Origin of the sequence: Anabaena sp. AL93 (genome assembly GCF_001672085.1) — a bacterium.
In the GTDB taxonomy this organism is placed as follows: Bacteria; Cyanobacteriota; Cyanobacteriia; order Cyanobacteriales; family Nostocaceae; genus Dolichospermum; species Dolichospermum heterosporum.
The window spans coordinates 1-52715 of the sequence record NZ_LJOU01000030.1 but is presented as its reverse complement, the minus strand read 5'-3'; the positions used below and the strand labels follow the sequence as shown (position 1 = coordinate 52715).

The window sequence follows — 52715 nt, the reverse complement described above, 5'->3', positions numbered from 1 at the left end:
GTCAATCTGCAAAACGTGGGTTAAATCGCTCCATTTCTGATGCCAGTTGGGGCGAATTATTTTCTAAGATTGCTTGGCTGGCATTGAAGTCTGGTAAGCCAGTATTATCCGTTAATCCTAAATTTACTTCTCAAGAATGTTCGGCTTGTCATCATATTAGTAAAGCTAACAGAGATGGCGAAAAGTTCATTTGTGAAAACTGCGGTCATATTGACCATGCTGATACTCAAGCCTCCCGGACAATTTTACGAAGAGCTAATTTAAAATTTGTCAGCAAAGACATTAAAAACCTACCTGCGAACTGCGGGAAAGTTACGCTTGTCAGAGATGATTCTGCCAGTAATGGCAAACAGGATCAGGGCAAGAACCGTACATCTAAGGTAATACCTGAAAAGCGGATATTATTCGAGCAGTTGTCTTGACAATTATTCGATTAAGAATCCCCGCGTCTTTAGACCGGGGAGTGTCAAACTCATCGTTGTTGTGATAGTTTCTTTCTTTAAATATTATCCAGGAATAGGACATGAATGGTTAAATAATTATGGTGCAGTGGGATTTTCTTCATTATCTTTTAGATCCTATTTTGGGTTAGTTGTGGTTAGAAAAACTCTGGAGAATAAATCATGCAAAAAAGAGTCAAAGTTAAACCAAACTCCAAACAGCAAAAGATTGAAGAATCAGCAGATGGTAGTTTAACTGTACATTTAAAATCACCACCTGTAGATGGTAAAGCTAATGAAGAGTTAATTAAACTATTAGCTAAAAATTTTGATGTTTCTAAATCCTCGATCACAATTAAATCTGGGACAACATCTCGACAAAAGTTAATTGAAATTGATGGGATTTAGAATGAAATAGCCCAGGGGGACTAAGTAGGTGAATACAATAAAACCAAAGTGTGTAAAGAAAAGTAAAATCGCCCAAAGCTTCTTCACTCTTGCCTTCCCATACCGACAATTTTCAATGCTAACCTACTTAGGGCTTGCTAAATAAAGCTAAAACCATTTATTAATAAGGGTTTCGTGGATTTTTATCACAAAAAAGTGCAAGGTTTTCGCTGATGGTGTCTCAAAATAGGTGCATTTTTCTTTGTCGGATTTGGAAAATTGAGGATATCCAGATAGTTGAAACTGTTAGAAAGTTCCCAGTTAAGAGTTCCCTGCCCTCACAGACAACTTTTTCAGCAAACCCTACTTAGATAATAGTTTTTATAATCACCAATCACCAACAAAATTGCCCAAAAAATTAAACACGCCATTTGGCACAATTGCTAGGTATGATATTTTATCTACAAACATTTACCCAGCAAAACCTGACTATGACTCAAAACTACCGCATTACCTTACTTCCTGGCGATGGCATTGGTCCTGAAATTATGTCCGTAGCGGTGGACGTGCTAAAAGTCGTAGGGAACCGATTTGATCTTAGCTTTGAATTTTCTACAGCCTTAATTGGTGGCGCTGCTATTGACGCAACCGGCGAACCTCTACCTGCTGTCACCTTAGATATGTGCCGCAATAGTGATTCCGTCCTGCTGGCTGCTATTGGTGGTTATAAATGGGATTCTCTGCCCTCGAATTTACGCCCAGAAGCAGGTTTGTTAGGGTTGCGGGCTGGGTTAGAACTATTTGCTAATTTACGTCCTGCAAAAATTCTTCCCCAATTAATTGACGCTTCTACCTTGAAACGGGAAGTTGTGGAAGGTGTAGATATTATGGTGGTGCGGGAACTCACCGGCGGAATTTATTTTGGTAAACCAAAAGGCATTTTTGCTACCGAAACCGGAGAAAAACGCGGTGTAAATACGATGGTTTACACAGAATCGGAAATTGAACGGATTGGGCGCGTAGCCTTTGAAACAGCGCGGAAACGGGGTGGGAAACTCTGTTCTGTGGATAAAGCCAATGTGTTAGAAGTATCTCAATTGTGGCGCGATCGCATCACTCAACTTTCCTTAGAGTATACTGATGTGGAATTATCTCATTTATATGTGGATAACGCTGCCATGCAATTAGTTCGCGCCCCCAAACAATTTGATACAATTGTCACAGGCAACCTATTTGGTGACATTCTCTCCGATGCGGCGGCGATGTTAACTGGTAGTATAGGAATGTTACCTTCTGCCAGTTTGGGTGCTGATGGTCCTGGTGTCTATGAACCAGTTCACGGTTCAGCCCCAGATATTGCCGGACTTGATAAAGCCAACCCTCTAGCACAGGTTTTAAGTGCCGCCATGATGTTGCGTTATGCTTTCAACCAACCAGAAGCAGCAGACTTAATTGAAAATAGTGTGTTACAAGTTTTACAACAAGGTTATCGCACAGGAGATATTATGTCCCCAGGAATGAAACTAGTCGGTTGTCAAGCTATGGGTGAAGCACTCATGGAAATTCTCGAATTAAAATCACGTTAAAGGATAAATCTGGAAATTTCAGCATCTATTGTGAAAATTTTCAGATAAACTAAGAGCAAATCTATAACTTACATAAAAGCAAATAGTGTACGCTTTACAACAAGAACAAGCAAACTTTACCTCACCAAAAAAGCACCCGTCTTTGATTGATCCTACTGTAATTAGAGCCGCTAGTCATATTTACTATACCTACTGTGAAGTCCATCCAGAAATAGTAGGAAAAGCTACAGGGGTAGCAATTAGTCGGGTAACTCATCGGGGTAAGGTGATTTTTACTCATTACCCAGTGCTGTTACCACAGGAATGCTTTGTCCCCTTAAATCAAATTGAGTCCTATATGTATTAGTCAACTAGCAACTGACAAATAACAATATGGACATTTTGATTTATATTCCAGCAAGTATCATTGTTTTTGTCTTGGGGACATCTCTCGGTAGTTTTATTAATGTTGTAGTTTATCGGCTACCGACTGGGTTATCAGTGCTGTGGCCACCTTCTCGCTGTCCCAAGTGCTTAAATAGGTTAAAAGCCTATGATAATATCCCAGTTTTTGGTTGGTTGTGGTTAAAAGGGCGGTGTCGTTATTGCCAAACTCAGATTTCTCGCCGTTATCCATTAATAGAGGCGTTAACAGGGATAATATTTTTAATAGTATTTTGGGTTTTTCAATTTTCAATTTTTACCCTGGGATATTGGGCTTTTTGTAGTTGGTTATTGGCTCTATCTCTTATAGATTTAGATACAATGACCCTACCCAACCCGTTGACTAAATCGGGTTTAATTTTAGGAATAGTCTTTCAAATATCTGTTGGTTGGCTATCAGAACCGACTGCGGTGGGCTTATCAAAACGCTTAATAACCGGAATAGCCGGTGCCGTTCTGGGTTTATGGTTGTTTGATGCGATCGCCCTTTTAGGTTCTATGGCTTTTGGCAAAACGGTCATGGGTGCAGGTGACGCTAAATTAGCTGCTATGATGGGAGCATGGTTAGGATGGCGTTATTTACTCATAGCGGGGTTTATTTCCTGCATTTTGGGAGTATTCATCGGTGGGGGCGCAATTATCCTCTCCCGTCACCAAATGGGACAAAAAATGCCTTTTGGACCCTTCCTCGCGTTAGGTGCGGTAATCACTGTTTTTTGTGGTGAAACTATTTTGTCCAACTATCTGAGATTATTTTTGCCTGGATATTAAGATCATTTTTTAAATCTTTTTTTCATGCTTATGGTTTTATCAACCCAAGCCTGTATCCATACTGACTGTAGCTGCTATTACCCCATTGAGATTTGAGATGTTGGTAATATGTCTAAACTATGATTTTTATGATTTTTACGATTAACTAATCATCCAAATCAAAACAGTCACACAAATCATAGTTAAGACATTTAATCAGCCAAATCATAGTTCTGATTTTGACCTAATACCTAATTACATAAAATAAAAATGGCAAACAACGAAGAATCACGCGGTTTAAAGTCTCTATTTGATTGGTTCGCAAATCGGCGTAAATCGGGAAGCACCAATTCAGAACGCCAAGAACGGGAAATTGCCGATGGTTTATGGCATAAATGCCCTAAGTGTGGTGTTCTGAGCTATGCAAAAGATTTAAGAGCTAATCAAATGGTTTGCGTTGATTGTGGTCATCATAATCGAGTTGATAGTGATGAACGGATTCGCCAATTAATTGATGCTAATACTTGGAAACCATTAGATGAGCATTTACATCCTACTGATCCCTTACAATTCCGCGATCGCAAACCCTATAGCGATCGCTTACGAGAAACACAAGAAAAACTAGGACTTGTAGATGCTGTCAAAACTGGACTAGGTCAAATTAACACCTTACCCATAGCATTAGGAGTCATGGACTTCCGGTTCATGGGTGGAAGCATGGGTTCTGTCGTCGGTGAAAAACTCACCCGCATGATTGAACAAGCCACCCAACGCCGTTATCCTGTAGTCATCATTTGCACATCAGGCGGTGCGAGAATGCAGGAAGGAATGCTGTCTTTAATGCAAATGGCAAAAATATCCGCCGCCCTCCAACGTCACCGAGACTCTAAACTATTATATATTCCCATTTTAACCAACCCCACTACCGGAGGTGTTACCGCCAGTTTCGCCATGTTGGGTGATCTCATCATCGCCGAACCCAAAGCAACAATTGGTTTTGCCGGCAGACGGGTAATTGAACAAACCCTCAGAGAAAAACTACCAGAAGATTTCCAAACCGCCGAGGACTTACTAAAACATGGATTTGTTGATGATATCGTCCCCCGCACACAATTAAAAACTACCTTGGCACAACTAATTGCCCTCCATCAACCACTCCCCACAACAACACCAAACATGGTTTTGTGGGAAACAATGAAATTGAGTTCCGCTACTGTTGAGTAGGGGAGAAATTTCATTCTTCATTCTTCATTCTTCATTCTTCATTCTTCATTCTTCATTCTTCATTTTCCCGGTTCTTGGACGAAAATCAGGGGAAGTAGCCCTAATAGTCGGCACAGGCTAGAAAGGGCAAATAAACCTAATAAACCGCCAAAATTAGGACTTTGGGCAATAAAACCGCCGATTGTTGTACCTAAAGCTCCACTTACCCCCCCTACAGCCGCAACAATGGCAAAATAGATAGATTTATTCCTCACAGGAGCAATTCCCAGATACATATTAGTGCTACATAAATCAACACCTGCCCAAGTGATGCCAGTGAAAATATGTAAAAGCGGCAACCATAGCCAAAAGTCAAGTTGATGATTACCAATTCCTAACCATAATAATGGTGTAATTGCGACTAAAAAGCCAACACAGATGAGAATGGGACGATTACCAATTCTATCAGCTAATTTCCCCCATAAAATCAACACTAACAGATTTGCCCCAGTCTGAAGACTGCTATAAATAGTTACTAAAGTCACATCTAAATCTAAAGTATCTAATAAATAGAAGTTGAAAAAAGGTGCGCTCAAATGCACAGCCAACATCCAAATACTGAAATAAAGTAGAAATAGTAAGAATTTAGAGTTCTCCCCAATAATACTAGTCCAATTAGTTTTTTCTTGGCAAATATCTTCAGGAGGATTTTCACAACCATTTAAACTATACTGATTTTGTAATTGCGGATTGACATCTACTTGGAAATACTGGCAAAACAAACTAATAATCCCGCAAATAGTCCCTAAAGATAGAACTAATCCATAACCTTGGATAGTTCCACCATACCAATGTGATATTACTAATCCCGCTAAAGGAATACATATTAAATTCGTCAGATGACAAGCACTATTCCGAATCCCAAAATATCTCCCTCGTAACCTGCGGGGAATAATAATTGCTAACCAACTTAGCCAAGATGCACTTCCTAATCCTCCTAAAAGATGACTAAAGAGAACAATTGACAGTGTTAATACTACCAATTGTTGGGAATTTAGGACACTGGAATTATTAGCAAAAATACCAATTACCAGAATTAGCCATAACAAACGAGAAGTTCCAAAGGTTAATAGAGAATACTTGAATCTACTGGTAGTCTGTTCGGAAATGTAAGCACCCACAGGTTGAACAAAATTTACCAGCATGGGAATTGAGGATAGCATTCCAAATATCACTGGAGTAGCATCCAACTCGACTAACAAATTACTGACTAAAATTCCCCCCGTACTCAAAGAAAAAATAGATGCAAAAATAGCATCTGCCGTAGAAGCTTGTAAACTGGTACGAATATCGTTTTTAGTAAATTGCTTAGGAAACTGTTTAATTAGTGAAGAGTCAAGATTGGAAGTCTGAATATCCAGTGGTTCAACTATGTCAACTGGAAGAGAATTCATATTATCATGTCAATTGATGACAAATTAGAGAGTGGATATAATTACTGATAAATTGCTATCTTTTGCTTTTGTATTTTTCAACAAAAAGTTTGTTGTTTCAATATCAGTTTGCAGACTCACAGTTTATAAAACACCTCAGAAAATGTCATCAGTATTGCATAATTAGGAGATTAGTCGAGTTTTTGCAATTAATAATTGAGGAAAAGATCCAATTCTCCCTTATTTCTCCCCATGAAAATTATTGTTTATATTTATACTGATCCACTCCTAGATACTGTTCCCAGCCCAGATGATTGGGGTTGGGAAGTAGATAAAATTTATGAAGATTTAGGAAAACGCACCCAATTACAACAATTATTAATTGATTGTCAAACCGAAACTGTAAATTATCTACTGCTGCGCCGATTAGAAGAATTAGGTGAGAGTTTATCCCAAGTGAGCGATCACCGCGATCGCCTCAACCAACTATACTCAACTCCACTCTGAACTACTGCAATTATGAATTAAGCTAATACGCAGCTAAATTTGATTTAGTGAAGTGAGAAAATTAAACCATCAAACTCTTATCTGTTCCCGTTCGGCAGTTTGAGAGGCTCACTGACCACTAACGCTCACAGCGAAGCCTGTTCCCTTGTCTCAAGCAACAATTTAAATCCGTGACAGCTTACGCATCTGTAAGGTAATTTTGTTCTGTGAGAAAACCAATTACCTTAGCTATACTTTCCTCGATGGTTTCGACTGACGTATAACAAACAATATCAGGATTCATTGGTTCTTCATAAGGATCATCAATGCCAGTAAAGCCTTTGATCTCTCCACTTCTAGCTTTTAAATACAGACCCTTCACATCTCTTGCTTCACAAACCTCTAAAGAGGCATTCACGTATACTTCTATAAAATTTGTTGTTGTTTCACGCAGTTTATTTCTCACATCTCGATAGGGACTAATTAAAGAAACAATTACTCCTACTTGATTTCGGCTCAGTAGATTTGCAACAAAGCCAACACGATAAACATTAGTATCGCGGTCTTCTTTGCTAAAGCTCAGACCTTGGGAAAGATTTGTTCTGACTATATCTCCATCTAGAACTTCTACTGAAATTCCGCGTTCCTTGAGTACACTCTCTAGTCCGTGAGAAAGTGTACTTTTACCTGCACCGCTGAGTCCTGTCAGCCACAGTATAAAACCCCGTTTTTTTTCCATAAGAGTACCTGGTATGTTTGCTTGCTTAGGTTATACTACGGACGTGATTTTGTCAAAATATCTAAAGAATTGTATTTTTTAAATTTTTTTAGCAGCGATCGCCCGAAAATTTTGTTATCTCAGGTGTTAAACTCCTGAAATTTAAGCACCGAAATTGATTAATCATGTTTTTCACTCAAAATATCCCTGCTGTGAGTTTACAGCCAGAAAGCACCCTAACTGATGGACAATTAACCTGTTCTTGGCAGGATGTTATAGACATTTTCGAGGATTTATCAATATTCTTGGAAAAAAACAAGATTAGTATTACAGACTGTTTAGCTCTAGAATGTGAAAATTCCCTGCCTAGTGCCTTAACTTTGTTGTATTTGCTGGAAAAAGGCTATAGTTTTCTCTTGCTACCTCAAGCAGATCAACCTGCTGTTATTCCTTCATTTTGTCACTATCAAATGATCCCAACTAGGGAAAATCTAGGAAAAATAGATGACCTCACAAAATTTGATAGTTGGTTAAAAATCACCGAAAACGAGGAATATCAACCGATTGATGATGGGGGGAAAAAGCTGTATATGCGGACATCTGGGAGTACGGGAAATCCCAAAATGGTTGTTCACTCCCATGAGCAAGTGCTAAAAAATGCTCTTAATTGTGTGGAAAGACTGACATTAAGCCCTAATGATCGAGTTGCTATTCCTGTCCCTCTTTATCATATGTATGGTTTGGGGGCTGCTTTTCTTCCCAGTGTAGCCGTTGGTGCTGCTATTGATCTGCAAAAAGGTGCAAACCTACTCAGATATTTGCAAAGAGAAAAAGACTTTAATCCTAATGTCGCTTTTATGACTCCTAGCTTTTGCAAAACCTTAATTAAAGGACGAAAATCAGCTAGAGATTATAAACTGACGGTAATTGCGGGAGATGGGATTAAAGAGGATACCTTTACGAAGTATGAACAGAATTTTGGCTGTTTAGTTAAATTATACGGTAGTACAGAAATGGGAGCGATCGCTGCTGGTAGTCCCAAAGACGAAAAAGATGTGCGTTGTCAAACTGTGGGTTTACCTATGTCTGGGGTAAAAATACGAATAAAACCCCAGTCTGTAGACGCTCAAGAACAAGGGGTTGGAGAGATTTACTGTCATCATCCTTATGGTTTTGATGGTTATGTTGATACAGCAGGTCAGCCAATTATACCCGAACAAACAGAGCCAGATGGTTATATAGCCATGAAAGACCTGGGAAAACTCCGTGCAGAAGGTCATCTAGAAGTTTGGGGAAGATGCGATCGCAGCGTTAACCGTGATGGATTTTTAGTATTATTTTCTGATATTGAAAAGAATATGGAAAAGATTACGGGAATTGAAACCGTTGTGGTAGAATCCTACGGGGAAAGTCAAAGGGGGAAAGGTTTAGTTGCTTTCTGTATCTTGTCAAAGAGTGCCAATCTTGATGAAAATGATATTAAAGCATCATGTTTTAATATCTTATTGAAGCGGGCTATTCCCGATCAAATACTTATTATCAAAGCCTTACCAATGTTACCCAATGGTAAGATTGATAGACAAAAATTAATTAGTGTTTTACCACAGAGGTCTTGAAATGCCTACAACCATCGTTAATCAACTGAAAACTGTTATCGCCCAAGAATTGGATGTCAACCTTAAAGAAGAAGAAATTGATGAAACAGTTTCCCTATTTGAAGACGGATTAGGATTAGATTCCATCGCCATTGTGGAATTAATTGCCTTAACCGAAAAGCGTTTTAATATTGAGTTTTTTGACTCTGAGTTAAATCTAGAATCCTTTAGTAACCTCAATGTTTTAGCTGATTGTATTGCTCAGAAAATGCCAGAAAATGTAAAAAGTTAACCACTAAACATGATAGGGAGTTCGCAGAAATACCTTTGTAGTCGTGGTTTTCTACACCCAATGTTAATCAGCATTTCTCAATACACACTAGGTTATTAAAAATCATGACTTTAACAGTTGAACGTTCGGAAATCCAAACCCCTAAGCGTCTGCCACTAAATCCTAATTATCCCCCGTTTCGGCAGTGGAAAAGAGGCGTAGTGAATGAAAAACTCCAAGAAGATCCTCTTTGTCTTTATATTCATATTCCTTTTTGTACCCAACGATGTGCTTTCTGTTATTACAAAACCGTTGATCTCAAAGAAAGACCGGAAATCCCTGGATATGTAGATGCGCTCTGCCAAGAAATTAAAATGGTTGCAGAGAAATTTAATTTAAGTAAAAGACCCATTAAAGCCGTTTATTTTGGTGGAGGAACGCCCACAGTATTAGAAGAAAATCACCTGGTGCAAATTGTCTCAGCTTTGCGAGAAAATTTCCATCTGTTTGATGAAAGAATCCAGTTCTCATTGGAAGCAGAACCTCTGAGCGTTTCCCCATCAAAAATGAATGTTCTCAGAGAAATAGGGGTAAATCGTCTGAGTTTAGGAATCCAGTCTTTTAATAATGAAATCATTAAATTAAGTGGCCGGGGACACGACGAAAAACAGGCTTATCGGGCGATAGATGTGGCTCAAAAAGCCGGTAATGGGCAATGGTCAATTAATATTGATTTATTGAGTGGATTAGCTGGAGAAACCACAGAGACCTGGAAAGAAAGCCTAGAATGCGCTCTGAAAACAGGGGTAGAAAGTATTACAGTTTACAAAATGGAAGCCTTTGCTAATACAGAGGTATTTCAGCAAGGTGTCCGGGAAGACATCATAGAATTGCCATCAGAAGAGCTAGAAATGCACTTTATGGAGTTGGCAATGGAACGCCTAGAACGGGCAGACTATCAACCTTGGAGTCATTTTACTTATACCAACAAAGAGAGCGCTCGTAGCGAGTACATTTTTAATAGTTGGCAGGGCATGGACTTCTATGGCTTTGGAGTGTCTGCATTCGGATACTTAGGCGATTCTTTGCTGCAAAATACCAGCGACATGGAAAAATATACCAGCCTGATGACAACAGGAGAAGTGCCTTTAGCGCGTGGTTATCAGTTCACTAGCTTAGATCGGATAGTGCGGGAAGTTTTACTAGGTATGAAGCTATTACGCTTTGATTTAGTGAGATTTCAGCAAAGACACGGATTTAAATTACAATTTCTCTGCGGTGCAACTTTAAACCAACTGGAAAGCGGGGGTTTTATCAAAGTATCGAACACAGAAATTGAGTTAACCTCCAAAGGTATTCTGTATGGAGACTATGTAGGGGAAACCTTAGCAGCATCTTTGAAAAATATCAGCTAAAATCCCATGAATTTGCCTGTGTCCCAACTCAATGATTTACCAATTTTAACTCCCTCGGAAATTGAGGAACAAGTGATCGCTATTTTGGGGGATCTCAAAGATTCCCTAATTCCTCAAATGGATATAGAGCAATTGATCCAGAGGTTGGAAGACTTTAAATATCAATGGCAAAAGGCTTTTACAGACTTTGGAAACCACTACCGAGGGGAACTAGCCTATGGTGATTTGATCGCAGATTTTGGCGAAAAAATAGCCCCCTTGGCAAAAAAATGGCTACCCCCATCAGGAACAGGAAATGGGGCAGTTAACGTCATTATTTCCATGTTGTCAACACCCAAACCTGTTTCCGTACCCTTGAATAGACAGCTATCCATAACTAGAAGAAGGCTGAAAGCCAAGTTGGAAAGGGATGAAAACCAAAATTTCCTGATTCCAGAGTTTACAAAGCCAATTTTTATCGTTTCTGCACCTAGAGCCGGGAGTAGCTTATTATTTGAAACCCTAGCTCAATTTCCTGATTTGTGGACAATTGGCGATGAAAGTCATGAAATTATCGAAGGGATTCCGGCGTTACACCCAAGAGCGCGAAATTTTAGTTCTAATCGCTTGATAGAAAGTGATGCTACCTCAGAAATTGGTTTAAATCTGAAAAAACGCTTTGTTCAACAATTGCAAAATCGGGAAGGAGTGAAATATCTCCATCTTCCTGAGTCAGAACGGCCAAATAAAATTCGGTTTCTGGAAAAAACACCCAAGAACGCCCTGAGAGTTCCTTTCATAAAAGCCATATTTCCTGATGCTCTCTTTATCTATCTCTATCGAGAACCTAAAGAAAATATCAGTAGTTTAATGGAAGGGTGGCGATCGCAGAGGTTTATTTCCTATCAACCCCTACCAGGTTGGCCTTATCGCAATTGGAGTTTTCTCCTCGTTCCCGAATGGTCATCTTTGCAAAAGTCCTCATTGGTCGAAATTGCTGCTCATCAGTGGAAAACAGCGAATTCTTGCCTGATAGAAGACTTAAAAACCCTGGATTCCTCTTGTTGGCACTTAGTTAATTATCAGGACTTGGTTGAGCGATCGCAAAAAACCATCAACGACATCGCCGAATTTGCCCAACTCCATCAAGATCAACATATTGAGCAAATGCTTTCTCAACCTTTAGCGATCGCTCAACGAACCTTATCCACCCCGTCGGCTGAAAAATGGCGCAAAAACGCCAGGGAACTGGCTACAGTCCTGCCAGATTTAGAAAACCTCATTAATATTCTAGAAAGGGGCAAATTTTAACATTAAGTAGGTTGGCGTTAAAAATTGTCGTTATGGCAAGGCAAGAGTGAAGAAGTTTTGGGCGATTTTACTTTTCTTTACACATTTTGTTTTTTCTCAGCCCACCTACTTATGTTCCATAATTGCTTCAGAAAAAGCATCAAAGCAAAAATTACCGAACTTTGAAGCCGGAATAAAAGTGAATTTTTCCATAGCAATAGGAGAAATGGTTGCTCAAAATATTTCATAAAAGTAGAATTCGTACTATTAAGACCATTGACAAACTTGGTATCTGCAAAGTTAATTTTTAATTAACTTCTGCAACCTTTTTGACTTATTATTTGCAAAGGAATTATCTTCATGCTACAGGCACAAGAACTTGATAAATGTAAAATTGAATTATTGAAAAATAGTTTAAGCAGAAGCCCAATTGAACTTGCTGAATTAAGTACACTTCAGCGAATTATCTTAATTACTGATGGAACTTTAACTGATATTCTGGAAATTTATCTATTAGAAAAGATTGCAATTATTAAACTTTCTGAAGAAATAGTCAACATTACTGAAAATATCCCTCTTTTAAATCTGGAAGTGGGCAGCAAAGTTATTAAAAGGAGAATATTTCTCCAAGGAAGAATTAGCCAAAAAAACTGGATTTATGCTGAATCTATTGTGGTTCCCGACCGACTAGATCCAAGATTTAAAGACCAGTTACTCAACTCAGCAAAACCCATTGGTAAACTCTGGTTAGAATATCGCGTGGAAACCTTTAAAGAAATTGTTGATTTATCTCAAGAACTTGCTGGTAATTTAGCTGAGGATTTTAAAATTAACAAAGATGAAAACCTCTTTTCACGGACTTATCGAGTGTTTTCACAAAATCAACCTGTAATGATGATTACCGAAAAATTCCCCACTAGTTTTTTCATCTAAAAAATATAAAATGAACGAAAAACAATCTCACGTTTTTAATACACCTCGCTGGCATAAAACCTGTTTGATGCCAACTCATGGCAAAGGGATTTATGTTTATGATTCCGAAGGTAAATCCTATCTAGACGCTATCGGGGGAACTCATGTTATTTCCATTGGCCATGGTGTTACAGAAGTAGCTGATGCGATCGCCGAACAATCTCGTCAACTGTGTTTCATCCATAAAGCTCAATTTACCTCCGAACCCCAGGAACATTTGGCAGATGTCGTCACAGCAATGGCTCCAGAGGGAATGGATAGAGTTGGTTTCGTTACCAGTGGCTCAACAGCCAATGAAATGGCTTTTCAAGTGGCACTCTATTACCATCAACTCCGAGGAAAACCCAGCAAATACAAAATTATCTCCCGTTGGCATAGTTATCACGGACATACAATTGCGACTCTAGCCATGTCCGGGAGTCGGTTTGTTCGCAGCAGTTTACCGCCCTTTGATTTATTAAATTTTCCCCATATTCAAGCCCCCCATTGTTATCAATGTCCCTATGGACTCACCTATCCCAGTTGTCAACTGGCTTGCGCTAATGAACTAGCCAGGACAATAGAACAAGAAGGCCCCGATACCATAGCCGCTTTTATTGCCGAACCGATTATTGGTGGTGCCGGTAGTGCGATCGTTCCCCCACCGGGTTATTATGAAAAAATTCGAGAAATTTGTGATTTTTACGATATTCTTTTCATTTCCGAAGAAATTATCACAGGCTTCGGTCGCACTGGTAAGAATTTTGGAATTGACCACTGGAATGTCATCCCGGATATGATCACAGCCACAAAAGCCTTAAGTAGTGGATACGCGCCCATTGGAGCCGTGATTATTCACAAAAGGGTTCGAGAAATATTTGATCATGCCACTAAAAATATACCCCTATCATTGTTCACCTATGCGGGACATCCCATTAGTTGCGCTGCGGCCTTAGCTGTACAAAACTATCTTGCTGAACATAATCTGATTGAAAAATGTGCAGTCATCGGTAAATATCTGAAAAATGAATTACAAAAGTTGGCTGCACGGGAATCATTCATTGGAGATGTTCGCGGAGAAGGGTTATTAATAGGGATTGAATTTGTCCAAAACCGAGAGACTCATCAACCATTTTCCCGTTCCCTGGGCATAACTGAAAAAATCATGCAAATAGGCTTAAAAAATGGCTTAATTCTCCGAGGTAGATTTGGTACGGGAATAGGAGTAGATGGAGATCACATTTTAATTTCGCCACCTTTTATTATTACAGAAACTCAATGTGATGAATTAGTGGAAAAATTAGAATTGACTTTCAAAGAAGTAAAACAGGCTCTTAATTTGGTCTGTGCTGAATAATCTAAAAATGTGAAATCAGGTAGGTTGGGTTGACGTTCTTGTTACCCAACATTTACAGACTTTTGTTGGGTTGCGCTGTCGCTTAACCCAACCTACAAAAACTCTTAACCTAAATTCATATTATGACTGAATCAACCTTTACAGAGTCTCCCCAAAATATCAGCTTCAAGGGCTTTACCAAAGATGCCACTATAGCTTTGGTTGTGCAAATTAGTAGTCTTTTTATTACCTATTTGTTGCAAGTTTTGTTGGCGCGATGGATGGGGCGAATCGAATATGGGATTTATGAATATGTGACGGCTTGGACTTTATTTTTAGCTCTACCAGCAGGATTAGGATTACCTCGCACTACTGTCCGTTTAATTGGAGAATATAAAGTTAAACAAGATTTTGGCAGTTTACACGGCATTGTGCGGGGAAGTTGGCTATTAATATTACTAGGAAGCCTAACTGTGTCCTTAATTGTCATCGGAATCGTCTTATCAATAAATAATTACCATGAATTTGTTTATGCAATTCCTCTATTAATGGGAATCTGGATATTACCCCTACAGGCTTTAGTTAGTTTGTACAAGGGAGTCGCCACAGCCTTAGAGGAAATTGCTCTAGCCTATATGCCTGCTGATATTATCTATCCTATCTTAGTGCTAGGAGCAGGATTCATAATCTGGAGAGATCACCATAGCCTCAATAGTTTATCCTTGATTATCCTAGCTGGAGTGATATTGTTTGCGGTGACGACAGTGCAACTTCTGTTAGTGCGAAGGAAGTTTAATCAAGAATTTACACCGACAACTCCTGTTTATGCTTACCGTGAGTGGGTAGAATTATCGCTGATTTTGTTGATTCAACAGTCATTTTTTGTGATTTTAGATCAATCTGATATTCTGATGGTGGGTTCTTTGATAGGGCCTGAACCAGCCGGAATTTACAATGCGGCGGTAAAAACTGCTCAGTGGCCAGGTTTAGCCTTGCTAACATTAAATATAGTGGCTGCACCCAGATTTGCAACCCTTTATGCTAAAAAAGATTCTTCGGGGTTACAAAAACTGGTGTCTGAGGCCAATATCTGGATATTTATTCCTACAGTGTTGATTTCTGTCTGCTTATTGCTGTTTACTCAACCTGTTCTCAGTATTTTTGGCTCGGATTTTATCACGGCTAATTGGACTTTGAAAGTTTTGGTGATTGGACGTTTGGTTGATGCTTTATGTGGTTCGGTTGGCTCTTTGATGGTCATGACAGGTCATCAAAATAAGTCCTTGCCTGTGTTTGGTTGGTGTGCTTTAATGAACATAGTTTTAAATGCGATCGCTATTCCTTATTTCGGGATGGTAGGAGCAGCGATCGCTACTAGCATCACCATGATTACCTGGAATATTTGGCTGAGTGTCTTAGTCATCAAATACGTTAAGGTTAATCCTTCAATTTTTTCCGTCCTATTTAAGCCCGAAAATAAATCTATTGTTGAAGTTGAATAACTTTCAGTCAACCAAATTTAGAAGCAATTTATAAATACAAAGACCTATACCAATGTTAATATCTTACAGTCACAAGTTCATTTTTTTTCACATCGCTAAAGCTGCGGGTTCGAGTATTAAAGAGGCGTTACAATCCTATGCTCAAGAACCCGAAAAATTTAAAATTAATCGTCCCCAAAGAATGTTAGGAGACAAAATTAATCCCTTCTATGAAATATGGGAATCTTCTCTTTGGCACGCTAAAGCTAAGGACGTTCAAAAGGAATTGTCCCCAGAAATCTATAACAGTTTTTATAAATTTGCTTTTGTCAGAAACCCTTGGGATTGGCAAGTATCCTATTATCACTTTATTCTCAAAGAAAAAGCTCATATCAGACATGAATTAGTAAAATCAATGGCTGGATTTGAGGAATATTTAAAATGGGTAATTAACACCAAAAACCCCTTTCCCAAGGGAGCGACTAAACTCCAAAAAGAAATTATTACTGACTCCCAAGGCAGACTAATAGTTGATTATATTGGTAGATACGAAACCTTAGCAACAGACCTGAATTATGTTTGTCAACAGCTTAACTTACAAACTTCATTACCCTATTTGAATCAGTCCAAACATAGAAACTATCAAGAATATTACAACCCCAAAACCATAAAACTGGTAGAAGAAAATTTTCAAGAAGATATAGCATTATTTGGCTACACCTTTGATGGTTATTCCGCTGAAATTGGTCAAGGTATACAAAAACAAATCAGTTCTCTTGAAAAAGGACTAAAAACCACTGCTCAAGTATAAAATAATGTGAATTAATTTTTAATTCTTAATTTTTTGCATCAATATTATGGTATAGTCAAACACAGACATTAGCAACCAGGAAATGAACTATCAGAGTTTATTTTTCTTTTAGTTGATTTTAGTCAAATAGCCAGTCATTGTGTAAATTCCGAATTCATAAATTTGAGGAATTAGTATCATGTCAGACAACCCCACATTAAGCCAAAACGTTTTATCCTTTGAAGCCATCGGCATTCCAGGGGTCAAGAAACCCAATATCGTCATCTTTATCTGTGACCGGTGAACCCAAAGGGGGAGGGGGTTGGGGAGGGGGTTCTTGTATGTCACTCAACAAAAGAACCGCTATAAAATAATGTAAATTAATTTGAAATTTTCAATTTCTCAATCAAAAACATAATTCTCAGTAATTTAGCTCTGTTAACATTACCAACTTAAATAGAATGATCTCACAAACTCCATCTCCTATCCAACTGACTTCCCCTGAGCAAAATCAATCCAGAACACTGAGTGATTTAATTGTAGATTACTTAGAACAATTAGGAGTAGAATATGTTTTCGGCATACCTGGGGGACACAATAGCGCATTATATGAAGCCTTAGCACGTAGCGAAAAACGTGGGGGAATCCGGCCAATTTTAACTTGTCATGAAACCGGTGCGGCTTTTATGGCTGATGGCTATGCCCGTGAAACTGGAAAAATTGGAGTTTGCTGTGCTACAACAGGTCCAGGTAGCACCAATGTAATTACAGGGGTAGCTTCCGCTTATGGTGAAGGCATCCCCATGCTTGTGATTACCGCCCAAACCATGCTATCTCATTTTAGCTGGAGTGCCTTTCAGGAATCATCACCTGATACGATAGATACAGTGGCGATGTTCAAACACTGTACCCGTTATAACACTCTCGTTACCCATGCCAATCAACTAGAAAGAAAATTAGTTGCGGCCTTAACAACCGCTTTGCGATCGCCTTTTGGACCGGCTCATCTCAGCATTCCTGTAAATCTCTTCCGCGCTGAAGCCCCACCATCTCTTACCTATCCTCATATACCTCAACTATTAACCCAACCCCCAGCATTAGTTGATTTAAAAGCCTTAGATCATCTTTCTCAAACCGTATCCAATGTATTAAATCAAGGACAAACTATCGCCCTTTGGATTGGTCAAGATTGTAAACAAGCATCCTCAGAAATTATAGCCTTAGCAGAATTAATTAATGCTCCTATAGCTACAACCCAAAGCGGCAAAACCTGCGTTAATCCTTATCATCCCTTAGCAAAAGGCGTATTTGGGTTTGCTGGCCATCAAACAGCCCGTCAAGCCCTCACCGATGAATCTGTCGGTTTAATTTTAGCTGTAGGTATGAACTTAGGACAATGGGAAACCTCCAATTGGGATAACGCAGTATTAACTAAAAAATTAGTCCATATCCATCATGCAGATCAGTGTTTTAACAGTTCTCCAATGGCAGAATTGCACATCCAAGGAACTATTAAAACCATACTTAAAGAATTACATACACGCCTAGAAAATGCTCAGAAAACAGGACACTTAAAACCAAAACTATCAACAACCTCCCCCGAATTATTAAACCATCATCCATATCAACCCACTCAAATTACAGTTAAAGATCCAGATAGTTATAAACTATTAAATGATCAATCCCCAGTTAAACCCCAACAATTAATCAGTGAACTTATACAGCATTTCCCCCCAGAAACTCGCTATCTAATTGATGTAGGTAATTGGTTAACTTGGAGTATTCATTATTTATTTCCCCATCGTCCCGAAAATTACCGTCTAGGAGCAGTAACAGCCCCGATGGGGTGGGGAATTGGTAGTGCAGTTGGCACAGCTTTTGGCGTTAAAAATACCCCCATTGTTTGCCTAACAGGAGATGGTTGCTTCTTAATGCACGGAAACGAACTGGCTGTGGCTGTGGCTGAAAAATTACCAGTCATTTTTATTATTTTAAATGACCAATCTTTCGGTATGGTGAAACATAGACATAAGCAAACAGGAACTGAAAAACTGGAGTTTATTTTACCTTCAGTTGATTTTAGTCAAATAGCCAAAGGAATGGGGGCAAATGGTTATATTATTCATAATGGTCAAGATTTAAAAAATCTAGATTATGAGGCAATTTATAACGATTCCAAACCAACAGTATTAGATGTGCGAATTGATGGTGATTATGTCCCACCCATCGGAATGTTCTAAACTTGATATAGGATTACTATTTGATTTTTGAAAGTTTACCCTAAATATGGCTATGGCTTAGAAAACCTATCTACCATACAATACTTGTCGGTTAAGGAAATGTAGGTTGGGTTGAGCGACAGCGAAACCCAACATTACCAAGGATTTTGTTGGGTTTCGTTCCGATTGCTCCGCGAACGTTTACGTTCCACAACCCAACCTTGTATCTTAGAGGTATGTTAGAGGAAGTAAGAATTGAACGCAGATAATTTTGTACCTCATTAGATCAGAAAACGCTATATCTTCCAAATACTCCTGAATTACTACCAACTGTCAATTTTTAATTTTCCCCACTAAGATCATGACTGAAGAACAATCTGCAACCAAGAGACTATTAATTAATTCTTTGCCTAAAAGTGGTACTCATTTATTAGCCAAAGCTGTAGAAATTTTGGGGTATAAAGAACATTTTGAACCAGGAGAAATCACAGAAACACCTCTATTCTTTAATTATGGAGAAGTCAAAAAGAGATTAGAACATCAAACAGAATCAGATCAGAAAATTAGTATCGGTGCTTTAACCCCATGTTATGTAGATTCCGCAACTTTTCGACATTGGTTAACACTGATTTCCCCAAAGCAATATATTTTAGGTCATATTCCTTGGACACCTCTATTAACGCCAATTCTGAACGAATTAAATTATCAACAGGTCTTTATAATTCGTGATCCTCGCGCTGTCGTTTTTTCTTTAATTCCCTTTGTTTTAGATACAGGTAAAATGCCAGGAAGACACTTTTTAGAAGATGATTTTAGTTTAATGTCTCCTACCCAACGCTTAGACTTTATTTTAGAGGGAGGGTATGCTGTAAAAGTAGGAGTAGAAATCAAAAATTTTGCCGAAGTGTATCGTTCTATGTTAGCTTGGCGTAATGAAGAAAATTGTTTATTTATCCACTTTGAAGATTTGGTTGGGGAACAGGGTGGAGGAACTAAGGAAAAACAAGAAGCTGTTGTCTACAAAATCTGCTCTTATTTAGATATTCCTTTTGATGATACTATTCTTTCTCAGTTAGGTGAAATTTATAATCCTGGTGCTAGAACATTTAGAACAGGTAAAATAGATGGTTGGAAAAGCTCAATGAACGCAGAAGATGTAGAAAAATTAAATATTTATTGTCAACCTTTATGTGAGGAAGCTGGATACACAATCGGATAGTTTTCTCATAAGTTTACGCACAAGGTATTCAAGGAATAGGCAAAAACCCATTATTTATGATTAACACTACTGGTAATAGTTTAGATTTAGCAGAGGAATTAATTTTAGATTCCTCTATCCAATTTATCAATCCTCTGTCAGATAATTTACTAGAGCCAAAATCTATCTTTCTCACAGGAGCAACTGGCTTTCTTGGTGCTTATTTACTTAGGGAACTGCTCCACAAAACTACGGCAGATATTTATTGTTTGATTCGCTGTAGTAATAGCAAAGAGGGCAAAAATCGTCTCCAAAAACATTTGGAATTTTATTTACTTTGGGAAGAAACTTTTAGTTCTCGAATTATTCCCGTTGTGGGAGATTTATCTAAACCTTTGTTGGGTCTTTCTGAGGGAGATTTTAATGAATTAGCAGGGATAATTGATATTATTTATCATAATGGAGCATGGGTTAACTCGGCTCGTCCTTATTCAATTTTAAAACCTGCGAATGTGTTAGGAACACAAGAGGTTATTCGGTTAGCAAGTATTCTGCAAACTAAACCTGTTCATTTTATTTCTACCCTGGGATTTTTCTTCAATAAAACTAATCTTGATAATGAAAAAATAACGGAAACAGATATTGCTGATTTTTCTAGTATCAAAGGAGGTTATCAACAAACTAAATGGGTAGCAGAACAATTAATTATATTAGCACAACAAAGAGGATTACCTGCTTGTATTTATCGTTCTTCAAGAATTAGTGGACATAGTCAAACAGGAATCAATGGCAATATTCAAGATTTCTTATGTATTTTGCTCAAAGGTTGTATTAAATTAGGAAGATTTCCGAATTTAAAAACACAAATAAACATGATTCCAGTTGATTATGTCAGTCAATCAATTGTAAGTTTATCTCTGGAAAAAAAATATTTTGGCAGAACATTTCATTTAGTTAATCCTCAGTCAACTTCTTGGGAGCAATTTTTTAACTCAACTTGTTTTTTAGGCTACCCTTTAGAAAAAGTTAGTTATAATGATTTTTTAGCGGAAATAAAGAATCAAATATCCAAGTATCCCAAGGATAAGTTATACTCGTCTTTATTACTGCTTTTGAAATTCTCAAAGATATTCTCACCGGACAAAGTAGAATTTAATGCTGACCAAACCCTTGCAGAGTTAGGAAATATATCTATTCTCTGTCCTGCTATCAATGAGGAATTACTGAATGTGTATTTTTCCTACTTTCAAAAAATTGGTTATTTTCCGGAAGTGTTGAATGACAATAAAATATAAGTTAAAAACAAGTTTTCATTGTACATTATGAAAATAATTGTTTATATTTATACTGATCCACTCTTAGATACTGTTCCCAGCCCAGATGATTGGGGTTGGGAAGTAGATAAAATTTATGAAGATTTAGGAAAACGCACCCAATTACAACAATTATTAATTGATTGTCAAACCGAAACTGTAAATTATCTACTACTGCGCCGATTAGAAGAATTAGGTGATAGTTTATCCCAAGTGAGCGATCGCCTCAATCAAATAGAAACAATGGGAGTCATAGTCATTACGACACAACAACCCTATGCCTCCAAATCTAGTCAAATCCCCACCGAAATACTACAATTATTACCAGAAATTCAATATCAACAACGTAGCCGCCGAATTCGTCAGGGACACGCTCGTAATCGTCTAGAAACCTCACCACCACCGGGAAAATCCCCCTATGGCTACCGGAGAGGACAAGGTAAATATATTATTGATCGCACTACCTCACCCGTTGTTAAAGACTTTTTTGAATATTTTTTACTTTATGGTTCTGTCCGTGCTACCGTCCGTTATATAGGTAAAAAATACAGTAAAAATATTTCTGTCACTACAGCCAGACGGTGGTTAACTAATCCAGTTTATCGCGGTGATACAGCCTATCAAAACAGGGAAATTATCTCTAATACTCATGCGGCAATTATATCCAGAGAAGAAGCAGCGCAAATTGATAGACTATTACGACGCAACAGCCGCTTACCATCGCGGACAGCTAGTGCGCCCCGTTCTTTAGCTGGTTTAGTCATTTGTCATCAATGTCAATTACAGATGATTGTCACCAGTGTTACTCAGCGTCATCAGGATCAAGAGTATTTATATTTACGTGCAACCGACTGTCCTCAACAGCCTAAATGTCGTGCTATCCCTTACCAAGTAGTTTTAGAAAAAACCATTGATCATGTTTGTCGAGATTTACCTTTAGCTGTCGCCGGGATAAATTTTCCCCAATTAGATGCAATTAAAAATAGTTTAGGCAATGATATATCTCGTCAGCAACAAATCCTCCAGCAATTACCCACTTTCATAGAAACGGGGATTTTAGATATAGAAACTGCAAAATTAAGAGCTTACAAACTTCGCACAGAAATTTCCGAACTTCAAGCCAAGTTAGCAATTCTTCCTCCTGTGAATTTGCGTTCCGTAGCTGAAGCTGTTTCCATTCCCCAATTTTGGCTAGATTTATCAGAGGTAGAACGAAGATTTTACTTCCGTGAATTTATCCAACAAATTCAAATTATCCGCCAAAATAGAGAATGGGATGTACAAATAATTTTTATTTTCTAAACCACCAGATCCCCGACTTCTTTAAGAAGTCGGGGATCTGAATCATTGATTATTCATCTTGACTTTTGGGGGACTGTTTGCCTTTTTTACCTGCATTTTTGACATTCATCACTTTTCCTAGTAAATCAAACCAAAAAGGCGCACCCATCGCAATAGCAATACCACTGACAAACCAACCAGCAATCATACTTAAAACACTGAAAACAGGCAACCCATTAACTCTATATTTTGTGCTGTTGATTTGCTGTTGTACGTTAGCACTTGTCCAACCAATTGGTAATTCAACTTCCTTTAAAATCTCGTTAGGATCTATTTTATTGATATCTGAAGGATTAGAGTCTTGTGGTGCTACTTTTACAGCCTGGTTAATAATTATTTCCCGCAATAAAGAATCCTTAGATAAACGGTTAATGATATGAAAAGTATCGGCATTGGTTGTGATAGCTAAGGTTATGCCAATGATAATTGCCACTCCTTTAGCATTACGTTTATAAACACCACCGGCTCTTTCCATTGAGCTATCAAAACTATTTTCAATTTCTCTTCGCAAAAGAGTAATACCTTCCTCCGTGCTTTTAGCTCTCATCTGGGCGCGTTTTGCCATAGTTTCAATGTTATCAACTACAGAACTTGGCAAAATATCAATCAATTCTTTAACTTTTTTATATGTTTCACTATCTTTATCTTGGATAGCTGCTATGACTTCACCATGAATATCACTACCTTTCTTGATAGATTTGATAATTTCATTAATATTAGGTTTTAAGCCTCCTATCACTATGGCTTTTTCTGCACTTTCAAAAATATCTTGTTTTAAGAATTTTAGTTCCCGCAAAGGCTTATCTAAAATATATTCATGATCAGCTATACTTGCTACAAAACTTTCTATATATTTAGCTAGGCTATCTCCCATCCTATTTATCACCATGTAGATATCATATTTTTCCTTTTTGAATTCATCAATAATCAGATTATACTCTAACTCCAACCGTCTATAATCTGCGGCAATATTGGTGGCAAATTCACTAGATAGCTCCTGGTTATTAATGTAAACTTGTAACTGAATCAAAATTTGTCTAACATCATCTAACCGTTCAGCTTTGAATTGCTCCAACCTAATTTCAGTTAATTTTTGTACCAATATTGGCAGTTGGAGTGTATCCATAAAAGTATTAGCAAAATTTTCACCACCAATATAGGAAGGCGCACTACGTTTTTGATCACCAAACACAGTTTCTTTTTTAAATCTAGAACTAGACTTTCTAAACAGACTAAAGAATGAGCCAATTGCCCAAGTCGCTTTCCGAGGTAAAGTTGCCAATAAACCTTTCGCCTCTTGATTAATACTTTGAATTAAAGGATTACCATAAATTTTATTGACAAGTTGAATTATTTCAGGATTTTCTGAAGTTTGAGCATCACCAGCTAAAAGAATTTCAATTGATCTTCTCAAGTGTTCAGCCCGCCATTGCAGTACGGTTGTCAATAGTTCTTGAATTTCCGAAGCCAGTAAACTTAAAATTAAGTAAATAAAAATTAAACCCAGTGCCACATCTAAAATAAAAGGTAAGTTCATTGACATTCTCCTTCGGGGTAGTTGACTAAATGCTAATGGTAGTATTTATATCATTTAATCGTAAAGATGCTTGTAAACTTCCTTAAAAAATCAATAAGAAAATCTTCGCCAAAAAATTATCTCTATTCATGAGAAACTGAGCTAATTTGGGATTTAGCCATTGTCTTTGAATATAGATTGTTCCTAGATGGCAACATTGGAGATTCGCTTTGATCTCTATGTGATTAAACCTAGCAGTTATAAGATTCGCATAGAATATGCAAGAAGGAAGCTTTGTTTGGACTCATCTAGAAAAACAGCATCGTGTGATTGAAAAAAAGATTGATTGGCTATGGCTAATCCTATTGTTATTAGCAGCGGTGATTTTGTTTAGTATCAATCTTGGAGGTTTGCCCTTACAAGATGGCGATGAGGCAACCGTAGCCAGGGTAGCGCGGGAAATTTGGCAAGCCCCAGTAGATTCAATGCGCTGGCTTTACCCCACTTTGGGAGGTGAACCATATCATCACACGCCGCCACTTATGCACTGGTTAATTGCTGGGGCTTATTCTCTGGGTGGTGTCAATGAATGGACAACGCGCCTACCTGGTGCAATTTTGACAGCAACTTCTGTGCCTTGCTTATATTGTCTAGGAAGGGAGATATTTCGTCAACGTTGGGCAGCTATTTATAGTTCTTTGATTTATTTAACAATGCTGCCTGTGGTACGTTATGGCAGGTTGGCAATGTTAGATGGGGCAGTTGCCTGTTTTTTAATTGTGATGATGTGGTTTGTCTTGCGATCGCGGCGGGATTTACGTTACTGCTTAGGTGTAGGCATTAGTTTTGGGTTAATCTGTCTAACTCAAGCTATGATGGGTATTTATTTAGGTGCAATTGTTTTAGTCTTTCTTTTTTGGGATACACCCAGACTACTGACAAGTTATTATTTCTGGATAGGTATTTTTATCGGTTGTCTACCTGTATGCTGCTGGTATGGGTTTCAATTATGGCACTATGGATATCCCTTCAGTATTGACATCAATACATCTTTAACCCATATTCAAACCATTAATAATGGCACATCCCAAGCACCTTGGTATTATCTTTTAGAAATCGCTAAATGGACATGGCCTTGGTTGATATTTCTCCCCCAAACTATCCGCATTACCTGGGAAAATAATAACTTAAGTTGGGCGAAATTAATTATTATCTGGTGTGGTGTTTATCTATTAATTATTTCCCTCATTAGCTTTAAACTCCCCTGGTATATATTCCCCATTTACCCTAGTTTGGCTTTAGCTTTTGGGTTTCAATTAGCCCAGATGGAAAATGTCCCCTTATTCTCAGGCTATCCCCGCTCTTGGGTAACGAGTTTAGCGATATTGGCGGTAGTGGCTTCTGCAAGCAGTATTTATTTTGGGGGAAGAACATTAGACAAAGCCGAGTTACAGATTATTTTTGCCGCAGTAGCTTTAACTATGACTTTATCCGCAATCTTAGCAGAACGCGGTGATAGACAATTTCTGAAAATTTTAATTTGGGGAAGTTATATTTCTCTATTATTATTAATGAAATCTAATTACTGGGTTTGGGAATTAAATACAGCCTATCCCGTTAAACCCGTAGCGGCAATGATCACGAAAATTAATCCAGCAGTTAAGGAAATCTATACATCTTTTCCCTATCATCGTCCTTCCTTGGATTTTTATAGCGATCGCACCATTATTCCCGCTTCTATCGGTGAACTACAATATTACTGGCAATATGATAGCCAACCTTATTTTCTCATTAACACATCTACCTTAGAAAACCTCCAATTTAAATCCATCAAAGTCATAGACCAAGTAAAAGACTGGCAATTAATTACAAAAGAAAATAACTCATTATAAACCCGTTATCGTAGGTGCAACAGCCCGTGGTTGCCCAGAACCGTATTGGCAACCCCCCGTATTTCCTTACCAAAAAACATAGAAACAACACCCGTATTTGCTCAAACCCGTATAAATATCAATACTATTGCCAGTTTTCCAAAATATGTCTGAAACCCAATAAAATCGTGACGATAAGTAGTGAGACAGAATTAATTACACAATGTCATTGTGTAAGCGTTGCGTGGCGTTAGCCATATGGAACTAAGTGAAATGAAGCAATTCCAAGGGTTGTGATTGCTTCCCTTCGCTCGCAATGACTGTAAATATTTTTGTCCAATTACTTATCAATAGGGTTTCAGGGCTTTGGCAATAGTATTGAATTTGGGCGTTGGTGAATAAAGGTATGATTTTTTCTCACGCAGAGGCGCAGAGGACGCAGAGAGTAAGAGTTTGAGAAATAGAATATTTGAGTTTCATACCTCAATTCAGCAACGCCTGAATTTGAAATCTATTTTTCACCCCTATTCATTTTTTCAATTTGGGGAATTTCTTGACCATTACGACTCATATTGTCTTGAGTCATAGTCACAATCCCGAAAAAAATTGCACTTCCCACAACTAAAGACAGTAAAGGATGCTTAATGACAATAAAATCTCTGATAATCCTTGCCAAAGGTCGGCTTTGACGACGGAGAGCCGACGAAATCATTATTTGTCTCCAAATAAATGGATCACGCACATAGTGGCCACTTTGGCAAACAACTAATTTTTCTTGACAATAAGGACAGGTAAACAAACCAATATAAGACTTTATTGGCTTTGTTCTGTTATTTTTTTGGCAAATTGGGCAAGTAACATAGTGATTATGAAAAGTATTTGTACTCATCTACCTCGTCCACCTAGTCCCTCGATTCTATTTATAACAATATCTGTATTGAATTTTACTGTAGACCTAGTAATCGTGCCATAATCACTGATAGTGATTGGCAAAATACTATTATGGAGTTTAAGAATGCAATTGCTCCAAAGACGTACTCCCCTCAATATTAACCCAAGTTGTTAGCACCACAAAGTAGAATTATTTTTTCTAAATATTTTGTGATTTTTGTTAGTTAATTATTGAGCAGGCAGTTTCTCTGATAATGAACCACAATAAGAAATAATAGACAAAAAACGGATTTTTCCAACATTATACCCCGTTTATCAATATCTAAGAATCCTCAATGATTAAAACCCTACTTTCCCCCATATTCCATGCGGTTCACTCAGTTAATTAATCGTTTTCAAGCCTCTCCCGAAACAGTAGTGCTGTTTTTAGCCGTGCTAATTGGCAGTAGCACAGGTATGGGTATAGTCACCTTTCACTATTTAATCCAGCTAATTAACAACTTCATGTTGGAAAATCTGATGGGACAGATTGGAATTTGGGGTGCTTGGACCTTAGCGGCTGTTCCTATTCTCGGTGGTATCATTGTTGGCCTCATGCGTTGGCGAACTCAAGATTTTGGTCCAGGACTTTCATCTCTGATAGCTGTTTCTCAGGGAAAAGAAGCGAAAAAACCCCTGCGACCGGTGACAAAAATGATCGCGGCGGCAGTTTCTCTTGGTAGTGGTGCATCTTTAGGTCCAGAAGGTCCAAGTGTAGAAATTGGGACTAATTTTGGGGTGTTGTTATCAGATGTATTACAAGTATCTCAGGAGCGTCAGCGGTTACTATTGGGGGCTGGTGCTGCGGCTGGGTTAGCGGCTGGTTTTAATGCCCCCATTGCGGGAGTATTTTTTGCCTTAGAAGTAGTCATGGGCAGTACATATTTTGCTACTTCTGCCGTAAGTGTGGTGTTACTTGCCGCCGTAGTAGCTGCTTTAATTGCTCAAATTGGTTTAGGTTCACAACCAGCTTTTGCTTTACCCGCTTATCAAGTTCGCAGTTACCTAGAATTACCGCTTTATCTGGGTTTAGGTTTGGGTGCAAGTTTAATTTCTCTTACTTATACTGAATCCATTCGTTTAGCTAAAGCTATCTTTGCTGGCAATTTCTCAGGGTTAACGTTATTAGGTAAAATTCCTCAGTCCATTCAGCCAATTTTTGGTGGTGTAATTCTTGGTTTAGTCGGTTGGCAATACCCACAAATTTTAGGTATCGGCTATGGAACTGTAGAAGCGATACTACAGGATGAAGATTTTTCCCTCAATTTATTACTCATTTTACTAGTATTAAAACTGCTAATGACAGCGGTAAGTTCAGGTAGTGGTTTTGTGGGCGGATTATTTGCCCCAGCTATGTTTTTAGGTGCTTCCTTTGGGTCTGCCTACGCTAAATTTTTGGCTTTGATCATCCCAGGAATTGGAGAATATATGGCTGCGCCTCCAGCTTATGCAATGGTAGGTATGGCGGCGGTTTTAGCAGGTAGCGTGAGAGCGCCATTAACAGCAATTTTAATGTTATTTGAATTAACCCGTGATTACCGCATTGTTTTACCTTTAATGGCAGCAGTGGGCTTAAGTGTTTGGTTGGTGGAACTAATCAAACCAACTGTAGATGCTAATGCTAATCTGCAACAGATTGGTTTACCTGAATTGAAAGATGAAAAGGTAGAACTTTGGCAGCAAATGTTAGTAGCAGATGCTATGTACACCTGTCCCAAAAAATTATCAGCAACTTTAGGCGTATTAGAGACTGCGGTAGTAATGACGCGGGAACGAATCCGCAGTGCTTTAATCATTGATGATGATACGGGTAAACTAGTGGGAATTCTTTCCCTAGAAGATATTAAACGAACTTTTTTTATCTGCCAAAATCTTCCTAATTCATTGCCAGAAATTCAGGAATATTTATCTAGTCAAAAACTGATAGATATTTGTACTACAGATATTCTCTATGCTTGGGATGATGAACCTGTATCTGAAGCTTTAGACCGGATGGCATTACGTGGTTTACATCAATTACCAGTGGTAGCTAAAGACAATCCCGATTTTATTCTGGGTTTGCTAGAAAGGGAACAAATTGAATTAACTTGTAATTTAACGGCAATCACTAAGATACTGCACCAATATTCACCAGTGATTCCCACTGCCGAATATATAGAGGAAATTGGTAATTGGTAATTGGTCAATATCCTGGGGGCAACCTCTCGTGATTGCTTTGATTTCCATAGGCGTTGCTGATTAAGGGTATGAATTTTAGTCTCACGCAAAGGCGCAATCACGCTTCGTGATCTCGAAGAGTAGACGCACTGAGGTTTGAGTTTTAAAGGTTCAATTTGGGAATTTCATACCTCAACATGGCTACGCCACGCAGGCTATCAGCAACGCTAAATTAACTAGATTATCAATCAAGCGATCGCTCTCCATTGATAAAATCTCTTCACAATGCAGCATATTCTAGTCTAAAGCCACCTTAAATAAAATAGCCGTAGCCGCACAGGCACAAGCCAATTTCGCTCAAAGTTATGTTAAAACACCTCAAAATTGTGTAATTTTTGACATTTATAGCCGTGCGGGTGAAGTAGTATCCGGTAACGGCATTGTCGAACTTGGACAAATAAATCAGATGGATGCAGTAGTGGAAGCACCACAAATAAACTCCAATCAGCCGACCCAGCAGATATGTTTTAAATTCCTCAAAATTCCTCTCTGTTGTCTCTGCGGCTCTGCGTGCAAAAAAATCCTTAAAACCTCAACTATGAAAACTACTAACTCTACTAAACCTGTAATTTCCATCTGCAATCTTGATCATTACTTCGGATCTGGACAACTACGAAAACAAGTTTTATTTAATATTAGCTTAACTATAAATGCAGGGGAAATTGTAATCATGACAGGTCCTTCTGGTTCTGGTAAAACCACATTATTAACCTTGGCTGGTGGGTTACGTTCTGCCCAGTTTGGGAGTTTGCAGGTATTAGGTAATGAACTATGTCAAGCCAATGCTAAACAATTAACCCAAGCCCGCAGAAATAACGGTTATATTTTTCAAGCCCATAACTTACACGGTAGCTTAACAGCAATCCAAAACGTCAGGATGGGTTTAGAAGTACAGCCGAGAATGTCAGCAAAAAAAATGTTAATGCAGTCACAGCAAATGTTAGAAGAAGTAGGATTAGGAAATCGTCTCAATTACTATCCAGATAGTTTATCAGGGGGACAAAAACAACGGGTAGCGATCGCTCGCGCCTTAGTCAGTCAACCAAAAATAGTCCTAGCAGATGAACCCACCGCCGCACTAGATAAACAATCAGGACGGGATGTAGTAGAACTAATGCAGAAATTAGCTAAAGAGCATGGCTGTACAATTTTACTCGTCACCCACGATAACCGCATTTTAGATATTGCTGACCGCATTGTTTATATGGAAGACGGTCATCTTGTCCGAGAAAAAAGTGATTCTTTGCAAGATGTAGTGAGTTGAAATACCTGGCGACAAAAGCACCGCCAGGATGATATTAATGATTGGCTTGTTGAATTAAAGTATCTAACTCCTGCTGCATTTTACTTCTGACTAACTCATAGCATTCGTCCACATAAGTGCGATCGCTTGCAGCTTCTTTTCCATAGCGTGCAAACACAATTGGCGGACAAACCCTAGTATAGATAGTTACAGGCAAAGGAATATTAGGCAGAGGTCCAAAAGCCAATCCCCAAGGTAATCCCAAATAAATGGGAAATACCAAAGGATCAACCCCAAGCAGCCAAGGCATCCCCATTTTATGAAATTGCTGCATGATTTCATACATATCAGCCAAGACAATCAGAGTATCATGTGAACCCCAGGAAATCGCCGGCACAATTGGTACATTCTCCCGCAACGCCAACTTAATAAACCCCTTCCGTTCGGCAAAATAAATTTTATCCCGCATCGCATGGGGTCGAAAGACATCCTCAGCACCACCCGGATAAACCAAGACACTAGCGCCAGCCCGCAAAGCCTTGTAAGCCATTTTGGGGTGCGCCCTCACTGCGCCAGCCTTCATCGCCATTTCTGCCGCCGGTGGAAACACATCCCAAACCTTAGGGTGCATCAAACCATAAATCTGTCTTTCGACACTAAAGCGACGCAACCAATCATATAACATCATGGAAGTATCAGGAGAAGCCAGTCCACCATTATGAGAACCGACAACGAGAATTTTGCCATTTGGGATATTTTCCCAGCCACTGGTTTGGACTCGAAAATAACAGTTATATAACAAGCCCAAGATAGGCATCATAGATTCGATGAACCTTGGATCTCGTTGATCCAAAGACCACCCTGTGTTAGTCGTTTGAAGATGCTTTAGTTTGAACATCAGGAAATTTTATCAGGATTTATACGGATCAGACAATCCGCTGTTTTGCAGTTTCATCCAGCCTAACGCAATCTTCCAATTGTTTTCCCCACTCTGGAATGATAAAATGTTCAGTAGGAACACAATCTAATTGTTCCCGTCTAAATAAATAATCTGTCAGAATTACTGATTATTTGCTTAATAATAATAAATCTAAGACATTTATATATCAATAACACATAAAAAACCTCTTATTCCCCTATTGAAGAGGCTACCGTGTACACACTCCTTACCCAAAGCAAGTTTTCCATAACGACAATTTTTAACGCCAACCTACTTAACTTCTTCTTCCTGACACCTGACAACGATATAAACATTTAAGAGCATAGAAATAACATGAAAACTTTGAGCCTAGTTACAATTGCTTCCTTAGCACTCACAATGGGCTTATTACTGAATCAGTCCAGCTTTGCTAAAACCCCACAATTAGAAATTAACTCTAAGTTTGATCAAGACCCATTAGTATTAAACGGTACATCTGGAGGGAGTGTAAAAAGTAACTGTGGGAATATTAACACCGCTCCTAATCAAATAATTGAAGTTACAGAGCCATTGCCTTATTTACGATTGACGGTAGAAAGTCAAGGACAGCCAACACTATTGATTTCTGGACCAGGAGGACGCTTCTGTGTGCTTGCTGATAGTTATAGTGGTGGCAAAGCCGAATTCTCCGGTTACTGGCAGCCAGGCAAATACCTATTGTATATGGGTGATTTGTCACAAGACAGGTTCAACTACACCCTTACCATTTCCCAGCAAAAACAAGCGTTGCAGTAGCACATTTGCACGGCTTTTACGGCATCACTAAAACAACAACAATTTTAGCTTTGTTGATCCTATCCTATCTAGAAATTTAAATTACAAGAGTTTAAGGGATCGTATTTTTGGCAACAAATTGGACTCCTAACATGATATTGGTATTACAGTGACTCAATAAAATCTTTGAGGAGAAATATGTTTAAAAGACTAATTGGTGTTGTTGTTGCTACTATTTTGCTGACATTACAGATGGTTGTCGGTACTGCAACAGCTTTAGAACTGGATGAAACTATCCGTACAGTACCATTAAATGACAAAGGCGATACAGTTGTTCTCAGCTTAAAACAAGTCAAAGAAGGTAAACGACTATTCAATTACGCTTGCGCTCAATGCCATGCCGGTGGAGTTACCAAGACTAACCAAAATGTGGGACTTGAACCAGAAGCCTTAGCAGGGGCTTTACCTAAGCGCAATAATATTGAAGGTTTGGTGGACTATATGAAAAATCCCACTACCTATGATGGTGCAACAGAAATTTCGGAAATTCACCCCAGTTTGAAGAGTGCAAATATTTTCCGAGTTATGCGAAATCTGACTGAGAAGGACTTGAAAGCGATCGCCGGACACATTCTCTTAGAACCAAAAGTTGTTGGCACTAAATGGGGTGGCGGTAAAATTTATTACTAAACTATCCTGATTCAGTCATACAAATTGTCAGGGAACAGAAAATAGATTCCCTGACGGGATTTTAGATTTTAAATTTTAGATTTTGGATTGAAGATTCAAAATCCAAAAAGGTCTTAAGAGGATGTTTTAAAAGTGGTATCCCGTAATTTTCATCACATTGTTACCCCCCTTAGTGTCCCCTTATCAAGGGAGGAAACAAGAAAATCCAGTTCCCTCCCCTTTATAAGGGGAGGGTTAGGGAGGGGTAAAACATTTGATACAGCAACCATGACTTTTCAAACACCATCTAAGCCCGCGAATTTATTCGTGGCATAAATCTAAAATCTAAAATCTAAAATTGTGTGACGGATCAAAAACTAATTTCTAAGCTGTACAGGCATAGCCAAATAGGTCATTTTTAATCCACCCAAAGGCGTGAAAATTACCGGAGTTAAACTTTGATTCAAGTGCATTTGAATTTCTGAAGATGGTAGTTCCTTCAAACCTTCCATCAGATATTTGACATTAAAAGCAATGTCTATATCTTCGCCAGATATTTGTGCTGGCATTGATTCTGTACCACTACCAACATCTTGCGCTTCACAAGATAAAGTAATCTCTTGATTGGCATTATCAATGCTGACTTTGACAATATTATTTTTCTGATCTGCTAACACAGCAATTCGTTCCAAAGTGCTAATAAATTGCTTTCTTTCTAATGTGACTTGGCGTTCAAATTGCCGAGGAATTAATTGCCTATAAGCGGGATATTGCCCTTCTAAAGTGCGGCTGGTTAGGCGTTGATTTTGCCAAGCAAATACTACTTGACCTTGATCAAGATATACGGCTACAGTTTCTTCCGATGTGGAGTTATGTCCTAACATCCGTTGTAGTTCTCGCAATGCTCTTGCTGGTACTGTCACCTCTACCTGTTCGCTACCCTCTACAGGGCGCTCATTTGTAGTTTCCAAAACTGCTAATCGGTGTCCGTCGGTGGCAGCAAACTCTAAAGTGTCTTGTTTTAGGGTTAAATGTACGCCTGTGAGGACTTGCTTGGTTTCATCGGAACTGGTAGCAAACAAAGAACCTTTCAATCCTTCAATTAGTGCTGCTGTTGTGAGAGTAATGGCTTCAGCGTTTTCAATTACAGGTAGTTCGGGGAATTCTTCTGCGCCCATTGCTCGGACTTGATAACGTCCGCTCTTAGGTTTGAGAGTAACAATTATACCTTCTCCGGTATTATCTCCTGATTGATAGCTTCGCTCGCCGCAGGCATCATCCAGGGTGATTTCCCCTTCTGGTAGACGAGAGGTGATATCTACAAGCAGTTTGGCAGGGAGAGCAATTGTCCCCCCTTCTAAGACCTCGGCGCTAAAGCTGCTACGGATACCTAAACTGAGGTCAAAGGCTGTTAAACTAACTTGATTAGTTTTGGCATCTGCTTGTAATAAGATATTGGCAAGAACAGGATGAGTTGGTCTGGACGGGACTGCACGACTGACGAGAGAAAGGTTGCTACTAAGATCACTTTGAGAACAGATTAATTTCATCTTTAAATTAAATAATGGGGGAATTGGTAATTGTAATTGGTAATGGGTAATCAGGTGATTCAGCGATTTCCCCATTACTTTGTGATCTTAACTGCTTAAAGCCTTGATAAACCTTTGCAAACTCTTGAATACACTGGGTTTTCTGGCGGGTGTAGCGTCCGTAGTGTTTGCCGTTTGTCCTCCCATAAGAATCGCGTCTAATTCATCACCGGAGGGTTTGTTTGAGAGTTCAACAATTTTTTGATATTCGTCCTCTATTTCTTGCCATACTTCCCATTGTCCAGGGTAGCAACGGAAAAGGGCAGATTCATCATCTACAGGACGGATATAGTAACAAGATTCGATGGTACTAATGAAGCGACGACGAGTTTCTCTGGCTGTATAACCGATACCAACTACACTAGAATCTTCGAGTCGTGGTGTTAACATGATTACGGGGCGATCGCCGATTAGTTCACACAGCTTTTCTAATTGTGGCACTTCTACGGAGGTGGGGGCAATAAATAGGAAAATTTCATCCTCTGGCTGAATTTTTGCTTCTAGGGATGCAGCCCTACCAGTACCAATATCGGAAATTTGGAATTGTGTATCTGTCCAATCACGACGGGCTAAAGCAGCCGCACCAGCATCAGCAAAGAAGACTTTGAGACGGGATTCGTATTCAGTAAATTGGGGGAGAAATTGTTCTGCAACCGTCATGAATTTGAGTTCTGGAAATAATAACTCAACTTGAATCCGAGTTATACCATCAGCTAAAGCTGATTTTACCGCTTCACAAGATTGAGCGATCGCATCTTCTAAGGTTTTTGGTAGTTCAGCCATAGTTTATCAAGTCGCTGGGTTAATATCTAATTTTCTACTATATTGATTTAGGTGGTGTAAAAAATCATCCAATCACTAAAAATTCAATCTATTACTAATTTAGGCATTATTGTTGAGTGTTAACTGGCTAGAACTTCAGTTGAATAAAGTGCAAACTACATGAGTCAAGGTTTTTTACAAATTGCTTTAACGCTGTGCATTGTCGTATTTATTACGCCAATGCTAGGGAAATACATAGCCCGTGTTTTTTTGGGAGAGAGGACAATTCTTGATCCTGTGATCAAGCCCCTAGAGGCAATAATTTATATTTTAGGGGGTGTGGGTAAAAAAAATGATATGACGGGTTGGCAGTATATCCGCGCCTTACTATGCAGTAACTTAGTCATGGGTGCGGTAGTTTATGCTCTCCTCTATTATCAGAAATTTCTGCCCTGGAATCCCAATGGACTGGGGCGGATGAGATGGGATTTATTACTACATACCACAATTTCCTTCCTGACCAATACCGACCAACAACACTACGCCACAGAAAATACCTTTAGTTATTTTAGTCAAACATCAGCTTTAGGTTTTTTAATGTTTACCTCAGCAGCTAGTGGTTTAGTAGTGGGAATTGCCTTTATTCGTGGGTTAACAGGGAGAAAACTGGGGAATTTCTATGTAGATTTTACCCAGGCTATCACTAGGATCTTATTGCCTTTATCTGTTGTGGGGGCGATCGCTCTCATCATCTCCGGTGTACCTCAAACCCTAGCCAAAACCGCCTTAGTAGAAACCTTAGAAGGGAGAATCCAGTACATAGCCAGAGGTCCAGTAGCCTCCTGGGAAATGATCAAAATGTTAGGAGAAAATGGCGGCGGCTTTTTTGCAGCTAATTCTGCTCATCCTTTTGAAAATCCCAATGGTGCTTCTAACCTAATAGAAATCATCGCTATGTTGGCTATCCCCACCTCCCTAATTTACACCTACGGAGTATTTGCCAACAACCTCAAACAAACCTGGCTATTATTTTCAATGGTGTTTATCATCTTTGTCGTTCTCATTGGCGTTACAGCCACAGGAGAATTACAAGGAAATCCCCTCATTAACAATGCTTTGCGATTAGAATTACCCAACTTAGAAGGCAAAGAAGTCAGATTTGATTGGGCGCAAACCGCACTATGGGCGGTTACAACCACAGCCACCATGTGCGGTGCTGTTAACGGAATGCACGATTCCCTCATGCCCAGTGGCACATTTTCTACCTTATTCAACCTATTTTTACAAATAATTTGGGGAGGACAAGGCATAGGAACAGCTTATCTCTTCATTTATCTGATGCTCACCGTTTTTATCACCGGTTTAATGGTAGGGCGCACACCAGAAATTTTTGGACGCAAAATTGAAAAACGGGAAATTGTTCTGGCTAGTGTAGTCCTATTAATTCACCCGATGATGATTTTAATTCCTAGTTCCATAGCTATGGCTTATCCTATATCTTTGTCGGGAATTAGTAACCCAAGTTTTCATGGAATTTCCCAAGTAGTTTATGAATACGCCTCAGCCGCAGCCAATAACGGTTCTGGTTTAGAAGGATTAAATGACAGCACATTATGGTGGAACTTAAGTACAACTGTCAGTATTTTCGCAGGACGTTATATACCCATTATTGCCCTACTTCTCTTAGCTGATAGTATGTCTAAAAAACAAGCCAGTCCAGCAAGCCGGGGAACTTTAAAAACTGATTCTCTGCTATTTACGGGAATTACTGCTAGTGTCACCCTAATTTTAGGCATCCTCACATTTTTCCCTGTTCTAGCTTTAGGCCCAATTGCCGAAGGCTTTAAACTCGCTTCTGGGAGGTAATGAGGAAATACAAAGATAGGTCTAATATTTATCTTGCCCCTTGCCTCTTGCCTCTTGCCTCTGACCAATTACTTATATATGAACTCAGCAACTACCTCTCATTCTAAAGCTCCCCGTCCCCGTTATCGCCGTAAGAAACACAGAAAAACGCGGGTATCTCATAAAGGACTGTATTTCCGGGCAATAGGAGATGCCTTTATTAAACTGTATCCCCAATATGCCATCAAAAATCCAGTGATGTTTTTAGTATGGATAGGAACAATCATCACTTTCTCTGTCACCATTTACCCTGAATTATTTGGTCCAGTAAGTCAAAAAAATCCCCATCTGTTTAACGGACTATTAACGGGAATTTTATTATTCACCGTTCTATTTAGCAACTTTGCCGAAGCTGTAGCCGAGGGACGAGGTAAAGCCCAAGCCGATACTTTACGTTCAACCCAATCAGCCACCATTGCCAAAACTATCACCGTTGACGGCACAATCACAGAAGTTCCTGCCAACAGCTTAAAACAGGGAGACACTATATATGTAGTCTCAGGCGACGTGATTCCCGCAGATGGTGAAGTAATCATGGGTGTCGCCTCTGTGGATGAATCAGCAATTACAGGCGAATCTGCCCCAGTTCTCAAAGAATCAGGTTCAGACGTTGCCAGTTCAGTTACAGGTGGTACACGCATAATTTCTGATGAACTGATTATTCGTGTTACTGCTGAACCAGGCAAAGGCTTTATTGAGCGGATGATTGCTCTGGTCGAAGGAGCAGAACGGACTAAAACCCCTAATGAAATTGCCTTAACAGTATTATTAGCAGTTCTGAGTTTAGTATTTTTATTCGTAGTAGCCACTCTGCCCGCCTTTGCCTACTATGTGAATAGTCCTGTGAGCATTCCTGTTCTCATTGCTCTTTTGGTAGCCCTCATCCCCACAACTATTGGCGGGTTACTGAGTACCATCGGTATTGCGGGTATGGATAGAGTAGCACAATTTAACGTCATTGCCACCTCTGGTAGGGCAATAGAAGCCTGTGGCGATATTAATACTCTGGTACTTGATAAAACTGGAACAATCACCCTTGGCAACCGTTTAGCAGAAGAATTTATCCCCATCAATGGTCATTCAATGGCGGAAATTGCTAACGTGGCTTTGGCGGCTAGTATTTTTGACGATACTCCAGAGGGTAAATCTATTGTCCGACTGGCAGAAAAGTTAGGGGCAAATTTTGATTTAGACCGCAAACAAGCACAGGGGATAGAATTTTCAGCAAAAACCCGCATGAGTGGTACTAATTTACCTGGGGGTAGGGAGGTACGCAAAGGCTCAGTAGGAGCAATTCAAGGCTTTGTTCTCTCCCGTCATGGAAGAGATACACCAGAATTAGATGTTGCATATCAACAAGTTTCTCATCAAGGTGGTACACCTTTAGCTGTTTGTCTTGATAACGAAATTTACGGTGTTATCTATCTCAAAGATATTGTTAAACCAGGTATCCGCGAACGATTTGACCAACTCCGACGCATGGGAGTACGGACTATCATGCTGACGGGAGATAACCGGATTACTGCTTCTGTGATTGCAAAAGAAGCTGGAGTAGATGAATTTATTGCTGAAGCTACGCCAGAAGATAAAATCAGTGTGATTCAACGGGAACAAGCTGAGGGTAAAATAGTAGCGATGACAGGGGATGGAACTAATGATGCTCCCGCCTTGGCACAAGCTAATGTAGGTGTGGCTATGAATACGGGAACGCAAGCAGCTAAGGAAGCGGCTAATATGGTGGATTTAGATTCTGATCCCACCAAGTTAATTGATATCGTTAGTATTGGCAAGCAATTGTTAATTACTCGTGGAGCGTTGACGACATTTTCTATCGCTAATGATATTGCTAAATATTTTGCAATTATTCCCGTACTTTTCACGGCTGCTAATTTAGGAAGTTTGAATATTATGAAGTTGAGTAGCCTTAATTCGGCTATTCTTTCAGCGTTGATCTACAATGCTTTAATTATTCCAACTTTGATTCCTCTAGCATTAAAAGGTATTCAGTTTCGACCTTTAACCGCTAATCAACTTCTGCAAAGAAATATTTTAATTTATGGCTTAGGTGGGGTGATTGCTCCATTTATTGCGATTAAATTAATAGATATGATGATTACATTTGTGGGTTTAGCGTAAATATAGCAGATTGCAGATTAATCAAGTCCAGGATCTATATTCACAGCCAGACAGTTTTACTCCTGACTCGGTGAATTCTGGTGTAATTACGTGAATAGGTAATTGATAATTCTTGCCTTTTACTTCTTGTATATTACCTTTTCCTGGCTCTTGCGTCTCTTTTATGGTGATTGAGGATTGATGATAACAAAACCCTTACGGGACAAGGGTTATAAACAATTATTTCCATATTTTCAATGAAATGCCTACACAATAGGGCTTTCAATGATTTTGAACCAGGGTTTCCATAAAAATAACCGAAGAACCCTTTTCCTTTATGAAAATGATACCATTGATTCGATTGTCCAAGTTTGAACACCAATTACCAATCACTATTTTTATAGTGATGTGTTTCAGTTTATTTATGAGTCCAGTGGTTTATGCTAATACTACTCTCAGTTTAGATAGGGTTTCTACTTGGGCAATGGGGGTTTTAGGGTTTACTACTATAATGTTGGTGGTTTATTTGTTAACAGTCATTTTTCAGCCAGAACGATTTTAATAATTGATAAATCATAGCGATATGTATTTGAATGGGTTACAAAATTTATAGAAAAAGCCATACAGCACTTTTACTCCTATATCCTGACTGGGCGCAGTCCCTGCGCCCCTACTTCGGTGAATCCTCTTATTAAATTCAAGATTAAATCAAGATTAAATTATGTCTATTTTTAGAGAAACTTTCAAGGCAATTAGAATAACTTTGGTAATTTGGTTATTAACAGCAATTGTCTATCCTCTTTTTATATTGCTAGTCGGTCAGTCTTTTTTCCCGATTTCAGCTAATGGTAGTATGATTTTAAATATCAATAATCAACCTATTGGTTCGACTTTAATTGGTCAAGGATTTACATCTGATCGTTATTTTCATGGTCGTCCCAGCGCTGTTAGATATAGTCAAGGTAAAAAAGCTCAACCGACTGGTATTTCTGGAGGTAGTAATCTCGCTCCCACTAATCCAGAACTTAAAGAACGTATTCTCAAGCAGGTGGAAGAATTACAGAATCAGGATAAACAACCTGTGGGTGATTTGATTTATACGTCAGGTTCTGGTTTAGACCCGCATATTTCTTTAAAAGCAGTACGACAACAAATAGAGAGAGTGGCACAGGCACGGGGTATTAAGGAAGATGATATTATTCCGTTGATTAATAAGTATTTTGATGGCAGGTTTTTAGGGATTTTTGGTGAACCAGGGGTAAATATTTTACGTTTAAATTATGCTTTGGATTTACAAGATATTAATCGTTAGCAAAATTAGTTAAGGCTTGTTTGAAAAGTGGTATGCCGTAATTTTCATCACATTGTTACCTCCTTTCCCCTTGTAAAGGGGGGTAAGAATAGAAATCTAGTTCCCTCCCCTTTATAAGGGGAGGGTTAGGGAGGGGTAAAATATTTGATACAGCAATCATGACTTTTCAAACACCCTCTTAGGGGTTGCTGATAATGAAGCGTGGTATAAAATGTAGGGGCGCAGGGCTTGCGCCCATTCAGGAGGTAGCAGGAAGGAACAATCATTATAGGTTGTATGGTCAAGCCTTACATAACAAGGGATTTTTAAGTTCAAGCATAGTAGAAGTATTGTTTTGACATGGGTAATAGGATCAATTACACTACGATCGCAAATTCATAAAAGTATTTGAGTCAATGCAACCGACTCGTGTGATTGGTTTAATGAGTGGTACGTCTGTAGATGGGATAGATACCGCTTTAGTAGAAATTTCTGGTGGAGATTTGGATCTGAAGGTGGAATTACTGGCAGGGGAAACCTATCCCTACTCCCCTCAACTCAGAGAACATATTCTAGGGCTTGGGGCTGGTACTGCGATGTCAATGGCAGATGTAGCCGCCATAGATGATGCGATCGCTCATAATTTTGCCCAAGCTGCTCAACATATTCAAATTGGTCATCACAGAGCCACTCTTATCGGTTCTCATGGTCAAACTGTTTACCATCGTCCACCCCAAGGACTAGAAGAACTGGGTTATAGCTGCCAACTGGGACGGGGAGCGATGATTGCCCATTTAACAGGTATTACTACTGTCAGTAATTTCCGAATAGCAGATATAGCTGCTTATGGTCATGGTGCGCCCCTTGTTCCTAAAGTAGATGCCTATTTACTCAGTCATCCCCAGGAAGAACGTTGTATTCAAAATATTGGGGGTATTGGTAATGTTACGTATCTTCCCGCCCGTAGTGATGATTGGTTGTCGCAAATTCGCGGCTGGGATACAGGTCCAGGTAATAGTTTATTGGATCTAGCCGTCCAGCATTTTACAAGTGGCACTAAAAGCTATGATAATAATGGTGATTGGGCAGCCAGTGGTACACCCTGTTACCCCTTGGTGGAACAATGGCTAAGTCACCAATATTTCCATTTACCACCACCTAAATCTACTGGACGGGAGTTATTTGGGATTACCTACTTACATGATTGTTTACAGGATGCCCAACCCTACCAACTTAATTCCGCAGATTTTTTAGCAACTATCACAGAATTAACGGCAGTTTCTATTGTCCATAGTTATGATAATTTTCTCCCCAGAAGACCACATAAGGTAATATTATGTGGTGGTGGCAGTCGTAATAGTTACTTGAAAAATCGCTTACAGTTGCTGTTAGGGAATGTTCCAGTGTCAACTACAGATGAGTTTGGCTTAAGTGCTGCATTTAAAGAAGCGATCGCTTTTGCGGTTTTAGCATACTGGCGAAACATCAATATTCCTGGTAACTTACCCGCAGTCACAGGAGCATATCAAGAGATGCTTTTAGGAGAAATTCACGATAATTATCGCTAATTTAGTCTCTTGTCTCTCAAAATACTATGTTAGCAAGTATTTCTAAACTTCGACTGTGCTGGATTAAAACAAGGGATTTAGCAGGTGGGACATACTTTTTTATTAGAACCAGGACGGTGGGTGATCCAAGGTAGTTGGTTGGAGCGCAATAGTCAACCAATTCCCTTGAAAGGTTTAACATTAGTGGTTTGGAATCGAGATAATTGGTTCTCTATGGCTACAAAATTAATCTTTCCTAACAGCGATCGCCCAGAAATTTCTTTCCAGTATAAAGGACGACTTCATGAAGGAGATCGGCAGTATACTTTTCTGCTTCAACATAATTACCTCGGACAAATAGAAGGTGAAGGCTGGATTTGTCCAAATACAATTGTTCAGCGTTATTGGGTACTCGGAGATAGCTCCACTGACCTTCGCCACCGTCAGAGACAGAGTGGTTTTGAAACCCTACATCGAATTAATGATAATCAATATTATCTAACTAGTGGCATTCTTGTTGGTCATTTTTTAGATAGCACAATGGAAGCTAGTCTAGAACGCCAATTACATTAAGTAAGTGGGATGTAAATAATTGTCCTTGGTATCAGGCGGTAAGGAGCAGAGAGGCAAGAGGCAAGAGGCAAGAGGCAAGAGGCAAGAGTAAAGAAATTTTCAGCGATTTTACGTTTCTTTACACAGTTTGGTTTTATTGTGTTCACCTACTTAACCTACTTAGTTAATAGCAATCCGATTTGATTGATGAATTTTCGGTTTTAATTTTCAGGTTTTCAACCTATTTTCTAATCACCAAAACCTACAAAACTATCCCTTGAACTGTTAAACATTGGAGTCGAATTTTCTATGTCAGACCCCAACATTGGTCGCTTACTCGGAAACCGTTACCAACTACAAGAGCTAATTGGCTTTGGCGCAATGGGACGAGTCTATCGTGCTAAGGATACGTTGCTGGGAGGTGTCCCTGTTGCAGTCAAGTTTCTAACTTTATCAATGCAAAACGAAAGGATGCCTTGGCAAGAACGATTTGAGCGAGAAGCTAAAACTTGCGCCTTACTCGGTCAAAAAAGCATCCATATCGTCCGAGTCATGGACTATGGGGTAGATGAAATATACTACGTTATGGAATATCTACAGGGACAAACATTAGGTCAGATCATTCGCAAAAAACACCTAAGTTTACCAAGATTTCTCAGAATAGCCAAGCAAATCGGTTTAGGACTACAGTGCGCTCATGATGGTATTCCTGTAGATGGAAAAATTTGTCCAATCATCCATCGTGATATTAAACCGGGCAATATCATGGTGATTCAAGATCCCAGTTTTGGAGAATTAGTCAAAGTTTTAGACTTTGGTATTGCTAAATTACTCATGTCTGATAGTGACCATACCAAGTTTTATTTAGGAACTTTGGCTTATTCTTCTCCTGAACAAATTGAAGGTAAAGAACTAGATAGTCGTTCTGATATCTACAGTTTTGGGATCATGATGTTTGAAATGCTGACTGGTAAAATTCCTGTGGTGGCATCAACCAACACTTTTGGATCATGGTATAAAGCGCACACTTTTGAAAAACCCTGTTCCTTTGCGGAAATTTCTCCTAATTTGCACCTACCCAACCAATTAGAAGATGTAATTATGAATTGTTTATGCAAAAAACCTAGTGAACGTCCCCAAAGTATCAATGAAATTATTAATATTCTTGCTACTGTAGAACAGCAAAAGGACACGCATAATACCACTAAAGATAATCCTGTTATTAATAATACTCATTTCATTAAAGATACTTCGGTTATTAATAATACTCTTATATATCAAGATGCTCAAGAAATTATTAACCCCAACTTCCCTGTAGTTCCTGCACCAGCAGAGACAATAAAAACCAATCTGCTGGCAATTCCCATTACCAATCACAATACACAAGTCGAACTACGGAGATATTCAGTTGATCATGACATCACGCAGTTAGTTACTTGGCCACACAATAAACCAATTGCCAATATTGTTTTTATTCAACCCATTTACCACGATAAAACTTTGTTACCAGCGTTATGGGTGATGCTACCCCAAGAAGAAATTCAAAAACGCTTAGTTTGTACTCGCTACAATCAATTTCTATTTATTTCTTCTCCTCATCCGGTCATGTTGTGGATTACAGTTATTTATACTCGTGAACATGGGGCTAAATGGTTGTCTTATTATTTGGATCTCAAAACTAATTCTGGTCAAGAAATCACGGGGTTACTACAGAATACTGGGCAATATCGTTTATTATTCTTTACTAAAGAAACTCCTCATCCTTGCACACATATATTACAATCAAGTATTGCTGCGGCTCAAAGAGAAAGATTGCAAGAGTGGCTTGTTTCTAGTCAGGGTTCAACTTTATCAACGGATGCTCAGATTAGTAAAAATATATTGAAAAAAGAATATGAAAAAATTAAACCTAAAATATTAGCTAAGTTAGAAGCAATTGATACTGATTCTTCATGGGATATTTCTGGTTGATTATCTTAGGAGCTAATTTAAAATTTGTCAGCAAAGACATTAAAAACCTACCGGGGGACTCTCGGAAAGTTACGCTTGTCAGAGATGATTCTGCCAGTAATGGCAAACAGGATCAGGGCAAGAACCGTACATCTAAGGTAATACCTGAAAAGCGGATATTATCTCCTCGCTTTCATTCTATTCCTAGTTTACATCGACTTGTGTGTACACCGTAGCCCCTTGACAAGGGGAGGGTTAGGGTGGGGTAATTTGAGGAATAATGGTGATTCGATAACTTCTGTGTACACCGTAGCTTCGCTTGTGGGGAGGGGGTAGGGTTCTTGTATCTCACTTAACCGATAATCGCTATATAATACTAAATAAACAACTGCAATCTTTTAAATAGTATGAGTGAAACCCTGGCTGATATTGCTATACCACCGCAGTTTCCTGATCATACTCAACTACCAGAGTCTGATGGTACGTTTGTGAAAAACTTTCAAGAACATCCCCAAAGCATAATTATCACAGATTCCATAATTCAAACTTTACAAAAAAAACATCCCGACGGACAATTTTGTATAGGTCAAGATTGTGGGATTTATTGGCGCGAAACTGAACCACCAGAAAAAGGTACAGTAGCACCAGATTGGTTTTATGTCCCTGATGTAGCACCAAGATTAGATGGTAAAATTCGTCGTTCCTATGTTTTATGGCGGGAATATATTCCTCCATTAATTGTTATAGAATTAGCCAGTGGTAATGGTGAAGAAGAAAGAGATTCAACCCCTCTAGCGGGTTTACAGGGAGGTGAAAAACCTGGTAAATTCTGGGTATATGAACGTATTATCCGTGTTCCCTATTATGCCATCTATGAAGTTAATAATGATAAATTAGAGGTTTATCACTTGGTAGATTTTTCTTACCAAAAAATCCAGCCTAACGAACGTGGACATTATCCTATTGCGCCATTAGGTGTAGAATTGGGACTATGGCAAGGAAGTTACTTAAATAATCCTGAACAACTTTGGCTGCGCTGGTGGGATTTAGATGGTAATTTGTTATTGGTAGGTCAAGAAGAAGCCCAATTACAAAAATTAAGGGCTGAACAACAACAACAAAGGGCTGAACAAGCAGAACGAAAGGCTGCACAATTAGCCGAACGTTTACGAGCAATGGGTATAAATCCAGATGATGATTTATGATTTATAATTAAATAAACAAACCACTCCAGGCACAGAGGATACAGAGAAAAGATGCAAAGGGCAATTTTATCCGGGAATTTACAGTTTAAACTTAATTGGGTAAGTTTTTTGGCTGATTTCCTATTAGCTGGTATGGTTTTTGGTCCCCCTCTTGCTCCTTTTTTGGCTGGGTCTGGTGTGTTTGTGCTTCCGGGGATTGCGGACATTATTTACTTTATGGGTAATCATGTATGTCCGCAGCCTACTATGGGTTTGGAGTTAGCACCACCTTTTATTATGGCAGTTTGTATGCGCTGCTATGGCACAGTGACAGGGTTATTAATTACTCGAATTTTGTATGCGGTAACTAATGGCAAAGGCATTTTTTGGTTAAGTCAATATGGTTGGACTGGTGCGGCTTTTGCTAGTATATTGATGATGGCTTATCCGTTGGAATTAGCAGCGCAGATTTTTGGTTTGTGGGATTTTGATAATTATATTGTTACACCTTTTGGTTTGATTACTGGTTTGGCTTGGGGTTTATTTACTATGCCGATTTTGTATCTGTCAACAGATGCAAAAATTAATGATAACTAGCCTACCACTTCCACGTCCAAGTCTATACATAATGTTTGTTAACATTTTCTACTCTCTCTCTTTGATGCAAAAAAAATTGATTTAAGCTATGCACCCTGCATAACTACTAAAATCTTTTAAGAATTGATTATTATTTGAAGATAGGTGGTAAAGCGTTGTTTCGCTTCTCTTAATAATCAATAATTTTCTGATTCATCGCCTTAGTTTAATAGTCCTGCATTTTTAATTGACTAGCAACAGTAGCGAATTCAGAAATTGAATTTTTTAGATCCTTATATTCTTGCGTAGTTAAGTTGTGGTTGTCGTGGTATTCATTTAAGAAACTAATCAGCACTAACCTAACAGATTCGATTTTTGCTCTTGTCCTAGCTGCCATCATTGCCTGAGATAAACTAGGATAAATATGGTTATTGCTAATCCCTATTTCTTCATTAGACATCCAGCATTTGAATATATAACCTTGTGATAAAGGTATTAATTCAATTAACCAGCCAAAATATAGATCTTTCCATTCCATTGATAAACTCTTTATTGGGTTAAAAATTATCTTCACTATCAGAATACAACCTCTATATGCAGTTAGCGTGCAGAATTTGTGCAGAATTTGTGTAGATAAAATCTTATAGAGGTCTGTATGATGATGGTGAGCCTATTTTTCTATAAATCAACCATTCTGGAAATTGAAAATCTTATGAATCCTATCTATTATTGGTAATATTAAGCGCAAATTCACAAATAATTTGTATTAGTTGAGACGATATCCCAAACCATGAACTGTTTCAACCAAAGTTTCAGATGCACCTAAGAGTCTTAATTTTTGCCGAAGAGACTTAATATGAGACCTTACGGTTTCCTCTACCGGAGAGTCATCAACAGACCAAACTTGCTCAATAATACTAGAGCGGCTCAAAACCCTTCTACCATTTGCAACTAGCAATTCCAAAATTGCATACTCTTTAGGAGTTAAGGAGATAAGATGACCGTCATAAGTTGTCTCGTAAGTGCTAGGATTTAAGGCTAACTTTCCCCAAGATAAACTGATTGTACTGGCAGCACCACCTCGTCTAAGTAAAGCACGTATGCGAGCCATTAATTCTTCTAGATCAAATGGTTTTGCGACATAATCATCTGCACCGGCATCTAAACCAGTAATTTTATCAGCTACAGTATCACGGGCTGTTAACATTAATACTGGTGTTGTCGAGTTTCTGTATGCTGGATTGTTCGTGCTAGTATTCCGTAACCGTTGACAAAACTTGATTCCATCTAGCTTTGGCAAAGTTACATCTAGCACTACTAAATCATATTTCATTGACTCCGTTGCGTGCCAAGCTGCTTCTCCATCTTTAGCAACATCAACTACATACTGTCTTCCGGTCAAAGCTTCTGTAAGTGCTTCTGCCAGTTGAGTATCATCTTCAACTATCAGAATTCGCATAATTTATCCCTTATTCAACTAGAGGTAATGAGGGAAATATTAACTTAAATTGACTTGATAAATAAATAAATGGATAATTTATGAAATCGTATTTTTCAGAAAAATGGATTGCGGCTGGAGTTTCTTTAGCTATATCGCTAATGGTGCTAGTTACCTTCGCTTCATTTAATAACACTACCGAAATTAAGGAAAATGCTAATCAAGTTCAGCATACTTATCAAACTCTCAATACTTTGACTGATTTATATGCGGCTATGACAGTAGCTGAATCAGCACGAAGAGGGTATATATTTTTGGGAAGTAGACAAGATTTAGAGCGTTATGAAAATGCCATAAATAATATAAAAACTAAGGTCAGTTTATTAGAAACTCAAATCCATAATAATATCAATCAAAAACAGAGATTTGCCAGTTTAAAATCATTGGTTAATCAAAGATTATCTCTTTTAGAAGAATCAATACAACTTTATCAACAAGATAGAACTGCATTACAACAGCAAACTAATATTACAGAAATCAGTGTTAATTTAAGAGAAAAAATTATACCTATCATTGTAAATATTCAAACTGAAGAACAAGGTTTCCTAGAAAGTTCTCTCAAGCAGTCGCAACAGAGTATTCACTTACGAATAATCATGGAAATAATAGGAACTATTTTAAGCCTGGTTGTGATTTGCAGTTTATGTTTTATCATCGAGCGTCAAGGAGTAAAACAAGAACAGATTAAATCCTTGGAAGCTTCCCTTGCTCAAGAAAAAAAAATTGGTGAATTAAAGGTTCAGCTATTTTCTATGATTTCCCATGAATTTCGTACACCTTTAAGTGTAATATTGCTTTCATCTCAGTTATTACGGGAAATTCTGCTGGATTTGGTGGATAAAAAGGAATTAAAAAATCTTGATCGCATTCAGTCTTCAGCAAAGTTGATCAATCACTTATTAACAGATATATTAACTTTGACTAGAGCCGAAGCAGGTGAACTAGATTATAAACCTCAATTAATCAATGTGGAAAACTTTTGTTTGAATCTGCTGGAAGATGTGATGTTTAGTCACACAAATCATATTATAAAGTTTATCAAGCATGGTCAATCTTTTCGTGCTAATCTAGATGAAAAATTGTTGTACTCTATTCTTAGTAATTTGCTTTTAAATGCCATCAAATATTCGTCATCTGGAGGTAGTATATCCTTGGTTTTAAATTCTCAACCAGATACTACTATCTTTCAGGTGATAGATGAAGGTATAGGCATTTCTTCAGCGGAACAGGCTAGGCTTTATGAACCTTTTTTTCGATCTCAAAATGTTGAAGGTATTGTCGGCACTGGGTTAGGATTACCAATTGTTAAGAAGTGTGTAGAAAGACACCAGGGAGAAATTTTGGTGGAAAGTAAAGTTGGAGTAGGAACAACTTTTACTGTAAAAATTCCTCTAACATACCTCTAAGAGGGTGTTTGAAAAGTATTAGATGAAACCGATAATCTCCAGAAACCTAACCCCCCTTCCCCCCTTCCCTACGTTAGCGCAGCGTGCCGAAGGCTGGGAATGTGGGTTTCAAAGCCTCTCCCCGCATCGGGGAGAGTGGGTCTGTCAGCCAGCTTACCGGATATTCCTGTAAAACCCATAGTCCGACTGGGAATGAATTCCCAGTCTTATAGCAGAAGTCATCTGAAGATGACTAAATAACCCAGAAATTTTTGAACTTGTTTAGTTTACTTTAGTAAACTTTAGCTATTAGCCTGGAACTTCAGTTCCAGATGGGTCGGTCAGCCAAACAAATAAGCTATCTGTAGCTTAAGTTGAAACCAATGAGCTTTTTCCTTACCCATACCTATAGAACCCACATAATTAAGCCATCTTGAGTATATCTTCCTTCTTCCTCCGCGCTCTTCGTGGTTCATTTATCCATATTCTTCTATAAAAAACCCATAAAAAAAGGTGGGTTAACCATAAAGTCACCCACCAAATAAATTACCAATATTGTAGAAATCCGTAATTAACCAACGTTAGTTAATAACAACTCACGGGTTTCCGATTTTCTGACTTTTACCTGTCCATCATCGTCTACATCAACAATAGCCTTATCTCCATCTGCAATTTCCCCAGATAAGATCGCTTCAACCAAAGAATCTTCCAAGAGACGCATAATAGCACGGCGTAATGGTCTAGCACCGTAGCTAGGATCATAGCCTTCCTGGACAACTTTCTCTTTAAAAGCTTCTGTCACCTCTAAAGCGATGTCTTTATCCTTGAGACGACTACCAACATCACGCAGCATGATTTCAGCAATTTGCTTGACTTCATCTTTGTTGAGTTGAGTGAAGACGATAATATCATCAACACGGTTGAGGAATTCGGGACGGAAATAAGCTTTGAGTTCTTCGTTAACTAAGTTACGAATGCGATGATAACTAGCATCTGCTGCATTATCAAACTCAAACCCTAAGCTGCTACCACCTTTTTCAATTACCTTAGAACCGATATTAGAAGTCAAGATAATTAATGTGTTCTTGAAGTCTACCTTCCGACCTTTCGCATCCGTAAGATGACCGTCATCCAAGATTTGCAGCAGCATATTGAATACATCGGGATGCGCTTTTTCGATTTCGTCGAATAGTAGCACTGTATAGGGTTTGCGCCGCACAGCTTCCGTTAATTGTCCGCCTTCGTCGTATCCTACATAACCTGGAGGTGAACCAATCAACTTGGAAACGTTGTGGCTTTCCATATATTCGGACATATCTAAACGCACCATTGATTCTTCTGAACCGAAGAAGTAAGCAGCTAAGGCTTTGGCTAATTCGGTTTTACCGACACCGGTTGGTCCGGAGAAGATAAAACTGGCAATGGGACGATTAGGACTTTTTAAGCCGACACGGGCGCGACGAATAGCGCGGGAAACTGCTGTAACTGCTTGTTCTTGACCGATGAGCCTTGTATGTAAGGTGTCTTCAAGATGTAAAAGTAACTCTGATTCAGATTCAGTCAGTTTGTTGACGGGAACACCTGTCCAAGAAGCGACAATTTGGGCAATGTCTTCTTCGTTGACGAGGGGAGAGTTAACGGTTTCTTGATTTTCTTCTACATCAAGTCTGGCTTGCAGTTCTAATTCTTGTATCCGCAATTTACCAGCTTTGCCAAAATCTTGAGTTCTGATGGCTTCCGATTTGGCTTTGGTGGCGGTGGTTAATTCTCGTTTGAGTTCCTTGTTTTTGGCAATGTGGGAGTGACGCAAACGGACACGAGAACCAGCTTCATCAATTAAGTCAATGGCTTTGTCCGGTAGAAAGCGATCGCTAATATAACGATCTGCCAATTCAGCCGCGGCAATTACCGCTTCATCAGTAATATTAACTCTATGATGTTGTTCGTAAGCACCGCGTAAACCATAGAGAATATCAATAGTTTCTGCTACTGATGGTTCTCCTACCAAAATTGGCTGAAACCGCCGCTCCAGAGCCGCATCCCGTTCGATGTGTTGACGATATTCATCTAATGTGGTCGCACCAATACACTGGAGTTCTCCCCGGGCTAGAGCCGGTTTGAGGATATTAGCTGCATCTAAACCGCCTTCTGTGCCACCTGCACCGACTAAGGTATGAATTTCATCAATCACTAAGATGATATTTCCTGCGGTGCGGACTTCCTCCATGATTTTTTTGAGGCGTTCCTCAAATTCACCCCGGAAGCGAGTTCCCGCCACTACAGACCCCATATCCAAACTAATTACTTGTTTATCAAGTAAAATTTCGGGAACGTCTTGATTGACAATGCGTTGCGCTAGACCTTCAGCGATCGCTGTTTTCCCAACACCCGGCTCACCAATTAAAACCGGGTTATTTTTGGTTCTCCGACCGAGAATTTGCACCGTTCTTTCAATTTCCGGCTGGCGACCGACTACTGGGTCTAGTCTGCCCTCCTGAGCCAGTTTGGTGAGGTTTCTGCCAAACTCCTCTATGGATAAATTTTGATTGCGCTGGGAATTACTTCTACCACCAGTGACAACCGCTGTATCTTCACCCAATCGGCTCATCACAGCCGAACGAATAACTGGTAAATCCACTCCTAGATTTTGTAATACTTTGGCGGCGACTCCTTCACCAGCCTCCGTTAAACCTAATAATAAGTGTTCAGTGTTTATGTAATTATGTCCAAGACCGTGAGCTTCTCGGAAAGATTGCTCAAACAGGCTTTTTACTTTCGGGGTAAAAGGAATTTCCGGTGGGACAAACCCAGAACCCCGGCCAATTATTTTTTCTACTTCCCGACGGGATTCTTTCAGGGTAACACCCAACTCAGCCAACACTTTAGCAGCAACACCTGTTCCTTCTCCCATTAAACCCAGGAGAATTTGTTCTGTTCCTACAAAATTGTGTCCCAGTCGTCGTGCTTCCTCCTGAGCTAACATGATTACCCTAATGGCTTCGGAAGTGAAGTGTTCAAACATAGCGGGTTCTTTCCCTCGTGCTGCTTGGACTTTGGGTGAGATATAAGTTCACCCTCATCTAAAGTTTCTTGTATTTTCTTAAAGATAATGTATCTTTATTTTAAGCTGAATGGCAGTAGTGAGAGCCGTAAGTGACAAGGCGTAGTTGCCGTCATTCAGTAGATAATGGTGGATAATTAGCAATGGTCGAGATTTTTCATCTTGAGTTGTTGATGGATTGCTAACTTCGTACAGGTATTGATGATGACAGAAATTCTCGGTGGTAAAGACCAACAACATCCACTCTACAACCGCGATCGCCCCCTTATTGATATCTTACTCGCTCAAGACGCAACGGACTACAATTTATCGGAATTAGCTAGACTAAAAATTCGCTATCAAGGTTTCCCAGGAGCGCGAGACATTCAAAGCAACTTAGATAAAGTTTTGCAACGCTGGGGTTTAACTGAAGCTGAACTATTTGCCAAAACCCGTCAAATCCATGATACAGGCGGAGTTTACAAAAGTCGTGGCAAAAAGGATGAGCAGGATTGGAATTAGTTAGTGGTCAGTTGTCAGTTGTCGGTTGTGTTATTTTTCCCCCACTCCCCCCACT

General features: G+C 39.0%; 45 protein-coding genes. 35 read left to right on the top strand and 10 right to left on the bottom strand.

Annotated features, from left to right (window positions below):
- The 6 genes from AN486_RS10085 to accD form a co-directional block, all read left to right on the top strand.
- Positions 1–422, top strand: a 422-nt coding sequence (locus AN486_RS10085; protein WP_290600434.1) for a transposase, incomplete at its 5' end; no start/stop codon positions are given.
- Between the two features lie 201 nt (positions 423–623).
- Entirely contained in the window at positions 624–848 is a 225-nt protein-coding gene (locus AN486_RS10080; RefSeq protein ID WP_053538378.1) for a DUF167 domain-containing protein, read from the top strand.
- A gap of 470 nt (positions 849–1318) precedes the next feature.
- Positions 1319–2413 carry a 3-isopropylmalate dehydrogenase gene (gene leuB / locus AN486_RS10075; RefSeq protein WP_053538379.1) on the top strand — a complete coding sequence of 365 codons (1095 nt, stop codon included), beginning with the start codon at positions 1319–1321 and terminating at the stop codon, positions 2411–2413.
- Between the two features lie 85 nt (positions 2414–2498).
- Complete coding sequence (locus tag AN486_RS10070) at positions 2499–2759, top strand: hypothetical protein (protein ID WP_027402002.1); 261 nt, start codon at positions 2499–2501, stop codon at positions 2757–2759.
- A 26-nt stretch (positions 2760–2785) separates the two neighbouring features.
- A complete protein-coding gene (locus tag AN486_RS10065; protein ID WP_039200932.1) occupies positions 2786–3607 on the top strand; it encodes an A24 family peptidase in 822 nt (273 codons plus the stop codon).
- A gap of 249 nt (positions 3608–3856) precedes the next feature.
- A complete protein-coding gene (accD, locus tag AN486_RS10060) occupies positions 3857–4810 on the top strand; it encodes an acetyl-CoA carboxylase, carboxyltransferase subunit beta (protein ID WP_053538381.1) in 954 nt (317 codons plus the stop codon).
- A 59-nt stretch (positions 4811–4869) separates the two neighbouring features.
- Here the strand turns inward: accD and AN486_RS10055 are convergent, their stop codons facing one another.
- A complete protein-coding gene (locus AN486_RS10055; protein ID WP_290600430.1) occupies positions 4870–6243 on the bottom strand; it encodes an MFS transporter in 1374 nt (457 codons plus the stop codon).
- A 231-nt stretch (positions 6244–6474) separates the two neighbouring features.
- On the opposite strand from AN486_RS10055, the gene AN486_RS10050 reads away from it, so the two are divergent.
- Complete coding sequence (locus AN486_RS10050; RefSeq protein WP_174763395.1) at positions 6475–6729, top strand: hypothetical protein; 255 nt, start codon at positions 6475–6477, stop codon at positions 6727–6729.
- Positions 6730–6907: 178 nt separating this feature from the next.
- Here the strand turns inward: AN486_RS10050 and cysC are convergent, their stop codons facing one another.
- Positions 6908–7447 (bottom strand): adenylyl-sulfate kinase, encoded by a 540-nt coding sequence (cysC, locus tag AN486_RS10045; RefSeq protein ID WP_290600428.1) that lies wholly within the window; start codon positions 7445–7447, stop codon positions 6908–6910.
- A 164-nt stretch (positions 7448–7611) separates the two neighbouring features.
- On the opposite strand from cysC, the gene AN486_RS10040 reads away from it, so the two are divergent.
- From AN486_RS10040 to AN486_RS09985, 12 genes are all read left to right on the top strand, one after another.
- Positions 7612–9042 carry a class I adenylate-forming enzyme family protein gene (locus AN486_RS10040; protein WP_290600427.1) on the top strand — a complete coding sequence of 477 codons (1431 nt, stop codon included), beginning with the start codon at positions 7612–7614 and terminating at the stop codon, positions 9040–9042.
- A gap of 1 nt (position 9043) precedes the next feature.
- Entirely contained in the window at positions 9044–9313 is a 270-nt protein-coding gene (locus tag AN486_RS10035) for an acyl carrier protein (protein ID WP_290600426.1), read from the top strand.
- Positions 9314–9417: 104 nt separating this feature from the next.
- Entirely contained in the window at positions 9418–10707 is a 1290-nt protein-coding gene (locus AN486_RS10030) for a coproporphyrinogen-III oxidase family protein (protein ID WP_290600425.1), read from the top strand.
- 6 nt (positions 10708–10713) lie between these two features.
- Positions 10714–11997 (top strand): sulfotransferase, encoded by a 1284-nt coding sequence (locus AN486_RS10025; protein ID WP_290600424.1) that lies wholly within the window; start codon positions 10714–10716, stop codon positions 11995–11997.
- A 339-nt stretch (positions 11998–12336) separates the two neighbouring features.
- Positions 12337–12909: a chorismate pyruvate-lyase family protein gene (locus tag AN486_RS10020; RefSeq protein ID WP_290600423.1), complete on the top strand. Its 573-nt coding sequence runs from the start codon at positions 12337–12339 to the stop codon at positions 12907–12909.
- 10 nt (positions 12910–12919) lie between these two features.
- Positions 12920–14284, top strand: coding sequence for an aminotransferase class III-fold pyridoxal phosphate-dependent enzyme (locus AN486_RS10015; RefSeq protein ID WP_290600422.1), 1365 nt, complete (start codon positions 12920–12922; stop codon positions 14282–14284).
- Positions 14285–14406: 122 nt separating this feature from the next.
- Positions 14407–15765, top strand: coding sequence for a flippase (locus AN486_RS10010; protein ID WP_290600421.1), 1359 nt, complete (start codon positions 14407–14409; stop codon positions 15763–15765).
- 52 nt (positions 15766–15817) lie between these two features.
- Positions 15818–16555: a sulfotransferase family protein gene (locus AN486_RS10005; RefSeq protein WP_290600420.1), complete on the top strand. Its 738-nt coding sequence runs from the start codon at positions 15818–15820 to the stop codon at positions 16553–16555.
- A 440-nt stretch (positions 16556–16995) separates the two neighbouring features.
- Positions 16996–18774, top strand: coding sequence for a thiamine pyrophosphate-binding protein (locus tag AN486_RS10000; RefSeq protein ID WP_290600419.1), 1779 nt, complete (start codon positions 16996–16998; stop codon positions 18772–18774).
- 340 nt (positions 18775–19114) lie between these two features.
- The gene (locus tag AN486_RS09995) at positions 19115–19972 is read left to right on the top strand and encodes a sulfotransferase domain-containing protein (RefSeq protein WP_290600418.1); all 858 of its coding nucleotides are present in this window, start codon (positions 19115–19117) and stop codon (positions 19970–19972) included.
- A gap of 56 nt (positions 19973–20028) precedes the next feature.
- A complete protein-coding gene (locus AN486_RS09990) occupies positions 20029–21246 on the top strand; it encodes a thioester reductase domain-containing protein (protein WP_039204423.1) in 1218 nt (405 codons plus the stop codon).
- A 27-nt stretch (positions 21247–21273) separates the two neighbouring features.
- Complete coding sequence (locus AN486_RS09985) at positions 21274–22566, top strand: recombinase family protein (protein ID WP_290600417.1); 1293 nt, start codon at positions 21274–21276, stop codon at positions 22564–22566.
- A 49-nt stretch (positions 22567–22615) separates the two neighbouring features.
- Here AN486_RS09985 and AN486_RS09980 read toward each other — a convergent pair whose 3' ends face one another.
- Positions 22616–24142 carry a hypothetical protein gene (locus tag AN486_RS09980; RefSeq protein ID WP_053538384.1) on the bottom strand — a complete coding sequence of 509 codons (1527 nt, stop codon included), beginning with the start codon at positions 24140–24142 and terminating at the stop codon, positions 22616–22618.
- Between the two features lie 257 nt (positions 24143–24399).
- On the opposite strand from AN486_RS09980, the gene AN486_RS09975 reads away from it, so the two are divergent.
- The gene (locus AN486_RS09975) at positions 24400–26013 is read left to right on the top strand and encodes a glycosyltransferase family 39 protein (RefSeq protein ID WP_053538385.1); all 1614 of its coding nucleotides are present in this window, start codon (positions 24400–24402) and stop codon (positions 26011–26013) included.
- Between the two features lie 490 nt (positions 26014–26503).
- Here AN486_RS09975 and AN486_RS09970 read toward each other — a convergent pair whose 3' ends face one another.
- Positions 26504–26881 (bottom strand): hypothetical protein, encoded by a 378-nt coding sequence (locus tag AN486_RS09970; RefSeq protein WP_039204428.1) that lies wholly within the window; start codon positions 26879–26881, stop codon positions 26504–26506.
- Positions 26882–27249: 368 nt separating this feature from the next.
- Between AN486_RS09970 and AN486_RS09965 the strand changes: the two genes are divergently transcribed.
- Both AN486_RS09965 and AN486_RS09960 read left to right on the top strand, forming a co-directional pair.
- Positions 27250–29100: a chloride channel protein gene (locus AN486_RS09965; protein WP_053538387.1), complete on the top strand. Its 1851-nt coding sequence runs from the start codon at positions 27250–27252 to the stop codon at positions 29098–29100.
- 577 nt (positions 29101–29677) lie between these two features.
- On the top strand, positions 29678–30403 hold the full coding sequence (locus tag AN486_RS09960; RefSeq protein ID WP_053538388.1) for a DevA family ABC transporter ATP-binding protein: 726 nt from the start codon (positions 29678–29680) through the stop codon (positions 30401–30403).
- Between the two features lie 34 nt (positions 30404–30437).
- Here AN486_RS09960 and AN486_RS09955 read toward each other — a convergent pair whose 3' ends face one another.
- On the bottom strand, positions 30438–31280 hold the full coding sequence (locus AN486_RS09955; protein WP_053538389.1) for a lysophospholipid acyltransferase family protein: 843 nt from the start codon (positions 31278–31280) through the stop codon (positions 30438–30440).
- A 375-nt stretch (positions 31281–31655) separates the two neighbouring features.
- Between AN486_RS09955 and AN486_RS09950 the strand changes: the two genes are divergently transcribed.
- Together AN486_RS09950 and psbV are read left to right on the top strand one after the other, a co-directional pair.
- On the top strand, positions 31656–32096 hold the full coding sequence (locus tag AN486_RS09950) for a hypothetical protein (protein ID WP_053538390.1): 441 nt from the start codon (positions 31656–31658) through the stop codon (positions 32094–32096).
- 177 nt (positions 32097–32273) lie between these two features.
- Complete coding sequence (psbV, locus tag AN486_RS09945) at positions 32274–32765, top strand: photosystem II cytochrome c-550 (protein ID WP_053538391.1); 492 nt, start codon at positions 32274–32276, stop codon at positions 32763–32765.
- Positions 32766–33121: 356 nt separating this feature from the next.
- Here the strand turns inward: psbV and dnaN are convergent, their stop codons facing one another.
- Positions 33122–34294 (bottom strand): DNA polymerase III subunit beta, encoded by a 1173-nt coding sequence (gene dnaN, locus AN486_RS09940; RefSeq protein WP_053541206.1) that lies wholly within the window; start codon positions 34292–34294, stop codon positions 33122–33124.
- Positions 34295–34381: 87 nt separating this feature from the next.
- On the bottom strand, positions 34382–35116 hold the full coding sequence (locus AN486_RS09935; protein WP_053538392.1) for a DUF1995 family protein: 735 nt from the start codon (positions 35114–35116) through the stop codon (positions 34382–34384).
- A 159-nt stretch (positions 35117–35275) separates the two neighbouring features.
- On the opposite strand from AN486_RS09935, the gene kdpA reads away from it, so the two are divergent.
- From kdpA to AN486_RS09890, 9 genes are all read left to right on the top strand, one after another.
- Positions 35276–36961 carry a potassium-transporting ATPase subunit KdpA gene (gene kdpA, locus AN486_RS09930; RefSeq protein WP_053538393.1) on the top strand — a complete coding sequence of 562 codons (1686 nt, stop codon included), beginning with the start codon at positions 35276–35278 and terminating at the stop codon, positions 36959–36961.
- Positions 36962–37039: 78 nt separating this feature from the next.
- Positions 37040–39136 carry a potassium-transporting ATPase subunit KdpB gene (gene kdpB, locus AN486_RS09925; RefSeq protein WP_053538394.1) on the top strand — a complete coding sequence of 699 codons (2097 nt, stop codon included), beginning with the start codon at positions 37040–37042 and terminating at the stop codon, positions 39134–39136.
- Positions 39137–39539: 403 nt separating this feature from the next.
- The gene (locus tag AN486_RS09920; protein WP_160170615.1) at positions 39540–39677 is read left to right on the top strand and encodes a potassium-transporting ATPase subunit F; all 138 of its coding nucleotides are present in this window, start codon (positions 39540–39542) and stop codon (positions 39675–39677) included.
- A 159-nt stretch (positions 39678–39836) separates the two neighbouring features.
- Positions 39837–40427, top strand: coding sequence for a K(+)-transporting ATPase subunit C (gene kdpC / locus AN486_RS09915; protein ID WP_168637137.1), 591 nt, complete (start codon positions 39837–39839; stop codon positions 40425–40427).
- 395 nt (positions 40428–40822) lie between these two features.
- Positions 40823–41974 (top strand): anhydro-N-acetylmuramic acid kinase, encoded by a 1152-nt coding sequence (locus AN486_RS09910; RefSeq protein WP_168637136.1) that lies wholly within the window; start codon positions 40823–40825, stop codon positions 41972–41974.
- Positions 41975–42058: 84 nt separating this feature from the next.
- The gene (locus AN486_RS09905; protein WP_027402023.1) at positions 42059–42526 is read left to right on the top strand and encodes a hypothetical protein; all 468 of its coding nucleotides are present in this window, start codon (positions 42059–42061) and stop codon (positions 42524–42526) included.
- A gap of 288 nt (positions 42527–42814) precedes the next feature.
- Entirely contained in the window at positions 42815–44476 is a 1662-nt protein-coding gene (locus AN486_RS09900; protein ID WP_053538397.1) for a serine/threonine-protein kinase, read from the top strand.
- Positions 44477–44862: 386 nt separating this feature from the next.
- On the top strand, positions 44863–45660 hold the full coding sequence (locus tag AN486_RS09895; RefSeq protein WP_053538399.1) for a Uma2 family endonuclease: 798 nt from the start codon (positions 44863–44865) through the stop codon (positions 45658–45660).
- Positions 45661–45711: 51 nt separating this feature from the next.
- A complete protein-coding gene (locus AN486_RS09890) occupies positions 45712–46236 on the top strand; it encodes a DUF2085 domain-containing protein (RefSeq protein WP_053538400.1) in 525 nt (174 codons plus the stop codon).
- 205 nt (positions 46237–46441) lie between these two features.
- Here the strand turns inward: AN486_RS09890 and AN486_RS09885 are convergent, their stop codons facing one another.
- Complete coding sequence (locus tag AN486_RS09885; protein WP_027402027.1) at positions 46442–46753, bottom strand: hypothetical protein; 312 nt, start codon at positions 46751–46753, stop codon at positions 46442–46444.
- A 228-nt stretch (positions 46754–46981) separates the two neighbouring features.
- A complete protein-coding gene (locus tag AN486_RS09880) occupies positions 46982–47674 on the bottom strand; it encodes a response regulator transcription factor (protein WP_053538401.1) in 693 nt (230 codons plus the stop codon).
- 80 nt (positions 47675–47754) lie between these two features.
- Between AN486_RS09880 and AN486_RS09875 the strand changes: the two genes are divergently transcribed.
- Positions 47755–49119, top strand: a complete 1365-nt coding sequence (locus AN486_RS09875) for an ATP-binding protein (RefSeq protein ID WP_290600411.1) — start codon at positions 47755–47757, stop codon at positions 49117–49119.
- 550 nt (positions 49120–49669) lie between these two features.
- Here the strand turns inward: AN486_RS09875 and AN486_RS09870 are convergent.
- The gene (locus tag AN486_RS09870; protein WP_053538404.1) at positions 49670–52120 is read right to left on the bottom strand and encodes an ATP-dependent Clp protease ATP-binding subunit; all 2451 of its coding nucleotides are present in this window, start codon (positions 52118–52120) and stop codon (positions 49670–49672) included.
- Positions 52121–52363: 243 nt separating this feature from the next.
- On the opposite strand from AN486_RS09870, the gene AN486_RS09865 reads away from it, so the two are divergent.
- On the top strand, positions 52364–52660 hold the full coding sequence (locus tag AN486_RS09865; RefSeq protein WP_039204075.1) for a DUF3288 family protein: 297 nt from the start codon (positions 52364–52366) through the stop codon (positions 52658–52660).
- Positions 52661–52715 lie beyond the last annotated feature (55 nt).

Coding starts and splice junctions, on each gene's coding strand:
- AN486_RS10080 (WP_053538378.1), top strand. CDS start 624: ATGCAAAAAAGAGTCAAAGTTAAACCAAACTCCAAACAGCAAAAGATT.
- leuB (WP_053538379.1), top strand. CDS start 1,319: ATGACTCAAAACTACCGCATTACCTTACTTCCTGGCGATGGCATTGGT.
- AN486_RS10065 (WP_039200932.1), top strand. CDS start 2,786: ATGGACATTTTGATTTATATTCCAGCAAGTATCATTGTTTTTGTCTTG.
- accD (WP_053538381.1), top strand. CDS start 3,857: ATGGCAAACAACGAAGAATCACGCGGTTTAAAGTCTCTATTTGATTGG.
- AN486_RS10055 (WP_290600430.1), bottom strand. CDS start 6,243: ATGAATTCTCTTCCAGTTGACATAGTTGAACCACTGGATATTCAGACT.
- AN486_RS10050 (WP_174763395.1), top strand. CDS start 6,475: ATGAAAATTATTGTTTATATTTATACTGATCCACTCCTAGATACTGTT.
- cysC (WP_290600428.1), bottom strand. CDS start 7,447: ATGGAAAAAAAACGGGGTTTTATACTGTGGCTGACAGGACTCAGCGGT.
- AN486_RS10040 (WP_290600427.1), top strand. CDS start 7,612: ATGTTTTTCACTCAAAATATCCCTGCTGTGAGTTTACAGCCAGAAAGC.
- AN486_RS10035 (WP_290600426.1), top strand. CDS start 9,044: ATGCCTACAACCATCGTTAATCAACTGAAAACTGTTATCGCCCAAGAA.
- AN486_RS10030 (WP_290600425.1), top strand. CDS start 9,418: ATGACTTTAACAGTTGAACGTTCGGAAATCCAAACCCCTAAGCGTCTG.
- AN486_RS10025 (WP_290600424.1), top strand. CDS start 10,714: ATGAATTTGCCTGTGTCCCAACTCAATGATTTACCAATTTTAACTCCC.
- AN486_RS10020 (WP_290600423.1), top strand. CDS start 12,337: ATGCTACAGGCACAAGAACTTGATAAATGTAAAATTGAATTATTGAAA.
- AN486_RS10015 (WP_290600422.1), top strand. CDS start 12,920: ATGAACGAAAAACAATCTCACGTTTTTAATACACCTCGCTGGCATAAA.
- AN486_RS10010 (WP_290600421.1), top strand. CDS start 14,407: ATGACTGAATCAACCTTTACAGAGTCTCCCCAAAATATCAGCTTCAAG.
- AN486_RS10005 (WP_290600420.1), top strand. CDS start 15,818: ATGTTAATATCTTACAGTCACAAGTTCATTTTTTTTCACATCGCTAAA.
- AN486_RS10000 (WP_290600419.1), top strand. CDS start 16,996: ATGATCTCACAAACTCCATCTCCTATCCAACTGACTTCCCCTGAGCAA.
- AN486_RS09995 (WP_290600418.1), top strand. CDS start 19,115: ATGACTGAAGAACAATCTGCAACCAAGAGACTATTAATTAATTCTTTG.
- AN486_RS09990 (WP_039204423.1), top strand. CDS start 20,029: ATGATTAACACTACTGGTAATAGTTTAGATTTAGCAGAGGAATTAATT.
- AN486_RS09985 (WP_290600417.1), top strand. CDS start 21,274: ATGAAAATAATTGTTTATATTTATACTGATCCACTCTTAGATACTGTT.
- AN486_RS09980 (WP_053538384.1), bottom strand. CDS start 24,142: ATGAACTTACCTTTTATTTTAGATGTGGCACTGGGTTTAATTTTTATT.
- AN486_RS09975 (WP_053538385.1), top strand. CDS start 24,400: ATGCAAGAAGGAAGCTTTGTTTGGACTCATCTAGAAAAACAGCATCGT.
- AN486_RS09970 (WP_039204428.1), bottom strand. CDS start 26,881: ATGAGTACAAATACTTTTCATAATCACTATGTTACTTGCCCAATTTGC.
- AN486_RS09965 (WP_053538387.1), top strand. CDS start 27,250: ATGCGGTTCACTCAGTTAATTAATCGTTTTCAAGCCTCTCCCGAAACA.
- AN486_RS09960 (WP_053538388.1), top strand. CDS start 29,678: ATGAAAACTACTAACTCTACTAAACCTGTAATTTCCATCTGCAATCTT.
- AN486_RS09955 (WP_053538389.1), bottom strand. CDS start 31,280: ATGTTCAAACTAAAGCATCTTCAAACGACTAACACAGGGTGGTCTTTG.
- AN486_RS09950 (WP_053538390.1), top strand. CDS start 31,656: ATGAAAACTTTGAGCCTAGTTACAATTGCTTCCTTAGCACTCACAATG.
- psbV (WP_053538391.1), top strand. CDS start 32,274: ATGTTTAAAAGACTAATTGGTGTTGTTGTTGCTACTATTTTGCTGACA.
- dnaN (WP_053541206.1), bottom strand. CDS start 34,294: ATGAAATTAATCTGTTCTCAAAGTGATCTTAGTAGCAACCTTTCTCTC.
- AN486_RS09935 (WP_053538392.1), bottom strand. CDS start 35,116: ATGGCTGAACTACCAAAAACCTTAGAAGATGCGATCGCTCAATCTTGT.
- kdpA (WP_053538393.1), top strand. CDS start 35,276: ATGAGTCAAGGTTTTTTACAAATTGCTTTAACGCTGTGCATTGTCGTA.
- kdpB (WP_053538394.1), top strand. CDS start 37,040: ATGAACTCAGCAACTACCTCTCATTCTAAAGCTCCCCGTCCCCGTTAT.
- AN486_RS09920 (WP_160170615.1), top strand. CDS start 39,540: ATGAGTCCAGTGGTTTATGCTAATACTACTCTCAGTTTAGATAGGGTT.
- kdpC (WP_168637137.1), top strand. CDS start 39,837: ATGTCTATTTTTAGAGAAACTTTCAAGGCAATTAGAATAACTTTGGTA.
- AN486_RS09910 (WP_168637136.1), top strand. CDS start 40,823: ATGCAACCGACTCGTGTGATTGGTTTAATGAGTGGTACGTCTGTAGAT.
- AN486_RS09900 (WP_053538397.1), top strand. CDS start 42,815: ATGTCAGACCCCAACATTGGTCGCTTACTCGGAAACCGTTACCAACTA.
- AN486_RS09895 (WP_053538399.1), top strand. CDS start 44,863: ATGAGTGAAACCCTGGCTGATATTGCTATACCACCGCAGTTTCCTGAT.
- AN486_RS09890 (WP_053538400.1), top strand. CDS start 45,712: ATGCAAAGGGCAATTTTATCCGGGAATTTACAGTTTAAACTTAATTGG.
- AN486_RS09885 (WP_027402027.1), bottom strand. CDS start 46,753: ATGGAATGGAAAGATCTATATTTTGGCTGGTTAATTGAATTAATACCT.
- AN486_RS09880 (WP_053538401.1), bottom strand. CDS start 47,674: ATGCGAATTCTGATAGTTGAAGATGATACTCAACTGGCAGAAGCACTT.
- AN486_RS09875 (WP_290600411.1), top strand. CDS start 47,755: ATGAAATCGTATTTTTCAGAAAAATGGATTGCGGCTGGAGTTTCTTTA.
- AN486_RS09870 (WP_053538404.1), bottom strand. CDS start 52,120: ATGTTTGAACACTTCACTTCCGAAGCCATTAGGGTAATCATGTTAGCT.
- AN486_RS09865 (WP_039204075.1), top strand. CDS start 52,364: ATGACAGAAATTCTCGGTGGTAAAGACCAACAACATCCACTCTACAAC.